Raw genomic sequence first — 57,671 nt, forward strand, 5'->3', positions numbered from 1 at the left:
ATGTTCCGCGTTTGGGCGGTTCAAGAACGCGGCGGATATTTAATTGTTGCAGACCCAAGAGAGACTCCACTCGCTAGAAGAGCAGATGTTCATCTTGATCTGAAACCTGGAACCGACCTTGCGCTGGCAAATGGTATCCTGAATCTCCTTTTGGAAGGGAACTATGCGGATCAGGATTTTATCGAAAACCATACAAACGGTATTGAGGAAACAAGAGAACTTGTATCTGCATTCACACCGGAATATACGAGTTTCATAACGGGAGTGGCACCCGAAAAAATAATCCGGGCAGCGGAAATTTACGGAAAATCACCGAATGCGATTGTCTTGTTTGCTCGAGGAATCGAACAGCAGCATAAGGGAGTCGATAACGTTTCAGCTTATGTCAACATGGCACTTGTGACAGGTAAAATCGGAAGACCTAAATCAGGTGTCGCTACCTTTACAGGGCAAGGAAATGGTCAGGGAGGCAGAGAGCATGGCCAAAAATCTGATCTTCTGCCAGGATATCGAAAAATTACGAACCCAGAGCATGTAAAGGAAGTTTGCCAAGTTTGGGGTATCACACCAGAAGAAATGCCAAAACCAGGTGTTTCTGCTTATGAAATGTTTGAGCTCATGGATCAAAAAGAGATTCGAGGTTTATATCTTCTTTGTTCAAACCCTGCTGTATCAGCGCCAAACTTAAATTTTGTAAGAAAAGCGATGAAGAATCTTGATTTTATGGTGTGCTCAGACTTTTATCTTTCTGAATCAGCGGAGTTTGCGGATGTAGTTTTGCCAGCTGTGACATGGTCTGAAGATGAAGGTACGGTTACAAACCTTGAGGGCCGCATCATTAAAATCAATAAAGCGCAAGAACCGATCGGAGAATCAAAACCAGATTGGCAGATTCAAGTGGAACTTGCTGAACGTCTTGGAAAAGGAAAATACTTCTCACATCTGAAAACGGCAAGAGACGTAGCTGATGAATTTCGTCTTGCATCAAAAGGCGGATACGCAGATTATTACGGAGCAACATGGGATAAGATCGATGAACAAGATGGCGTCTTCTGGCCATGCAGAGATGAAAATGATAAAGGGACTCCCCACATGTTCCTGGATAAAAAATTCTATTATCCCGACGGAAAAGCCAAGATTTGTGCTCTTCCATACCGGCCGCCTGCAGAAGAACCGTGTAATGATTATCCGTTAAGACTGACAACAGGGCGTGTTGTATACCACTATCTTTCAGGTAACCAGACAAGACGGATTCCTTTTCTGCATGATATGTGCCCTGAACCTTTTGTGGAGGTCCATCCAGAAACAGCGAAAGAATACCACATTGAACATGAAGAAACGGTAAGGCTTTATACAAGACGAGGCTCTGGACATTATAAGGTGAAGATTACGGAAGCCATTCGGGAAGATACTGTTTTTGTTCCTTACCACTTTGGGCATGAGGAATCTATCAATCTGCTAACGATCGCAGCACTTGATCCTATTTCTAAAATGCCAGAGTTTAAAGCCTGCGCGGCTCAGATTGAGAAAATAGAAATGAAGAAGGTGCAATAAATGAAAAAGCGATTGTATCTGGAGCTTGAAAACTGTATCGGCTGCCGCTCCTGTCTTGCTGCTTGTACGCAGTGCGGTGGGCATGAGGAAAGAAACCGCAACTACGTTTATGACGTGAACCCGCTCGTTAACCGTCAAACCATGCCGCTGATGTGTTTGCACTGTGTGAATCCTGCTTGTGCGAGAAGCTGTCCTGCCCAGGCAATTCAAATTCACGAAACGGGTGCAGTACTGTCAGCGCTAGTAGAGAAGTGTATTGGATGTCAAAACTGTACGATTGCTTGTCCGTACGGCATTCCAAAGTTTGATACGGAACAAAATCTTATGTATAAATGCGACCTCTGTATCGATCGTACAAAGGATGGTATTCCGCCAATGTGTGCGAGTGTTTGTCCTTCTAATACTTTACAGTGGCTGACTGATGAGGAGATCGAACAAAAGAAACAGCAGTTTAACCTGGATAACGGAAAATGGGTAACGAGTATGCCTTATCTTGAAAATGAAACGAATGTAAAAATAAATCTCCCTGGTATTCTGCAGGGTGTCAAAAAGCTTTTTTAGGGGTGTGAGATCATGACAGACCAAAATAATAAAATTCCTTTTAAGGAAGAGAATTATACCCATAATATCGACCGTAATGGTGAGAGAACACTTGACCGCAGAGGGTTCATGAAAACTCTTGTTGGTGCTGCAGGGCTGTTTGCCGTTTCTTCCTTGCCTTGGGGAGCGGTAGCTGCAAAGGAACTGATGAAACTAGGAGACAAAGAATATCCGAAAACAAAGATTGCAGATGTAAAAGATATCGCTGTTGGAGATTCAGTAGACTTTAGCTTTCCTTCTGAGCATGACAGCGCAATTCTTATTCGTTTGAGTGAGAAAAAATATGTAGCTTTTCAAAACGCATGCACCCATCTTCGCTGTCCAGTTTTTTGGAAAAAGGAAGAAGGAGAAATGATCTGTCCTTGTCATCATGGGAAGTTTGATGCTCACACTGGTGCACCTACTGCAGGGCCGCCGCGCCGACCGCTTCCTGAAATTACATTGAAGATCGAAAATGGCTCAATCTATGCGGTAAGGGTGAAACGTTATGAAGCGTAGCTGGATCGGTGTCATTTTATTATGTTGCATCTTAATGATGAATATCGTGTTTACTCAATTTTTGGTTCACCAATTTTATTATGAAAACTATGAGAGAACCATTCTTTATACGTGTATCAACCTTCTGTTATTTCCTGTAGCTCTCTTTATCTATAAAAATGAAAAACGGAAAGGCGGTTCAAAATGAAAATGAATAATGAAACGCTGATCGATTTTTGTTTTATCCGCAGTATATGTGAAGGCTTTAAAAAAGAGGTTGATGAACTGCTTCAGTCCTTGTTTATGGAACATCATCTTTATTGGTATCTGGACGAAAGACAAGATGCTGGTGCAGTTATCATTGTCGCTGAACTGCGCGGAATGAGTATGTGGGAATCAGAAGAGGAAGTTTTAAACTTTTTAGAGAAGCGAGGGACCTCTCAATTTTGGGAGTACCTCCAAGGATATCAAATTCAAGTTTTCTCTGATAAGAAGGGTTGTGGAAGCTGTGGAAGCCGTTAACATAACAGCACTCGAACGGTTTAAATCGGGGGTAGTTTCTGTGGTGGTGCATGGTGAACAGGGTGAGGAAACACCTCCATCACTGACTAAAACAATTAAAAGACTTCAAAAATGCCCTGATCAAACACACCTTCGAATTTATTTTGATGCGGTTAATTTTCTTGCCGTTCCTTTAACTTCTGATGTGAAATGGACAGAAAAAGTCTGGACTGCCTACGACAAAGACTGCATACTTTATTACGTAATTAAAAAGGAGAGCTAATCATGAATAAAAACATTCAGCTGCCGCTCCAAACCTTAAATCTAGTGGCAGGATTTATGGTATGGGTATTGATATCATCTTTGCTGCCATTTATTAAAGAAGACATCTCGATTCCTGCTAGCCAGCTTGCTATGGTAACCGCTATACCGGTTGTTTTGGGGTCTCTTCTAAGGATTCCTCTGGGTTACATGGCTAACCTTTTTGGAGCAAGAAAGATTTTTATGTTCAGTTTTATCCTTTTGCTTTTTCCCGTTTATTACCTTAGTGAAGCGAACTCTATTACTGATTTATTGATCGGAGGATTATTCCTTGGCATAGGTGGAGCGGTGTTTTCAGTAGGTGTAACATCCCTTCCAAAATATTATGGAAAAGAAAAGCATGGATTCGTTAACGGAGTATACGGTGCAGGAAACCTTGGTACGGCCATCACGGCATTTTCCGCTCCGGTTGTTGCCATGCAGCTGGGCTGGTCTGTAACGATGAAGCTTTATCTTGTCCTATTAGGCGTCTTTATACTATTAAACTTTGTTTTTGGTGATAAAACAGAAAGAAAAGTGGCAACTCCATTAATGGAACAGATTAAAGGTGTTTATAAGAATGAGAGAATGTGGCTTTTCTGCTTATTTTATTTCATTACATTTGGTTCATTTGTAGCTTTTACAATCTATCTTCCTAACTTTCTCGTAGCGAACTTCGGGCTAGAAAAGGTGGATGCAGGTCTCCGGACAGCGGGCTTTATCGTAGTAGCAACTGTTATGAGGCCAGTAGGGGGATGGTTGGCGGACCGGTTTAACTCACTCGTTTTATTGATGGGCGTATTTTTTGGATTTACCGTTTCTGCAATCTTGCTTTCTTTTGCTCCATCCATTCAGTTATATACAGTCGGCTGTTTAACTATCGCATTTTGTGCGGGCATGGGAAATGGTGTAATTTTCAAACTTGTGCCGATGTACTTTCAGAAACAGGCAGGTATTGTAAATGGTATCGTATCAGCGATGGGCGGTCTTGGAGGCTTCTTTCCGCCGCTATTATTAGCGATCATCTATAATATTACAGGGCAGTATGCGATCGGCTTTATGGCTCTTTCACAGGTTGCACTTGCAAGTCTCGTGCTTGTGATATGGATGTATTATCATGATAAGCTGAGCTTGTCTAATCAGATTATCAAAAATACAGGCGAGGGGATTATGGTTACCGATACAAACCAAAAGATCATCTCAGTCAACAAAGCGTTTACTTTGCTTACTGGTTATGAACAAGAGGAAGTGATCGGAAAGAATCCTAATCTATTAAAATCTGGTCTTCAATCAAAAGACTTTTATGACCTGATGTGGAAGTCGATTGAGAAAAATGGCTTTTGGCAGGGAGAAATTTGGAACCGCCGTAAAGACGGCAACAATTATTTAGAATGGCTGACAATCACAGCCATAAAAGATGATTCTGGCGAGGTTCAGTTGTATGCAGGCATGTTTAGCGATATAACGGATCAGCGTGCAAAAACAGTATAACCAGGAGGATGAAGATGGACCCGCTATTAGAAAAAGATAACGTAATCTCTTATCTTCTTCATTTACAAGAACAGGAATGTAAACGAATAGGTCTTGAATTCCACGAAGGTGTGGCACAGAATTTATATAGTGTGTACACAGGCCTCCAATTTATTGAACAAGGTCTGCAAAATGATGCCCTGAAAAATTTTATGAATGAAATGATTCGATCGATGGAAACGGGTATAGGAGATATTAGAAGGCTATCAACTGAGCTATACCCGATTACCCTCTCTACCCTTGGTCTAGTGCCGGCTATTAAGCAATTTGCGGTCTATTATACATCTACGTTCGGCATTGTGATAAATGTAAAAGAAACAGGAAATAGGTATATGCTTGAAGAAGCTGTAAACCTGGCCGTTTACCGCGTTTGTCAGGAAGCGTTCACGAATGCAGCGAAATATGCAGATGTGGAAGAAATGGATATTCTGATCTCTTCTGAAAAAGAAAAATTGCAAGTGGTCATTCGGGATAATGGCCGCGGCTTTTTAAAGGAAAAGGTCATCGCCGAAAATAAAGCACCGGGATTATTGGCAATGAAAGAACGTATAAGACTGGTCGGAGGGGACTGCCGCATCTCCTCCGAAATAAACAAAGGAACGCAGGTAACTGTGACCGTTCCGGCATATTTTATAAATCATCATAAAAGGAGGGATTGTGTTGATAAGGATTCTGCTGGTAGATGATCATGCTGTTGTCAGGATGGGCCTTAACATGCTGTTAAATGCCCATCCAAATATGGAAGTGGTCGGAGAAGCGTCTGAAGGAAATGAAGGCATCAAAAAAGCAGAAGAGCAGAGGCCTGATGTCGTATTAATGGACTTGAGCATGCCGCATGGAAAGGATGGATTATCTGCAACATCTGAGCTTAAAAAAATCCTGCCCAATACTTCTATACTTATTTTAACGATGCATGACGATGAAGAATATCTTTTCCGTGCCATACAGGCTGGGGCTTCAGGCTGTATTTTAAAAAGTGCTCCGCACGAAGAACTGCTGCAGGCGATTGAATCTGTTGCAAAAGGCTATGCCTATCTTTATCCGAGTGCAACAAAACGTTTGATGGAGGAATACCTTAGCCATATGAAACAGGACGGAGCGGATTCCTACAGTCTGCTTTCCGACCGTGAAAAGGAAGTCCTGACATTGATCGCAAAAGGCTATTCAAATAAAGAAATTGCCGAAAAGCTGGTTATCAGTGTGAAAACTGTAGAGACACATAAAAGTAAGGTAATGGAAAAACTCCAGATGAAAACAAGACCAGAACTCGTAACCTATGCTTTGAAAAAAGGACTGATGGGTTATGGATTCTAAACAAGGGTATGTACATAATGAAATAAATTCTCCCGTCCAATCAATCTGTGAAAATGTTAAAAAAGAATGTAATGTAGATTTTGTCGGCATTGCGTTTCAAGCTAAGAAAAGCAAAAAACTCTGCTGGCATTATGCTGCTGGAAACCGTAATGAAAAATTTCGCAGGATGGAGGTACGATATGGAAAAGGAGTTGCTGGCCGTGTTATTGCAACAGGGAGGCCAGTGGAGATTCCTTCTTTTCCGCATGATCTGGAAGGTAAGGCAGTGGATTACCCTATTATGCTGGCAGAACAGCTGGTTTCTGCACGAGCTGTTCCCATTTTAAGCAAAGGTATGCCTAAAGGTGCCTTCCTGATCGGAAGACGAACGTCACAACTGTTTTCAGAGGAAGAACACAAAATCGTTCAAAATGCTGTGAATAAACTTGAGAGACTGTTTAATAATAGTCTCTTGCCAGATTTGGAAGGTGAATGGAATGAAAACAATCATGCATTCAAAGAAACGGAAAGAGAGTGATGATGGAACCATTCTTGTTCGTAGGGATGGACGTATTGAATCCATGAACAGCATAGCAGAGGATTTATTTGGAACCGCTAGAGGGTGCTATGACGGAGAGCACATCCAGCGGTTTTTGCCAGAGGTCCGTTTGTCTGAACTGAGAGAATGGGCTATTATCCAGCTATATGGCAAACATGAACAAGGCTGGACGTTTCCGGTTCCTATTCGAGTAACTTCTTTTAATTTGAACGACCATAAATACTACTTGTTTGTTACACAGGATTTAAAAGATCACGAAAGAATCGGCAAAGAACTTTATCAGCCTTTAAAAGAGCTTGAAGATATGAAATTTGCTCTTGACCTGTCAACGATTGTTGCAATCACAGACGCAAAAGGGAAAATAAAATATGTTAACGATAAATTTATGGAGATATCAAAATATACCAAAGAAGAACTGATCGGAATAGATCACAGGATCATTAATTCCGGCTATCATTCCAAGGAGTTTATGGTGAACCTCTGGCAGACGATTACCCAAGGAAAAGTATGGAGCGGTGAAATAAAAAACCGGGCAAAAGATGGGACCTTTTATTGGGTGGACACGACGATTGTTCCATTTCTTGATAAAGAAGGACAACCTTATCAATACCTTGCTATACGGAAAGAAGTTACAGAATACAAACGCGTACTTGAGGAATTAGAGCGTTCCATGCAGGAATTGGTAGACTATAAATTTGCACTTGATGAATCCTCTATTGTTGCGATCACGGATAACCGGGGTAAAATCCGGTATGTGAACGACCAATTTTGTATCATATCTAAATACGCAAAAGAAGAGTTGATCGGACAGGATCATTCCATTATTAATTCAGGTTATCATCCAAAGGAATTCTTTAAAAATCTCTGGAATACGATCGGCAGCGGAAAGGTCTGGAAGGGTGAGATTCAAAACCGTGCTAAGGATGGAAGCATCTATTGGGTGGACACCACCATCGTTCCTTTTTTGAATGAGAAAGGAAAACCTTATCAATATGTTGCGATTCGTTCAGAGATTACAGAACGAAAACGAGTAGAACAGGAACTGAAAAATATGACCACGAAGATCCTTAATGTGCAGGAAGAAGAGAGAAAAAGTCTTTCACGCAACCTTCACGATGGGATCGGCCAAAATCTGTACAGTCATCTAATTACGATCAACCGGCTAAGTTCAGAAATAACACACCCCCTTATAGAGCAAATGCAAAAAGAAACGGCAGAATTAATTGAAGAGGTAAGGGAAATATCTTGGGAGCTTCGTCCTTCTGTTCTGGACGATCTTGGCCTTCTTCCAGCGATTCGTTCCTTCTTAAATCGATATACAGAGCATTATAAAATAGCAGTGAAGCTTGAATGTGTATTACATAGACGGCTAAACATGAAGACGGAAACTACGATTTACCGTGTGATTCAGGAAGCACTTACGAACATACGTAAATATGCCGAAGTAGATGAAGCGGTCATTACGATAAGGGAAATTGAAGATTTCGTAAGAGTCATGATTGAAGATAAAGGAAAAGGGTTTGAAGAAAAAAAACATGCTTCTGGTGTTGGTATGTTCAGTATGGAAGAACGAGCGCGTTCAGTTAATGGAACACTGCATATATATTCCTCCCCCGGAAAAGGAACAAAGGTCATCTTAGAGGTTCCAAGTCATTTTGATAATATTTAGTACATTATCGCGTGAAAAGTAAGATAGTTGGAGAGAAAACTGGGTCAGATGGAGTAAAACGGAGCACTTATTGCGTGAAAACTAGCAGTTATTGAGCGAACGTGTATCCCCCAGTCGGTCTTCCAACCGTAGATAAACTTCAGATTACCGAAATCGACCAAAAAATCGAATAAAACCAAAAAACCAGCAGCCATTTATGGATGCTGGTTTTTTATTTCACATACTCCGCCACACGGTTCCGTCCTGCCTGTTTGGCTCCGATGTACATGGCACGGTCTGCATGTCTGATGAGGTCAAGCGGTCCCTCTGCATCATAAGGAGCAGTTGCGTATCCTATACTTGCGGTGATTGAGATGGAATGTCGCCTGCCGAAGGTTTGAATGTCCTGGTCAATCATGAATGGCCGGTTCGCAATGGTTTTTCGAATTCCTTCAGCGAAGGCAAAGCATGCCATCTTGTCCACATTTGGGAGGAGAATGACGAATTCTTCACCGCCATACCGCGCAACGGTGCCCCGGTCTCCAATAAACTTTACAAGCCGGTCTGAGAGTGCAATCAGGATTTCATTTCCCGCCTGATGGCCGTACGTATCATTTACTTTTTTGAAGTGGTCAATGTCCAGCAGAATGAGAGATAAATGATTCAGCTGATAGCTGCCAAGTTTCATATACTCCGATTCAAGCAGCTTCTCCATGTACCGATAGTTATAGAGACCTGTGAGCGCACAGCGTTCACTTTGTTTTTTCGTCTCCTCATAGCTTCTTGCATTGTCAATCGCAACGCCGAGATAGGCAGTTAACAAATCAACAATCATCAGCTGTGAATGGTCGTAGGACCGTTTTTTGTTAGAGGCAAGAACGACAATGCCTACGACTTTTTGGTTTCTGACAATCGGGACGCCAATCATGCTTTCAATGGTTTCAGGCAGCAGCGTTTTCTCAAGCTTTGCCCAATGTTCCCTTTTTTTGTAAAGGACGCTTTTCTTTTTTGCATACACTAATCCGCTGATTCCAAGATGGACAGAGAGCGTTTCTTTCGTACCAGTTAAAATCTGTCCATTTTCAAGCTTTCTGATAACTTTGAGCTCGTAGTCATTCAAGACATCAATGATATAAGCATAATCCGCATTGATCATGGAGGTCAGTTTGTCAATATAGACATCCAGTACTTCTTTTACTTCCAGTCTTTCTGTAAGCTGATGCCCGATCTCACTTGCTTGCTGAAGATATGAATTCAATCGCTGGCTATTGGACAGCAGGAGCAGAATAAAGGAGATTCCGACGAACGGTATTCCCACATAGAACAAAGCTTCTAAACCTAAATCTGCATATAATATGTACAGCATTATTCCCACCGGCAGGAACATGAGCGTCGTGAAAATCTCCCATAAAAAATCCTTCGAAAAAAATTCTTCTTTGTTTTTATAGAAAAAGCCTCTGATCACATGCTGAAGAAAAAAGTGATTTGTCAGGCAAATTGTGAACGCATATATGATAACTTTAAATAAAAACTCAAGAGTGAAATCTGTTTTTCCATGTGTTCCGCCAATGGCATAATAGACAGCAGCCCCTGCAACAGAGACGATTAGAAACATCAATGAATTTGTAGGATAGCGGTGGATTTCTCTTAAACCTACGCGAAGCTTGATAAGAAGAACAGTAAGGGAAACCTGCATTAGAATAATTTCAACAAATGGCCCGAAAAGCAGGAAGACGGAAATTGAAACACCCTGAGCGAAAAAAACAGGAGTTTCGTTCACGATAATAGGAAAGATGGAAACAATACACATTAATAACAGGAATGTTGCAATAGCCAGTTCATTACCCGCTATCATCGGCGGCCAAAAATAATAAGCTGCACATAAAGCTGCCGGAAATAGAATGGCCCACGACACCCATAATACAATCTTAAGATTTTTTTCCATGTACTGTTCCCCCCTCTCCCTATCTTTAAAATTATTATTTTTATATTTTAACAAAAATTCAGATATCTGTCATTTATATTCAGGACTATCAACCTAATCTTTCGATAAGAAATTTCGACAAAAAGGCCTAACTTCTGAGATAAAGTAAAGAGAACCCGTCACTAGGAAAACATCTTTTACTTCGCCTGCTTCCATCATTTTTAGAAAAGCAGCTTTCCAATCATCTTCAAAATCCTTTTTTCCATGTCTGCATGCCTGAAAAAGCTCTTTAGCAGAAGCAGCTCTTGGAAAATCAAAAGTCGTAAAATACATCCTATCCGCAATTGATGAGAGGATATCAATCATCGGAGTGTATTCCTTATCTTTTAAAGCCGAAAAGAGAATATGAATCTTTTTGCCGTGATAATGACGCTTCATCGCAGCAGTCAGGCTCTCTGCACCCTCTTTATTATGAGCCCCGTCCACAATGACCGCTGGATACTCTGACAGCTGTTCAAATCTGCCGTTCCAGCTGGTCTGCAAAAGTCCTTTAATCATATGCTGCTCGTCAATATGAAATAATTCCTCCGAACGCAGATAATCAAGTGCCATCACTGCAAGAGCCGCATTCTGAACTTGATGCTCTCCGCGCATCGATATTTCAAGGTTTTTATAATAGCTGAACGGCGTCTTCATTTCGAATCTCTCTCCCCTGGGAAGGGGCTGATGAGTCAAAACCGGAAACGCATCATGATAAAGGGCAGAGTTCATGTCCTTTGCCTTTTGCTTTATTACATTTAATGCCCGTTCATCTGTAACAGATGTCAGCATAGGAATGCCCTCCTTGATGATTCCCGCTTTTTCAAGGGCGATTTCTTCTATTGTATTGCCGAGAATATTCATGTGATCATAACCGATGCTTGTAATCATTGTTAAGATTGGTTCTGCAATATTGGTTGAATCATATGTGCCGCCAAGACCTGTTTCCAGCAGCAGAATATCTGTTTTTTCATGTCTTCCAAAATAATAGAAAGCCATTGCTGTGATTACTTCAAATTCGGTCGGTCCGCCAAGCTCCGTGTCTTCAAGTTCATCTGCAAGAGGCCTGATCATATTTACTAAAAACAGCATTTCTTCATCAGATATAGGTTTGCCGTTCATGCTGATTCTCTCGTTGAAAGTTTCCAAGAACGGAGATGTGAACGTTCCTGTCGTGTACCCTGCTTCTTGAAGAACATTGCGCATATATGCAATGGTTGACCCCTTGCCATTTGTGCCTGCAACATGAACTACGCGAATTTGTTTATGGGGATTATTTAATTTTTCCATCATCCAGGTCATCCGCTTTAATCCGGGTTTAATGCCGAATCTGAGACGCGAATGGATCCAATCTACCGCTTCCTCGTAAGTTTGAAACATGAACATCTCCCCTTTTCTCTCTATTTACATGAAAACTCGGGTGTGATTCTGCCGATCACAACCCGAGCCTATTAAAAAGCTTACCCTTTTAATTCACTAATTCTAGAAAGAACAGCTTCTCTTTTCTCTACATAATCGCTTTCTTTCGCACGTTCTTCCTCAATTACTTTTTCAGGTGCTTTTTTCACAAAGCCTTCGTTGCTCAGTTTCTTTTGAACACGCTCGACTTCTTTATTCAATTTATCAAGCTCTTTTTGAAGACGTGAGATTTCTTCATCAATATTGATTAAGCCTTCAAGCGGGAAAATAAGCTCAGCACCCGTTACGACAAAAGTCATCGCTTTTTCGCCTGATTCTGCATCCGTGCTGATTGAAAGGCTGCTTGTGTTGCAGAAACGCTCAATGTATGCACGATTATCATCAAGCTGCTGACCAACATCCGCATTTTTCGCTTTAATCAGCATTGGAATCTGCTTGCTCATCGGAGTATTTACCTCGGCTCGGACATTTCTTACAGAACGGATTACTTCAACAAGCAATTTCATATCTGCAGCAGCTTTTTCGTCCGTTAATGAAGCATTCACTTCAGGCCATTTTGCAATTGTAATGGATTCTCCGTCGTGAGGAAGGTTCTGCCATATTTCCTCGGTAATGAAAGGCATGAATGGGTGAAGAAGTCTCATTGTGTTATCAAGAACATATGCAAGAATGGAACGAGTTGTTTTCTTCGCTTCTTCATTTTCCCCATATAGCGGAAGCTTCGCCATTTCGATATACCAGTCACAGAAATCATCCCAGATAAAGTTATAAAGCAGGCGGCCTACTTCACCGAATTCATATTTATCAGCAAGCTTGGTCACATGCTCAATTGTTTCGTTTAATCGAGTAAGAATCCATTTGTCCGCTACTGATTTTTCTCCGCTGATATCGATCTCTTCATATTTCAGGCCATCCATGTTCATTAAAGCAAAGCGTGAAGCATTCCAGATCTTATTTGCAAAGTTCCAAGTCGCTTCTACCTTTTCATAGCTGAAACGCAAGTCCTGGCCCGGAGAGCTTCCTGTAGACAGGAAGTAGCGCAATGAATCTGCGCCATATTTCTCGATTACTTCCATTGGATCAACGCCGTTTCCAAGAGATTTACTCATTTTGCGGCCTTGCTCATCGCGTACAAGCCCGTGAATCAGCACATCTTTAAATGGACGCTGACCTGTAAATTCAAGACCCTGGAAAATCATGCGTGAAACCCAGAAGAAGATAATATCGTATCCTGTTACGAGCACATCTGTCGGATAGAAGCGCTGATAATCGATCGATTCTGTGTCAGGCCAGCCCATTGTCGAGAACGGCCATAGCGCAGAACTGAACCACGTATCAAGAACATCTGTATCCTGCTCCCAGTTTTCAAGATCTGCAGGCGGTGAGTGATCGACATGAACCTCACCTGTTTCTTTGTTATACCAAGCCGGAATTCTGTGTCCCCACCAAAGCTGTCTTGAAATACACCAGTCACGGATATTTTCCATCCAGCGCATATACGTATTTTCAAATCGGTTTGGCACAAAGTTTACTTTCTCTTCTTTGCCTTGAAGCTCGATTGCTGCATCAGCAAGCGGCTGCATTTTAACAAACCATTGTGTTGAAAGATATGGTTCAACAACTGCGCCGCTTCGTTCACTGTGTCCTACAGAATGAAGATGCTCTTCAATTTTGAATAAAACATCCATACCTTGAAGGTCTTTAACGATTTGCCTGCGGCATTCAAAACGGTCAAGACCATTGTATTTTCCTGCGTTAGCATTCATTGTTCCGTCTTCATTCATAACAAGAACACGTTCTAAGTCGTGGCGGTTTCCGATTTCAAAATCGTTCGGATCATGTGCAGGCGTAATTTTAACTGCCCCTGATCCAAATTCCATATCCACATAGTCGTCGCCGACAATCGGAATCTCGCGGCCAACGATTGGAAGAATAACTGTTTTTCCGATCAAATGCTTGTAGCGGTCATCTTCCGGATGAACGGCAACTGCTGTATCGCCAAGCATTGTTTCAGGACGGGTTGTAGCGATTTCAATATGTCCTGATCCGTCAGAAAGAGGATAGCGCATATGGTAAAAAGCGCCTTGAACATCTTTGTAGATAACTTCAATGTCCGATAAAGCCGTTTTCGTTTGTGGATCCCAGTTGATAATATATTCACCGCGGTAAATAAGTCCTTTTTTATATAGAGATACAAATACTTCATTTACCGCTTTTGATAAACCTTCATCTAAAGTAAAACGCTCTCTGGAGTAATCAAGTCCAAGCCCAAGTTTAGACCATTGAGTACGAATATGAGATGCATACTCTTCTTTCCACTTCCATGTTTCTTCAACGAATTTTTCCCGTCCAAGATCATAGCGTGATTTGCCTTCCTCGCGCAGCTTGCCTTCTACTTTTGCCTGAGTGGCAATTCCTGCATGGTCCATGCCCGGAAGCCATAGTACGTCATAGCCCTGCATTCTTTTCATGCGGGTTACAATGTCTTGAAGCGTTGTGTCCCACGCGTGCCCAAGATGAAGCTTGCCCGTAACGTTAGGCGGCGGAATAACGATAGTATAAGGCTGTTTTTCCTGGTCATTGGTCGCTTCAAAGTATTTGCCCTTCAGCCAGAACTCATAGCGGTCACGCTCAATTGCCTGCGGATCATATTTTGTAGAGAGTGTTTGTTCATTGTTCTCCATTTTTCTTCCTCCTTAAAAATAAACCGGTGATGAAACAATAAAAAAACTCCAATCATCCAATAAAAGGACGAAAGGAGTTGATTTCGCGGTGCCACCTTTTTTCATAGGCAAAAATAAGCCTATGCTCTCAAATGGGATAACGGCGTTCATGCCGATTCTCTCTACTGCAAGTTTTCAAGAGAATTACTCAAGGGCGACCTTCAAGCGAGCTAGTTTAAGAAATCTTTCAGCACATGATTTCTCTCTCTAAAAACAGCTTTCTGCTTTACTCTTCCCTGTCAATGTATGTTGATTTTTTTAATAAAAGCATATATGTATTATTGTATACAATCTTATCATTTTACGTCAATCATCTTCTCCAAATTTCCTTCGCTTTATTCACAAGAATCACAAATTTGGGTAAATGCACATATCTTGTTAGCATGAACCATCAGGTTAGGAGAATTTATATGCGCAGAAAAATTAATTACTACAATATGTCACCATGGGTAAAGCAGTTTAAAGTAATCGCAGGCCAGTTCATCGTTCCGATTACGATTTTCCAGACGGTACGGACCTTGATCTTCCCGTCTCCAGTAGATCTGATTCTTTTATCTCTGTTGATATTGCTTGGATTAGCCCTTCACATGGAGTGGATTTAAAGAACCCAATCAAAGAGATGATTGGGATTTTTTTATGATGATTGCTCTGCCTCTATTTTTTTATTCTCTTCAATTTGCGTCACTTTCATAACAAAATATTCAATGTTTTTAAAAGTCCAGTAGGCTTTGGTGAGATCCTGATTCCGTTTGAGCTGAGGGACACTCCGGTTTGACTCATTCATATGTTTTTTCAAATTTCTGTAGATAAAATCCGGGTATGCAAGATAGCAAATGAATAAAAGCATTTCTTCTTCCCGGAACGGAAAATGCTGCTGATACGTATAGAGCCAATCCACACAATCATCATCTGCAAATGGATACGTATGGAACGTACGATGATAGAAGAGAAGCAGATCGTCAATGGGAGATGAGTATCTGGACTGTTCAAAGTTTGTTAAAAATCCAGTACCCTGTTCATCATATAAAAAGTGATGAATGGAAGCTCTCCCATGAATAATAACCTGGCGGGTATCTTCTTTTTCCTTCATCATTTCATACCATTCATCAAGTTTCTTCCGCGCAAAATCAGTCGCTCTTGCTGTTTCAAAATAATAAGTAACCGCCTGCAGTTCAAAAGGGGACAAGTACCATTTTTTTTCGCATTCTTCCACATATTTTTCGTATGCGGCTTTGTTGTCATCCCACTGCTTTGATAACGTATCATAATGAACTTTAAGTGCATCCTGATTCAATTTTTCCGCAGCTGCTGTTTTCTGATGGAACACAGCGAGTTCCCTGAACATGTTTTTATGACGCTCATCTCTCTCCTCTTCAGGTTCATTGTGAAGCCATGGCATGATGTAATACCAGTTTTCTCCATCTGAGGTGAAAAATTGGCGGTGTTTATTTTTGAAGATCGGCACATAGCCGGAAAATCCTTTTTGATGAGCAGTATGAAGTGTTTCAATAAAATGGCCATTTCGGTTTGCTGTGACTCTTTTTAATGCATATGATGCTCCAGAGCTTGCATAGATTTTGGTCAGCTTATCACTGATTGACTCCGCGTACTCGCAAGTTAAATCATATTGGCCGATAACAGGCGCTAGCTTATCCATAATTTCTCTCACCACTCTATAACTCACCTTCCTTTAAGAAGGAATAAGTGAACGATTTTACCCTGTTTTCAGTAAAGAATGACAATTGATTCTTACAAAAAAAACAGCTGAGGAATACTCCTCCCCAAGCTGTCTGTCCATCTTAATGCGTGTTTGCATAAACCGGAATATATAAAGTCTGCCCTTCATGCACATCAGCAGTTGAGCTGAATTGGTTCACCCTGTGCAGCTGCTGCACTGTGATATTATAACGGTCGCATATGCTGTCAATTGTATCTCCCTGCTGAACAATGCAGATTTTCAGTTTTGAAAATTCCTCTTCATCCTCACGGCCAAAAAGCTTTGTTAAATACAGAGAGTTTTCGGTTTCCTTCGGCTGCTCCTGTTTTTTCGCTTCTTCTTTTCGGCTTTTTGGACTTTGTTTAGGCGGTGCTGAGTAAGATTCTTCGAAATCTGCTTCTGCTGGCCTCCCTGCACTATAATGAATTTCAGGCTGTGCGATTTCTTCTTCTATTGCCTGCTTTCTGACTTCTACATCAAAAGGCTGATAAACCTCTTCTTTTTCAGGAGTGTCGCTGATCTCAGCAAGTACAGCATCATAGCTTTCTGAATTTGCTTCCTGAGTCTCCTCTTCATGGAGCAAAGCCTGAGATGAACGGTACAGCGGCTCAAGCTCTTCTTCAGATGAGTGATTATATATGTGCTCTTCCTCTTCCTGAACTTCTTCAAATGAATCCTGACTTGAAATTCCGCTTATTTCTAAATCTGCAACAAGCTTCAGATTTCTGCTTTCAGATAGATCATAATCAAACGATTCAATCGTCACATATACTTCTTCTAAATCTCCAATTCTATTTCTTGGGATCGTAATATCCACTGGGAACCGGTGAACAAGCTGTGATATGCCATCATCCTCCCGGGTTTCAACACTGCTTACAAACCGGAGATTGGCATATTCAAATTCCTCTTCGTTATAATCCTCATCTATTTTGTACTCACCCGTTAACTGCAGTGCACCCCGAATGGAGATGTACTGGTCAAATTCCTGGATGGTGATGTCTGGATCTAATGAGATGGATAACAGCTCACCTACTTCCTGTCCCTTTTGAAACCAAACGGATTCTTCAACAGAAAACCGTAATGATGATTGTTGATCCTGTGACAACTTGAACTCCTCCTTTCAATGGCCTAACCAAATAAGCTATGACATTAAAGGTTTATGTTCCAGATTCAAAGATTATGATTGATTTTTAGAATATGACTTATTTCTATCAGGGGATATTGAATGGTAAAATGTGCATTTATGCTTTCTAAAAGTCAGTGTTTCAACTGAGCGCTGACAGGGAAAATAGTCTGTAACATAAAGGAAGGAGTGATCTGCAATGTCAAAAGATCAAGGTTTAAGCGATAAAATAAAAGGCAAGGTAAAACAGGCCAAGGGTGAAGATCTTTTCAGAGGGGATAAACCTACATTTCTTCCTTGAGCAATGGATTTATAGGATTTTTCCCCTTCTAAGTACTCTAAAACTGCATTTGATTTTTCGTCTATCGTATATTTAGTCAAAAAAACTGCACCTTCAATTGTTAGATGTTGTCTAACAATTGGGGTGCAGTTCAGCCAAAGACAGTTCTCTTTTTTATTTTATGAGATACCTGCTATACTAGAGGAAAAAACAGAGGAGATTCTATGAAACCCTTATTTTTTATTATTATTGCTTTGATCTTTTTAATTCAAATCCCTTTATGGTTTAATATTGTCGATGACTGGCTGATGGCTGTAGTCGGCTTAATCGGTCTCGCCATTATTTTTTCAAGCAAGTGGTTAAGCCGGAAATCCGGTTATAAAGAGAAATAAAAACAAACACCTGCACATTTTCTTAACGGTTCACTTGTGAGGTGCAAAAAGTAAGTTAGCAAGTAAATTTTGCTATCATTCATAAAAAATGGCTCGGAGTTTATCTCCAAGCCAATGTGATTTACTATGAGAGTTTGAAATCAAATTAAAAATGCACACTTCATTTCATATTTGAAATGAAGTGTGCATTTTTAATTTATTTCACTTCTTAGCAAACACTTTGTCTTCTTCAGAGGTTTCACTTACTTACTTTAATTTAGAAAAAGCTTTCTCTGCGGCATCAATGGTTTTATTCAAATCTTCATCTGTATGGGCTGTAGATAAGAATAGACCTTCAAATTGAGAAGGCGGAAGGAAGACACCTTCATTTGCCATTTCCTGGTAGAATTTCGAGAAAAAGTCTAAATTGGATGTTTTCGCAGTCTCAAAATTTGTTACTTTTTCATTTGTAAAGAAGAAACCGATCATTGAGCCGGCTCTGTTGAATGTGATAGGAATATCATGCTTTTTCGCTGCAGCCTTTAAGCCTTCTTCGAGTATATCTGCTTTGCGGCCAAATTCTTTATAAGAATCTGGTGTCAGCTGTTTTAAAGTTGCATATCCTGCAGTCATAGCAAGCGGATTTCCGGATAAGGTTCCTGCCTGATAAATTGGTCCGCTTGGAGCTATCTGCTTCATAATGTCTGCACGCCCGCCGTACGCTCCAACAGGCAATCCTCCGCCAATGACTTTTCCGAGACATGTAATATCAGGAGTTACACCGAAGTAGCCCTGTGCACAGCCATAATCAACACGGAAACCCGTCATCACTTCATCAAAAATAAGCAAAGATCCATATTGAGTTGTGATTTCTCTCAGGTTTTCCAAGAATCCTGGAAGCGGCGGCACGACTCCCATATTTCCTGCTACAGGTTCGACAATCACACCTGCAATATCGTCTCCGAATTGTTCAAATGCGTATTTGACGCTTTCTAAATCATTGTAAGGAACCGTAATCGTGTTTTTCGCAATCCCCTCCGGCACCCCGGGACTGTCTGGCAGACCAAGTGTTGCAACACCTGACCCTGCTTTGATTAATAAAGAATCACCATGCCCGTGGTAGCAGCCTTCAAATTTAAGAATTTTGTTTCGGCCGGTAAAACCGCGTGCAAGGCGCAATGCACTCATTGTGGCTTCTGTTCCTGAGCTTACCATGCGAATCACTTCAATTGAAGGGACGCGGTCGATTACAAGCTTTGCCAGTTCATTTTCGATTAATGTAGGAGCACCGAAGCTTGTGCCGGATTCCGTCACCTTTTTTATCGCTTCAACCACTTCATCATTTGTATGACCTAAAATAAGCGGTCCCCATGATAAAACATAATCAATATATTCGTTTTTATCGATATCATAAATCTTGGAGCCTTTTCCGCGTTCCATGAAGATAGGATCCATCGCAACCGATTTAAATGCGCGCACCGGGCTGTTTACACCGCCTGGCATTAATCCTTGCGCTTCTTTAAATGCCTGCTTTGATTTTTCATAATTGCGCATAAGAATTCTCCCTTACGATTAGTGTTGTTCCATAAGCCAGCGGGCAGCATCTTTTGCGTGATACGTCAAAATCATATCAACGCCCGCGCGTTTCATGCTGATCATCATTTCCATCACGATCGCTTTTTCATCAATCCAGCCGTTTTGTGCAGCCGCTTTGATCATGGCATATTCTCCGCTTACGTTATAAGCAACGATTGGAACATTGAAGTTGTTTTTTACATCACGGATGATATCAAGATACGATAAAGCAGGCTTTACAATTAAGAAGTCTGCGCCTTCCAGTAAATCGGATTCCGCTTCTCTGAGAGCTTCCATGCGGTTAGCAGGATCCATTTGGTACGTTTTGCGATCGCCAAATTGCGGTGTACTGTGAGCAGCATCGCGGAATGGGCCATAAAAGGCACTTGAATACTTGATTCCATATGACATAACCGGCACATCTTCAAAGCCTGCTTCGTCTAATCCGAGGCGGATTGCCGCAACAAAACCATCCATCATGTTAGATGGTGCGATAATGTCAGCTCCTGCTTTTGCCTGGCTTACGGCTGTACGTGCAAGCAGATCTAGTGTGGGGTCATTTAATATTTTGCCTTCTTTGACAATGCCGCAATGCCCGTGGTCAGTGAACTGACATAAACATGTATCGGCGATGACAACCAAATCGGGGAAGTTTTCTTTAATTTGAGTAATCGCTCTCTGAACAATCCCTTGATCATGATAGGCTTGTGAACCGACCTCGTCCTTTTCATCAGGCACACCAAACACGATAACCGATTTAATGCCCAGATCAGATACTTCCAGCATTTCTGCATTCAAATAATCAAGTGAAATCTGTTCAACGCCCGGCATTGTTTTTACTTCATTTCTCTTCTTTTCTCCCTCTACTACAAAGATTGGATAGATGAAGTCTTCAGCATGCAAGTGAGTTTCACGGACAATTGATCTCATGCTGCTTGTGGTGCGGAGTCTGCGGTGTCTTGTAAATTGAAGATCCATAGGTATTCATTTCCTTTCAGATTGAATATGAGTTTTCATTCTATTTATCATGGCATCGATTGTGTATATATTACAAACAATCCCCTTAAATCCGTAATTGGACAGGGTCTGGTGCGTGATTGGTCCGATGCTTACCAAAGTAACCCCAGATAGCAGCGAATCCAGATCCTTGTTTTTCATTACTTTCATAAAAGCATCTACGGTTGATGAGCTTGTAAATGTGATATAATCGAGCTCATTTTGCTTCAGTAAACGCTCGATTGTTTGTCCATCTTTTATATTATGTATTGTTTCATACAGCGCGGCATCTGTCACGGAGAAGCCCTTCTGAGTAAGCTTCCTGATTAATATATCACGGGCCAGATTTCCCCTGAACAGAAAAATATGCTGTGCGGTACTAGTCTTAGCTGCAATTTCCTCTGCTAATTGCTCTGCCACATATTCTTTTGGAATGATGGTGACCGGGAAGCCTCTGTCTTCTATTAATTTCTTTGTTTTTCTGCCGACTGCGGCAAAGGTGCATTCTGATAATTTGCTTATATGTATTTTATGTTCTGTCAGAAAGTCAAAAAAGTAAGCAACTCCATTTGTGCTTGTAAAAACAAGACAGTCCTTTGGTCTAATGCTGTCTATGATCTCATGGATTTGCTTTACATTCTTTGCCTTTTCAAAACGGATAAGCGGGGCAACAATGGGAACTCCGCCTGCCTTTATAATTTTCTCGGCAAATGTGGTCGCCTGTGTATGCTCTCTCGTAATTAAAATTTTCTTCCCGGAGAGGTCAGGAGCCATTATAGATCAAGCTCCTCTTTCACTCGGTCAATCAGGCCTTTTGCCCCCTGCCGGATCAGGCGGTCTGATACTTCTTTGCCGATAGCCTCTGGATCTTTTCCAACGATTCTTTCTTTATAAATCTCTTTTCCATCAGGTGAGGCAATTAACGCAGTAAGAGAGATTTCGTTATCAAAAGCAACTGTAGCATAGCCTGCAATCGGAACCTGACATCCGCCTTCCATGACGTGGAGGAATGTTCTCTCTGCCTGAACAGCGAGCTTTGTTGCTTCATCCATAAAATGAGACAAGAGTTCAAGCAGTTCGTGATCATCTTCTCTGCATTCAATTGAAAGTGCACCTTGCCCAACTGCTGGTACACAATCATTTGCATCTAAGAATTCTGTTACAACATCCTGACTCCATCCCATTCTGGCCAAACCAGCTGCAGCTAAAATGATAGCGTCATATTCTTCATGCTGAAGCTTTGCCAGACGAGTATCAATATTTCCCCGAATCCACTTAATCTCAAGATCCGGTCTCATCGCAAGCAGCTGTGCGCTTCTTCTTAAACTGCTCGTACCAACAATTGCGCCGTCAGGAAGCTCTGAAAGTTTTACATGGTTTTTTGAAATGAACGCATCTCTTGGATCCTCACGGAAAGGAATGCAGCCGATTGTCAGCCCGTCTGGTAATACAGCGGGCATATCTTTCATGCTATGTACAGCCATATCAATTTCCCCGTCAAGCATGGCTTGCTCAATTTCTTTGACAAAAAGACCTTTTCCGCCAACCTTTGACAGCGTCACATCTAATATCTGATCGCCCTTTGTCACAATTTCACGCACTTCAAAATCAAAAGGCAGCCCTATGTTTTTTAACTGATCGATCACCCAGTTCGTTTGAGTTAAAGCCAATTTGCTGCGTCTAGAACCTACAATTATTTTGCGCATAATGAGTACCTCCAAATTTCAGCCTGATGTATGGTGCATTTATTATGAATCCCATATATGAAACCGGGATAAACTTCCAAATAAAAAGAAATTAATCAATAAAATTAAAAAGGATGCTGCATTCAAGTAAGCAACCTGCTTACCCTGCCACTCTTTCACAATGCGGCTGTATAAGTAAAAACTATAAACGAGAAGCATCATAAAGGATCCAAGCACTTTTGCATCGTACCAGTGAAAATTTGGAAGTTTTAAATATGCCCAAATAACCCCTAGAATTAAACTTAATAACAGCATCGGTACTCCAATGACATTTAATACATATGACATATGATCAAGCTTTGCCAAATCGTCGATTCTCAGTAATTGCTTGCCCCACTTCTTCTTTTTAAGCAGGTTGAATTGAATCAAGTAAAGCAGCGAAAAAACGAATGACAGCGTGAATGCGCCATATGAGAGAATCGCCATCGTAATATGAATAAACAGCAGTTCAGAGATCAACTGCCCAGAAACTGCCGCCGATTCATACTGTGAAGGAGCAAATGTATGAATAGAGAGCATAATAAACCCTAAAACATTTGTAAAAAAGATAATAAAATCTACTCTCAAAAAACGGTTTAATACAACTGATAGTGTAACTAGCACCCACGAATAAAAGTACAAGCCTTCAGAAATATTTAATATTGGAAATCTTCCGGATGTAAACATTTGATAAAACAAAAAAATTGTTTGCAGCAGCCAAACAATAGAAAGCAACCCGAAGGCAATCTTGTTTGCCTTCCGGTTGTTATGAATAAAATCTATGAAAAAAAAGAGAACGCTAAACGCATATATAATAATGATTAATTCATTGATTCTTGTTAAACTCATCTCTGGCATAAATCAAATTCCTCTCACTTACGATTGAAGTGAAGCTTTTGCTTGATCAAATCGTGATCTTGAGCTGCTTAAAGAAATTGAGTTTTCTTGTCGTTTTTGCTCTTCTACCGCTTCTTCAATATCAAAGATTTTCATGAAGAGATCAAGCGTGTGATCTGCATCAGGAGCTGAAGACAATTCTTTCACCTTCAAGATTGGATCACGGAGCATTTGATTGATGATGCTTTTTGTGTGCTTGTTTAAAAGTTTTAATTCACGTTCAGTCAGGTTTGGCATTTTCCGTTCAAGGCTTTGCATTGTTTCTGCCTGTATACCAAGAGCTTTTTGTCGAAGAGCGGAAATGACTGGGACAACGCCAAGAGTGCTGAGCCACTGTTTAAAGGCAACAATTTCACCTTCAACCATAATTCCTATCTCTTCAGCTGCTTTTTGTCTTTCTTGAAGATTAGCATCCACAATTCCCTGCAGGTCATCAATATCATATAAGAAGACACTTTCAAGCTCATCCAGTCCCGGATCAAGATCACGGGGCACCGCAATGTCAACCATGAACAATGGTTTGCCTTTTCTAATCTTTTCCACTCCGGCCATCATGTCTTTTGTAACAACAAAATCTTTTGAGCCTGTTGAGCTGATTAAAATATCTGCTTCTACTAGAGCAGATTGCAATTCGCTCATGCTTTTCGCACTGCCGCTGAATTTCATCGCCAGATTCTCCGCTTTTTCAAGTGTACGGTTCATGACTGTCACTTTGCGCACACCGCTTCCGTGAAGATTCTGCACAGCGAGCTCTCCCATTTTGCCTGCACCGAGAATAAGAACATGCTTATTAGATATATCACCAAAGATTTTCTTTGCAAGCTCAACTGCTGCATAGCTGACAGAAACGGCATTTGCACCGATATCTGTTTCTGAATGTGCCTTTTTGGCAAGAGTAATGGCTTGTTTAAATAGGTGCTGAAAAACCGTTCCAATTGTGTCTTCCGTTTGCCCAAGCAAGAAGCTTGACCGGACTTGTCCAAGAATCTGGGTTTCACCAAGAACCATAGAATCGAGTCCGCACGAAACGCTGAATAAATGATCGATTGCTCCATCATTTTCATACATAGTTAAAAAAGGTGAAAAAGAATCTTTGTCGATTCCAAACCACTCTGATAAAAATGCTTTAATATAATAACGGCCAGTATGAAGCTGGTCCACAACGGTATAAATTTCTGTCCGATTACAAGTCGAAACAATGATATTCTCTAAGATGCTCTTTTTGTCTTTCAGAGCTTTCATCGCATCTCCGAGCTCATTCGGGTTAAACGTTAGTTTTTCGCGAATTTCGACAGGGGCAGTTTTATAATTTAAGCCAACAACTAAAATATGCATGATCCTATACACCCCACATACAAGAATACTATTACCATTATACCATGACCTGCATTTTTCTCTTTTTTTAAATGTGAACAGTTCTTGAAAGCTTGTTCGTCTATGGTATGATACTATTTAAAAGCAAAAGCTATTACATATTCGTCCACTTTGAACAATACCAAAAAAAGTGCTTACAATCAAGGAAATCGTTCTATTTAGAGGTGAAAATCAATGAAAAAATCGACAAATTTCTCTGCTCTCGCCCTGCTTGCTATCGGATTTTACTACTCTCTGCAAACCTTTCAAATCGAGCTGTTTGAAAACCAGCAGTCCTGGCAAACATTGCTCATCCTGTTTGGGCTGGTGTTTCTGATTAGCGGTCACTTCGATCAAGATGACAGCGCCATCCTGCCCGGCATACTCTTACTGGGACTCGGGATTCATTTTCATAGCATTGAACGTTTTCCAAATTGGCCCGAGCACGCACCTGCCATTACCTTAATAATCGGACTCGGCATGCTGCTGCGGGCAGCAAAAACCAAATCAGGCTATTTTCAAGGATTCATTTTACTCCTGCTCGCCGTTTTTCTCCACTCATTTGACTCGATTATAAACGGGCTCGGCTGGGTAGAACAAGGGATGCAGGTCATCCAGAAATTTTGGCCTGTCCTGCTAATTCTTGGAGGTTTTTACTTATTATTTATTAAAAGAAAGTAAATTATGTAAGACCAGGAATTTAAATGATGAACTCCCAGCCGCAGCCCCGCGGCTGGTTTTCTTTTCCCCTATAAAAAGAACCAGCCGCGGGGCTGGTTCCATCTTATTTCTTTAAATTTGTATAATGCTCAATTGCAGACCACGCTTCTACTTTACCCTGTCCAGTTTCTGAAGAGAAGCAAATCAGCGGATCATTTGGGTCCTTATCAAGTGTTTCTCTTACAACTTTCATATGCTTTTGCCATTTGCCTTTAGGAATTTTATCGGCTTTAGTGGCAACTACAATTGTCGGGATATCATGGTGCTTGAGAAACTCGTACATCATGACGTCATCTTTTGACGGTGCATGGCGAAGGTCTACAAGTAAAACTGCCGCACAAAGCTGTCTGCGCTTTGTGAAATACGTTTCAATCATTTTCCCCCATGCATCCCGCTCCGATTTAGAAACTTTTGCATAGCCATAGCCCGGCACATCGACAAAATGAAGCACTTCATTAATAATATAGAAATTTAAGGTTTGGGTTTTGCCTGGCTTGGATGACGTCCGCGCCAGGTTTTTCCGGTTCAGCAATTTATTGATAAACGACGATTTTCCTACGTTTGATCGTCCGGCAAGAGCAATTTCGGGCAAATCCAGATCTGGATATTGCTCGGGCTTTACTGCACTAATGACAATCTCGGAACTTGTTACTTTCATTCATTCTCTCCTACTAACGCATGCTGCAGCACTTCATCCAAATGTGATACAGGCACAAATGTTAAATCATTGCGGACACTCTCAGGGATATCTTCAATATCCTTTTCGTTGTCTTTTGGCATAATGATTTTTGTTAATCCTGCCCGGTGCGCACTCAGCGTTTTTTCTTTTAATCCGCCGATTGGCAGAACTCTTCCTCTTAATGTGATTTCTCCGGTCATGCCGACTTCTTTTCTTACTGGTCTTCCTGTCAGAGCTGAAACCAGCGCTGTGGCCATGGTAATTCCTGCTGAAGGACCATCTTTTGGCACGGCGCCTTCTGGAACATGAATATGAATGTCATGTTTTTCATGGAAATTCTCATCAATATTCAGCTCTTTTGCCCGTGAGCGAATAAAGCTGAACGCAGCCTGAGCCGATTCTTTCATGACATCGCCAAGTTTTCCGGTTAAAATCAGCTTGCCTTTTCCAGGTGATAAAGAAACTTCAATTGAGAGCGTGTCCCCGCCTACTGTGGTATAGGCTAGGCCTGTTGCAACTCCGATTTGATCTTCTAGTTCGGCCTGACCGTATCGGAACTTGTTCTTTCCTAAATAATCAGCAAGATTTTTATCTGTAATAATAATTTTCTTGCGTTCTTCTGAAACAATTTGTTTGGCAGCTTTTCGGCAGATCGCTGCAAGCTGTCTCTCAAGACTTCTGACACCTGCTTCACGGGTATGGTAACGAACAATATTTTGTAAGGCTGACTCGCGGATCTGCAGGTGTGATCTTTTCAATCCATGATCTTTAAGCTGTTTAGGCAGAAGATGATCCTTGGCAATATGGATTTTTTCAATTTCCGTGTATCCTGCAATCGTGATGATCTCCATCCGGTCACGCAGTGGTCCAGGAATTGTTGACAAGTTATTGGCGGTCGCAATAAACATGACTTTAGATAAATCATAGGTCTCTTCAATATAATGATCACTGAACGTATGATTTTGTTCAGGGTCAAGCACCTCGAGCAATGCAGAAGAAGGATCTCCTCTGAAATCATTGGACATTTTATCTATTTCATCCAGTAAAAAAACCGGATTAATGGTTCCTGCTTTTTTCATGCCCTGAATAATGCGTCCAGGCATTGCACCGACATATGTTCGGCGGTGACCGCGGATTTCAGATTCATCTCTTACTCCTCCAAGCGAGATTCGGACAAAGTTCCTGTCTAAAGATTTAGCAACCGAACGTGCAAGAGATGTTTTCCCTACTCCTGGAGGTCCTGATAAGCATAAAATCGGTCCTTTAAGAGAGTTTGTCAGTTTTTGTACAGCGAGGTATTCAAGCACACGGTCTTTTACTTTTTCAAGCCCGTAGTGATCTTCGTCCAAAATCGTTTCAGCACGTTTTAAATCAAGACGGTCAACAGTTGCATTAGACCACGGCAGTGAGATAAGCCATTCCAGATAATTGCGTACGACAGAACTCTCAGCTGAGGTTGACGGTACTTTTTCATAGCGTTCCAGTTCTTTCAAAGCAGTAAGTTTGACATGATCCGGCATGCCGGCATTCTCAATCTTTTCGCTCAGAATATCCACTTCACCTGTTTTGCCTTCTTTATCGCCAAGTTCTTTTTGAATGGCCTTCATTTGTTCGCGGAGATAATATTCCTTCTGCGTTCGCTCCATTGACCGTTTCACGCGCTGGCCGATTTTCTTTTCAAGCTGAAGTACTTCTTTTTCATTGTGAATGATTTCAATGACACGGTTTAACCGCTCTTTGATATCAAGAGTTTCAAGCACTTCCTGTTTTTCTTTCAATTTAAGCGGCAGGTGGGATGCGATTATGTCTGCCATTCTGCCTGGCTCATCAATATCTGTAACGGTTGAAAGGGTTTCGCCGGATATTTTCTTTGAAAGTTTTATGTATTGATCAAAGTGATCGAGCAGCGTTCTCATGAGCGCTTCATCTTCAGCGTCTTTTTCTGTGCTCTCTTCTAAGGAGTCGGCACCTACTGCAAAGTAGTCACCCTCATCTACATATTTTGTGATTTTCCCCCGCTGCATGCCTTCTACAAGGACTCGAATTGTTCCATTAGGCAGTTTCAGCATTTGTTTAATTTTCGTTAATGTTCCTACTTGAAAGATATCGTCTTCGGTTGGTTCATCAATTGAAATATCACGTTGAGTTGTTAAAAAGATTATATGATCATCCATCATCGCTTTCTCAAGCGCCTGTACGGATTTTTCGCGTCCTACATCAAGGTGAAGTACCATTGTCGGGTACACTAACAATCCTCTAAGAGGTAGGAGGGGGACGATTTTCTCTTCTTTTTTCGCCAACTTTCATACACCTCCATGACTATAGTATCAATCATTATAATATAATGAGTTCATTCTTGTACAATTCTAGCTCATCGGCAAAACCGTGTACCTTATGTAGTATACCCTTTCCGCGTTCAGAAGACTAAAGAAATTACTTCCTTGTGATAAAAAAGCGTAATCATCCGTTTAGTGCAGGCAGACAGATAAGAATCCGGCAGAAAAGTCCGGGTTTGACTTTTTTTCCAGATTTGTTCTGGTCGAGGAGTTGGGCGATGGAGCTGGATAATAATGAGCAAAATTCTTTACTTCATATATCACTTAAAAAACCCCGAGATTACCCGAGGTCTTGTTTTATTAATGATGTAATCGGCGCAGGCACTTCAGTTGGAGGATTAAGCAGCGCTGCATCGAACACTTCCTGCAAATTCGTAACCGGGATGATATGTATGCCTTCAACCGTTTTTAATATCGATTGCATATTCTCAGCTGGAATAATGACTGTTTTCGCACCTGCAAGCTTAGCTGCTTTAATCTTCGGCACAACCCCGCCAATCGGTTTTACGCTGCCATGAATGCTGATCTCTCCTGTCATGGCTACAGTATGATCGACTGGAATTTTGTGTATAGCCGAAAAAATGCCTGTTGCCATCGCAATTCCCGCTGAAGGTCCGTCTACAGGTATGCCTCCAGGGAAGTTTACATGGATATCATAATCATCTGCTTTTATGCCCATTGACCGCAAGACAGTTATGACATTTTCAATTGAACCTTTAGCCATGCTTTTTCTTCTGACCGATTTGCCTCTGTCTCCGATGCTCTCTTCTTCCACAATACCTGTGATATTAATGCTGCCTTTATCTTTGGCATGAATGACCGTTACTTCTATTTCAAGCAGGGAACCTGAATTCGGACCATGAACAGCAAGTCCATTGACGAGACCGACTTTTGCATCCGCATAGATCTTTTTATCATATCTCGGTGTAAGCTGACTTGAACTTACCACCCATTCAATATCCTGCATCGTGATTTCTGTTCGGTCTTCTGTCATCGCCATGCCTGCTGCGATTTGCATCATGTTGACAACCTCGCGTCCGTTTCTAACATATGAAGTTAATGTTGCTATGCTCGGCTCGCTTACTTTCATATTTACTTTGACTGCTGCTTTCCTTGCTACAACCGCAAGCTCAGCCTGCTCCAAATCTCTGAAGAAGACTTCCAGACACCGTGAGCGGATTGCAGGAGGAATTTCGTTTGGCGTTCTGGTCGTTGCCCCAATTAAACGAAAATCTGCCGGCAGTCCGTTTTGAAAAATATCATGAATGTGGTTTGGAATCTGTGTATTCTCTTCGCTATAATAGGCACTTTCTAAAAAGACTTTACGGTCTTCTAAAACCTTCAGCAGTTTGTTCATCTGTATCGGATGCAGTTCACCTATTTCATCTATGAAAAGTACGCCTCCGTGCGCATTCGTCACAGCACCCTGCTTGGGCTGGGGAATACCCGCCTGGCCCATCGCACCTGCCCCCTGATAAATAGGATCATGTACAGAACCAATAAGAGGATCTGCAATTCCTCTTTCATCAAACCGAGCTGTTGTTGCATCTAATTCAATAAAAACCGCTGCAGGTTTAAATGGTGACTTCATATTTCTTTTCGCTTCCTCAAGCACAAGTCTTGCAGCCGCAGTCTTGCCCACTCCTGGAGGACCGTATATGATTACATGCTGAGGATTGGGTCCGCATAAGGCTGCTTTAAGCGCCTTGATTCCGTCTTCTTGGCCTACAATATCTGAAAAGCTTTTAGGGCGAACTCTTTCTGCCAGAGGCTCCGATAATTTAATCGATCTCATCTTTTTTAATTGCTCCATCTCTTTCCGTGATTCGCGGTCGATTGATATCTTTTGTGTACGCTGATTTTTTAATAAGTTCCAAAAGTACAAGCCAATAATGACCCCGAAAAACAGTTGCACAAATAATGCAATTCCAGTCCAGCTCATAGTGGTCCCTCCTACTGCGATGTCATGTTTATAAGCTAGTATCTCCGAGGGTGTTGCGGAATAAACGTGATTATCCTAACTATAATTACGATATTAATGTATAAAAAAAGCAGTCTTTCAAATTTAAAAAGCCTTGCGGATAATCCCGCAAGGCTTTCAATATTAAGCAGAAGTTTTCGTATCTTCTTCAATAACTGTGCCGTCAGTCAGTACCAGCTTAGGCGGTACTTTATCTGTGACTGTTTCAGCAGTAATGATGCATTTCGTAATATCATCGCGTGATGGAAGCTCAAACATGACTTCAAGCATGAGTCCTTCAATAATAGAACGAAGTCCGCGCGCCCCTGTTTTGCGTTCAATTGCTTTTTTAGAAATTTCCATCAGCGCATTCTCTTCAAATTCAAGTTCTACGCCATCTAAATCAAGCATTTTTTGATATTGCTTTACAAGAGCATTCTTCGGTTTTGTCAGTATTTCAATCAGTGCTTCTTCATCTAATGGCTGAAGGCTTGCAATAATCGGCAGACGGCCAATGAATTCCGGAATAAGTCCGAAACGCAGAAGATCTTCCGGAAGCACTTTTGAAAGAAGCATTTTTTGGTCAAGCTCATCATCTTTTTTGTCAGAGCCGAAGCCAATAACCTTTTGGCCTAAACGGCGCTTAACAATTTGCTCGATGCCGTCAAAGGCTCCGCCGCAAATAAACAAGATGTTTGTAGTATCAATTTGAATGAATTCTTGATGAGGGTGTTTGCGTCCGCCCTGCGGAGGAACACTTGCAACCGTACCTTCAAGAATTTTAAGAAGTGCCTGCTGCACACCTTCACCTGAAACATCACGTGTAATCGACGGATTTTCAGACTTGCGGGCAACTTTATCAATTTCATCGATGTAAATAATGCCTTTTTCAGCTTTTTCTACATCATAATCAGCAGCTTGGATTAATTTTAAAAGAATGTTTTCAACATCTTCCCCAACATATCCAGCTTCCGTTAAAGATGTAGCATCAGCAATAGCAAAAGGAACATTCAAAATGCGGGCTAATGTTTGAGCAAGGAGCGTTTTTCCGCTTCCTGTCGGCCCAATCATCGCGATGTTACTCTTTGATAACTCTACTTCATCAATCTTGCTGTTGGAATTAATGCGTTTGTAGTGGTTATAAACAGCTACAGCAAGGCTCTTTTTCGCTTGTTCCTGCCCAATGACATATTCGTCTAATATTTCGCGAATTTCTTTCGGCTTAGGAACATCTTTAAATTCAACTTCTTCTTCTGTTCCCAGTTCTTCTTCAACGATCTCTGTGCATAATTCAATGCACTCGTCACATATATAGACACCTGGTCCAGCAACTAATTTACGAACCTGGTCTTGAGTTTTACCGCAAAACGAACACTTCAGCTGACCCTTTTCGTCATTAAATTTAAACATGTTTTCACCCCTTATATCTTTGTATCATCAAAGTACCCATACATCTTCATCTATAGGAGAAGCTGCTCTGGATGGATTATCTTTCTTATTCCTAAGTATAAAGGTAATGGGAATGAATATCACGCAACTTACCTTAACCGCTGGTCCGAAGCGGTTAAAGTCTGAAAAATTGGTATGTATTGCATTGTACCATAAGTATGTAGAGTACAGGAAATAAAACCACTCTGCCTGTGCAGATTAGAGTGTTTGTATATATAATTCGCTCTTTGGCTTCAAAATCCTTGCTCCCGCAAAAAAATGAATCTTTTTCTTAACCATATATGTATGTAGCATCCGGTAATTATATAGTACCCAATGCAATTAAAAATAAATCTATTTTGCAAAACAAGGCACGAATCATTTCGCGCCTTGTTTCTTTCCTATTTATTATGCAGCTTCTTTGCTGTTTTCAACAAGGAAGTCGACTGCTTTGCGCACTTTAAGATCTTCTTTTAATCCTTCTAAAGATCCAAGAGCTTGCTTGATGTTTTCAACAGGCATGTTGTACAATTCAGCCATTTTAGCAATCTCAGCATCTACTTCTTCATCAGTAACTTCGATGTTTTCTGCTTTAACAATTGCTTCAAGAGTCAAATTGTACTTCACGCGTTTAGAAGCATCTTCTTTCATTTGCTCTTTTAATGCATCTTCATCTTGACCAGAGAATTGGAAGTATAACTCAAGATTCATGCCTTGTGCTTGAAGACGCTGTTCGAACTCCTGCATCATGCGGTTAACTTCGTTTTCGATCAATACTTGAGGGATATCAACTTCTGCATTGTCAGAAGCTTTGTCTACAAGTGAGTCACGAAGTGTGTTTTCCGCTTCCGCTTTTCTAGTTTCTTCCAGGCGGGTTCTTGTTTTAGCTTTTAAAGCTTCTAGACTTTCCACTTCTTCATCTACGTCTTTAGCAAATTCATCATCTAAAGCAGGAAGTTCTTTTGCTTTGATTTCATGAAGCTTCACTTTGAAAGTTGCCGGCTTTCCAGCAAGGTTTTCAGCGTGGTATTCTTCAGGGAATGTTACTTCAACGTCTTTTTCTCCGCCAGCCTCGAGGCCTACAAGCTGATCTTCAAAGCCAGGAATGAAAGAGCCAGAACCGATTTCAAGTGTATAGTTTTCAGCTGTGCCGCCTTCGAATGCTTCGCCGTCGACGAATCCTTCGAAATCGATTACGACTGTATCGCCATTTTCAACAGCGCCTTCTTCTTTAACAACAAGTTCAGCATGACGCTCCTGCAATGTTTTAATTTCAGCATCCACATCTTCTTCAGATACTTCTGCATTCATTTTTTCTACTTCAAGGCCTTTGTATTCGCCTAATTTCACTTCTGGTTTCACAACAACTTTAGCAGTGAAAATTAAATTTTTGCCTTTTTCGATTTGTTCAACATCGATTTCAGGACGGTCGATTGGATCGATGCCAGCTTCTTCAACTGCTTGAGGATATACTTCAGGAAGAATGATATCTAAAGCATCTTGATAAAGTGACTCTACGCCAAAACGCTGTTCGAACATTCCGCGTGGTACTTTACCTTTGCGGAATCCTGGAATATTTACTTGCTTTGATACTTTTTTGAATGCTTCATCAAGGGCTTTGCTGAACGTTTCCGCATCAACTTCTACTGTCAGAACGCCTTGATTACCCTCTAACTTTTCCCATTTTGCAGACATATGTTTCCCTCCAAAAAATCTATTGAAATAGTGACATAATCTAGGTTAGGTTTGGCAAAGTATGCCTTGTCCATTTTAAACAAGTGCTTCCTTTGTTATACCCCTATGTAGATGATTTACTAAATCGGCCAGTGTAGTGTATGATGTCTGCGCGCATAAGGATACATTCCCTTTTATACGGCTGATCATCATTTTACAACCATTTTATTATAACATAGAAAAAATTCCTTTCAACATTTACGTTAGATTTGCAAATAAGAAATTTCTTCTATTTCATAAATTTTTCTTGCTGCTTCAATAAGCCTATTTTCTTTTACTTCATATAAATAGCTGACTTCTTCTGCAGGCGCTGCAATGCCGTGCATTTCATAGCCGGCATAATGAAGAGCAGCTGCCCACAGCCTCGCTTCGGCAGGTTCAGGCAAAAATGGAAATAACACATACAAATGACGGATCCATACTTCTTTTACTGCTTCAAACAGAGCAGGATTCTCCTGACCAAGAATATCATCCAGCACATTCAGGACTTTCTTGGTAAAAGGAAGCTCTGTTAGGTCTTCAAGCTCTGCAGGAATCATCGACATCGTTTTGCCGAACTTAACAATTTTCACTTCTTTTGCCACCTCATTCTCCATAAGCAAATGAAGAATCATTGATTGAACAACAGGATGGCTTCCTGCATTCTTTAAGATAGATTGAAGCTGCTGCATGTGTCTTGATACATTGCGGTCTTTTAAGGATTGAACATAGGCCACCTGCTGATTTATCGTATCAAGCAAATTTCTCGGTTCTGTATAGCTTTCATCTTCCTCGTCATCATCAATCGGAAAATCTTCGTCCTCCGTCATCTTCCGGCTGAAATCAAGAAGCTTGTAAAAATGCTCGGCCTGATCGTGAGGCAGGTGATTTTCCTGAAGCACAGCCTCTATCGTCTGCTGCACCTCGCTGTATTGTCTAAGCTGAATAAGGACCGTCAAATAAACCTGCAGCACGGTAAAATAGTCTCCGATATCTTCGTGGAGCATTTTTCGGCAAACGGACTTTGCTTCTTCAAGCTCTCCAAGCTCCATCAGGCATAATGCGATTCCGAGATGAATTTCAGCCCTTTCCTCTCCAAGCTCCAGCACTTCATAAAAGAGGGAGAGTGCTTCTTTAAACTGTTTATTTTTCAGCGCTTCCAATCCTTTATCAACTAAACGCTCGCTTAAGTTAGGAAAGGGAATAACTTTTCTCTGTTTTTTTCCATCCATCATTATAGGATCATCTCCGGCTTGCTATTTGCCTACAAGTGTACCAATGGACGGTTTAGAAAACAAGAAAAGAAGAGCCCGGATTTACGGCATCCAGACTCTTCTTGATTTTTCATAATCCGCAATCTGTTCTTCATACATGAAAGTAAGTGAAATTTCATCATGTCCGTTCAGCAGCATATCTTTCCAGTATGGATCGACCGTAAACGTATAAAGAACCGTTTCTCCATCGCGAATTTCTTGCTTTTCAAGGTCAATCGTGCACTCAAATTGAGGATTTGAGTTCTTCTCCATTAACTGCTGATGAAAATGTTCTTCTACTCTAATAGGAAGCAATCCATTTTTCAGGCAATTTTGATGAAAAATGTCTGCAAAAGATGGAGCAATGATGACTTTGAATCCATAATCCCCAAGTGCCCAAGGAGCATGCTCTCTGGATGATCCGCAGCCGAAATTCTCTCCTGCAACTAAGATGCTTGCACCTGCTGCTTCAGGCTTATTCAGTTCGAATTCAGGATTTTCTGTGCCGTCATTTAAATATCTCCAGTCAAAAAAAGCAAATCTCCCATATCCGGTCCGTTCAATCCTTTTTAAGAACTGCTTCGGAATAATCTGATCTGTATCGACATTCGACCTGTTTAAAACAGCAAGTTTACCTTTGTGCACTTGAAATGCTTCCACTTGCAATCCCTCCCGTAAGTTCTCTGACATCTACAAATCTGCCGTAAATCGCTGCCGCTGCAGCCATGGCCGGACTGACAAGATGTGTTCTGGCCCCTTTTCCCTGTCGTCCCTCAAAATTTCGATTTGACGTTGAAGCACAACGTTTCCCTTCAGGCACAATATCATCATTCATGCTTAAACACATACTGCAGCCTGATTCACGCCATTCAAATCCTGCGTTAATAAAAATATGATGAAGGCCTTCTTCTTCTGCCTGAAGCTTTACTTTTTGAGAACCGGGAACGACGATCGCTCTTACAGATGGATTTACCTGTCTATCCAGAATAACATCTGCAGCCTGACGCAGATCTGTTATTCTAGAATTTGTGCAGGATCCGATAAACACATAATCTATTTCAATATCCTGTACCCTGGTATCTGGTTCAAGCCCCATATAGAAATAAGCTCTCTCCGCTTCCTGCTTCTCTTCAACCTTATTGAACATGCTTGTGTTCGGCACTTTTTGATCAACAGCTACAGCCATGCCTGGATTCGTTCCCCAAGTAACCATTGGAGATATATCGGCAGCTTCAATGGCGATTTTATCGTCATATTCTGCCCCTGGATCACTCTTCAGGTTTTGCCAATAGGCAATTGCCTCCTTCAAGTCTTCTCCCTTTGGTGCAAATTGCCTGCCTTCAATATATGCAAATGTTGTTTCATCCGGAGCAATGAGTCCTGCACGCGCTCCCGCTTCAATTGACATATTGCAGACAGTCATCCGTTCGTCCATGGACATCTTTTCAATCGCTTCACCTGTGAATTCAATGACATATCCAGTTCCAAAGCGCACCCCGAAAGAACCGATTATATATAAAATAACATCTTTTGCTGTTACCCCTTTTTTCAAGGAGCCGTTTATATGGATGTTTAATGTTTTCGGTTTTTGCTGCCACAGCGTTTGTGTTGCCAGCACATGTTCTACTTCGCTGGTTCCTATTCCAAATGCCAGGGCCCCAAAGGCGCCATGTGTAGATGTATGACTGTCTCCGCAAACAATTGTTTTACCAGGCAGCGTAAGTCCAAGCTCAGGTCCGATTACATGCACAATTCCCTGATCTGTACTACCCAGGTCAGCAAGCCTGATTCCAAATTCACGGCAATTGGCCTCAAGTGCGCTTACCTGAAGTTTTGCAACTTCATCTTTAATCTCAAATCGGTTAACCGTTGGAATATTATGATCCATGGTAGCGAACGTATTTTCAGGCTTTCTTACCTTTCTTCCGTTCTGTCTTAAACCTTCAAACGCCTGTGGGGAGGTGACCTCATGAATCAGATGCAGATCTATATACAGAAGATCTGGCTGATCATCTTTCCGGCAGACAACATGATCATCCCATATTTTTTCTACTATTGTTCTGGCTTTCAAATGAATACCCCCTTTAAAGTTTAAAAGATTGGCGCTTTTCATATAGATGAAAAGCGCCGAAAAAGTTATGCATAAGCTTCCATAATGTTAAAAATGGCATGATCATCCGCTAGTGCTGCTTTAATTTCTTCAACAAGCTTGGTAGTAGAAAGCGGTGTTTCTCCTTTTCTTGTTAAATCGGCCGTTCTTTTGCCTGAATCCAGTACATGTTTGACAGCATTTTCGATCACTTCCGCCTCTTCTTCCATTTGGAAGGAGTGTCTCAGCATCATAGCTGCTGATAAAATCATGGCGACAGGATTTGCTTTGTCTTCACCCGCAATATCAGGAGCAGAGCCATGAACGGGCTCATAAAGATGGAGTCCTGTTGCACTCAAGCTAGCTGATGGCAGCATACCAAGGGATCCTGTAAGCATGGAAGCCTCGTCGCTTAAAATATCACCAAACATATTTTCCGTTACAATCACATCAAATTGTTTTGGATTATGAATAAGCGCCATCGCTGCATGATCGACAAGCATATGCTGAAGCTCTACATCAGGGAATTTCATTGCAACTTTTTCAGCAACTTCCCTCCACATTCGGCTTGATTCTAAAACATTCGCTTTATCAACAGAAGTCACTTTCTTTTTCCTTCCCTGTGCAAGCTGAAAAGCTCTTTCAATAATGCGTTCCATTTCATCCCGCTTATAAAACAGAGTATCCACTACCGTGTGCTCCCCGTTTTTCACATTCCGTTCGCTCGGTTTTCCAAAATACAGGCCGCCTGTTAATTCTCTGACAATCATGAAGTCGACGCCTTCCACATACTCCCGTTTAAGCGGAGAGGAATCGAGCAGGCTTTCAACTGTTTCAACAGGCCGGAGATTCGCGTACAAATCAAGCTCCTTCCGAAGAGCAAGCAGCCCTTTTTCAGGTCTTAAATGAGACGGATTCTTATCCCATTTCGGCCCTCCTACTGAACCAAGCAGAACTGCATCAGATTCTCTGCACATTTGCAGCGTTTCCTGCGGAAGCGGAGAATTCATTTCATCGATCGCCGCTCCTCCAATCATTCCATATTGAAAATGAAAACGATGATAGTAATGTTCTTCTATCGCTTTTAAAATTTCCACAGCACCATCCATAACTTCTTTTCCAATACCGTCGCCCGGCAATAATGCAATTTTCTTCTCCATTTATCTCTGCCTCCTTCATGATTTTATTAAACAGTAGCTTTTAGACTTTCCTGGGCCTGAGCCTTTAAAATGAGAATTCGATTGACAGCGTTCAAATAGGCTTTCGCAGAGGCTTCAAGAACATCCTGCGCCATTCCCCTGCCGCTGGATTCAGCGCCTCCGACCATGACTTTCACAAAGACTTGAGCAAAAGCATCCCGGCCGCTGCTGTTTGATTGAATCCGATAGTCCTGAAGTTTAATAGAAAAACCTGTGCACCTTTCAAGAGTATTGTAGATGGCCTCTACACTTCCTCCGCCAGTTGCTGCTTCCTGCACAAGCTGCTGCTCCTGGTTTTTCAAAGTAACTGTAGCAGTCGGCACCTGGGATGTTCCGTACTGAACCTGCAGGGATACAAGTTCAAACATATCCTCGCTTCTTTCTGCTTTTTCCTCTATTACAAGTGCGGCAATATCTTCATCTGTGAATTCTTTCTTTTTCTCAGACAGCGTTTTGAACGTTTTAAAGATTTTAAGAGATTCTTCTTCTGTTACATTGAAGCCAAGCTCGATCAGCTTGCTTTTAAATGCGTGACGGCCTGAATGCTTTCCAAGAACCATTGAATTTGTGCCGACTCCTACAAGCTCCGGAGAAATAATTTCGTACGTCGTTTTTTCCTTCAGTACACCATCCTGGTGAATACCTGATTCATGGGCAAAGGCGTTTTTTCCGACTACAGCTTTATTCGGCGGAATCATCATACCTGTCAGCTTGCTTACTAAATCGCTTGTTTTCTTGATTTCATCCAGCTTCATATTGGTTTTTGCACCAAAGTAATCTGAACGAATATGGAGGGCAACGCCGATTTCCTCAAGTGATGCATTTCCTGCACGCTCACCTATTCCATTAATAGTACCTTCAATTTGCCCTGCTCCATTTTCAATGGCTGCCAAGGAATTCGCAACAGCCATTCCAAGATCATCATGGCAATGTGCTGATAAAATAACGTTCTCAATGCCCTTAACATTTGATTTCAAATATTGAAAAATCTCTCCGTATTCTTTCGGATTAATATAGCCCACCGTATCCGGAATATTAATCACATTTGCACCAGCTGCAATCACTTCTTCAACGATTTTTGCCAAAAATGGAAGCTCGCTTCTGCATGCATCTTCTGCAGACCATTGAATAAGCGGAAAGAACTTCGATGCATATTTAACTGATTCAACAGCTGTTTCAATTACCTGCTCAGGAGATTGCTTTAATTTATATTTCATATGAATGGGCGATGTCGCAAGGAATACGTGAAGTCTCGGGTTTGCACCATCCTTCAGTGCGTCCCATGCAGCATCGATATCCGTTTTCAATGATCTTGCAAGTCCTGTAACAGAACAATTTTTAATGCTTCTCGCAATCTCCTGTACAGCTAAAAAATCTCCTTTTGAGGAAGCCGGAAACCCGGCCTCCATAATATCAACACCAAGACGTTCAAGCTGAAAGGCAATCTGCAGTTTTTCTTTTGCATTTAAATTAACTCCGGCTGATTGTTCGCCATCTCTTAGAGTTGTATCAAATAGGTTAATTTTTCGCACTTGCGACCACTTCTTTCCGTTTTGGCTTAACAAATGGCATCATTTCACGAAGCTTTCTCCCCACTACCTCAATTTGATGTTCATTTTCACGATTGTTGATGGCGTTGAACTGAGGGCGATTGACTTGGTTTTCAATGATCCAGTCTTTTGCAAATTTACCGGATTGAATATCATGCAAGACTTCCTTCATTGATTCTTTTACTCTTTCATCTACAACTCTTGGTCCAGATACGAAGTCTCCCCATTGTGCTGTATCCGAAATTGAATATCTCATTCCCGCCATTCCATCTTCATACATAAGGTCAACAATCAGCTTCAGCTCGTGCAGACACTCAAAATATGCAAGCTCTGGCTGATATCCCGCTTCTACTAATGTTTCAAATCCAGCTTTTACAAGAGATGTTAATCCTCCGCATAAAACCGCCTGCTCTCCGAAAAGGTCTGTTTCCGTCTCTTCTTTAAAGGTAGTTTCAAGCACTCCTGCGCGAGCTCCTCCGATTGCTTTTGCATAGGCTAATGCAAGATCCTTTGCCTTGCCTGTTACATCCTGATGGACTGCGAATAATGCAGGAACACCGGCACCATCCTCAAACGTTCTTCTGACAAGATGTCCAGGGCCTTTTGGAGCGACTAGAAATACGTCTACAAATTCAGGAGGAACAATCTGGTTAAAGTGAACGTTAAATCCGTGTGCAAATACCAATGCATTTCCAGGCTGGAGCTGGTCTTTGATTTCTGCTTCATATACTTTTTGCTGCTGTTCGTCAGGCAAGAGCACCATCACAACATCTGCTTGAGCTGCTGCTTCTTTAACCGTTGTAACCTCTACTCCGTCTGAAGCAGCCTTGTTAAATGAATTTCCTTTGCGAACGCCGACTACTACATCAATTCCGCTGTCCTTCAAGTTCAGTGCATGAGCATGACCCTGTGATCCGTAACCGATCACCGCAACCTTTTTACCTGATAAAACTTCCTCTTTAACATCACCGTTATAATATACTTTTACCATGTCCATTCTCTCCTTTTAATGTCAATTAGTTATACGATTGAATATGTTTTTGCGCCATTTGCAGAACGCTGTGTTCCTCTTGGGAAAGCGGTTGTGCCGGTTCTGGCAATTTCTTTGATTCCATAAGGTCTTAAAAGATCAATGATTGCTTCAATTTTTTCTGCTTCGCCTGTAACCTGAACAACTACGCTGTCACGGCTTATATCAATAACTGTTGCTCTGAAAGGCTCGATTACACCCTGAACTTCCATTCTGGTCGCTGGAGGTGCAATGACTTTTATGAGGGCGAGCTCTCTGGCGACAATTGATTGATTCGTAATATCCTGTACTTTTAAAACATCAATCTGTTTATTCAGCTGTTTTGTAATCTGTTCAACTTCTTTTTCGTCTTCAACGTGAATGACAAAGGTCATTCTTGAGATGCCTTCAATTTCTGCATGCCCGACTGTGATGCTTTCGATATTGTAATGTCTTTTTGTAAATAAACCGGTAATCCGATTAAGGACCCCTGAGCGATTGTTGACTGTCAGCGTAAGAATTCGCTTCACGGTTTAACACCCACCATTTCATGTAATCCTTTTCCTGGAGCAATCATCGGGTATACATTTTCCATCTGGCTTACATTTACGTTAATCAGAACAGGTTCATTTGATAAAAGAGCCTGTTTGAAAGCCGGAAAGTCTGCTTCAGTCTGAATTTTCAGTCCTTTCATGCCGTATGCTTCCGCTAATTTCACGAAATCAGGCTGCGATTGAAAAACAGATTGCGAATATCTTTCTTCATAGAAGATTTCCTGCCACTGTCTGACCATTCCAAGCACTCCGTTATTCAGTAAAATCACTTTAACCGGCAAATTAAGTTCGTGGATAACAGATAGTTCCTGAAGTGTCATTTGAAAACCGCCGTCTCCAAGGATCGCGATGACATTAGCATCCTTTTCAGCAAGCTGGGCTCCAATAGCTGCAGGCAATCCGAATCCCATTGTGCCGAGCCCCCCTGATGTAACCCAGCGATTAGGCTGCTGCAGGCGGTAGTACTGCGCTGCCCACATTTGGTGCTGACCGACATCTGTTGTAATAATTGCCTCTCCTTTTGTCCATTCATGAATGAGTTCAATCATATGCTGAGGTTTAAGCTCTTCATCTGATTTTTTGTACCATAATGGCAAGGACTTTTTATTATTCTGTAAGGCTGCATACCAATCATCATGCTGGCTTCGTTTGCCGTTTTGATGAATGAGATTTTCAAGAACAAGTTTTGCATCGCCAACAACTGGAATTTTGGTTTCAACCACTTTGCCGATTTCAGCAGGATCGATATCAATATGGGCAATCGTTGCACTTTTGGCAAAATGATTTAAGTTCCCTGTTACCCTGTCATCAAAGCGTGCACCGACACTGATTAATAAATCACATTCATATAACGCCATGTTTGCGGTATATGTACCGTGCATTCCGGCCATTCCAAGGAAGAGCGGATGATCTGCAGGAAAACTTCCCAGACCCAGCAGTGTGTTTACGACTGGTATGTGCTGCTGTTCGGCGTATTCTTTCAGCTGCTCGCTTCCTTTAGCATGAAGCACACCTGCTCCGGCTAAAATAACCGGCTTTTTAGCACTGCTGACTGCTTCGACAAGCTTTCTGATCTGAAGATAATTCGGTTCAGTTTTTGGCTGGTATCCCGGAAGATGAACGGGATTGTCGTAGTTGAAAATCCCTTCCGCTACTGCCATATCCTTTGGAACATCGATGAGTACCGGACCAGGTCTTCCTGTTGTTGCGATATGAAAAGCTTCTTTGATGATGCGCGGGAAATCATTTACATCCCGGACTTGATAATTATGCTTAGTAATCGGCATTGTGATTCCAAGTACATCCGCTTCCTGGAAAGCATCTGTTCCAATGACGGAAGATGCAACCTGACCTGTAAATACAACCAGCGGCAGGGAATCAATCATAGCATCTGTAAGTCCTGTAATCAGGTTCGTTGCGCCTGGCCCTGAGGTTGCAATGACGACTCCAGGTTTGCCTGAAACTCTCGCATAGCCCTCAGCTGCATGAATTCCGCCTTGCTCATGCCTTGTTAAAATGTGATACATGCCAGAGTTATAGAGTTTGTCATAGATTGGAAGAACAGCCCCTCCCGGATATCCGAAAATCACCTCTACTTTCTCCTGCTTTAAAGCTTCAATCATCATCATTGCCCCGGACATCGTTATCGTACACTTGGCAGACTTTGCATCCAATTGTACCTTCATACTCATTGATTATTGCCTCCTTTTTCCCGCTATCATCTAAAGCCTTATTTTTTTATCTGATTATTTCAAAATAAAAAACCTTCCCGCCCCAATATTGCCCACGTGTAATGTGAGTCAAAGGGGCGAGAAGGTTTGAAAACACTTTTCGCGGTACCACCCTTGTTCATGGTCTGCATTAGACCACCTTATGAAAGCTCCTGGCTTTCTTTTAATAACGAGTGCTGTGTAAATGACACCCGGCTGATTCTACTAAATTTCAAATCAGCACTCAGAGGCGAGTTCACTTAAAAAGGGACCACCGGTTCTCAGCTCCACCAGCTCTCTTTAGATCCTTGTTTTCTAAGCTACTTATCCTCTTCAGCGTTTTAAATTATTATTTTTATGTTTTTATTAGCTTACACTCAGGCTTGAACTGCTTCCTTTTACTTTTACACCATCTGAGATAACTTTTTCTCTGAAACACTCAAGCAGACGATTCGTATGCTCTCCAGGCTGCCCATCACCAATTTCCCTGCCGTCTACTTTTACTACAGCAATGACTTCAGCGGCAGTTCCAGTCAGGAAAACTTCATCAGCTGTATAAACATCATGTCTTGTGAAAGGTTCCTCACGCACATCGTAGCCAAGTTCTTCAGCTATTTCGATGATGACATTTCGGGTGACCCCTTCAAGTGCTCCCAAGTAACCAGGGGGAGTAAGGAGTTTTTTGTTTTTATAGATAAAGACATTATCAGCAGATCCTTCTGCAACGTAGCCTTGATCATTCAGCATCAGCGCTTCGCTTACATTTGCGAGATGTGCTTCAATTTTCACAAGCACGTTGTTCAGGTAGTTCAATGATTTTACTTTAGGACTTAAAACGTCCGGCCTATTGCGCCTTGTAGGCACTGTCACAATATCAATTCCTGTTTCATACAGATGTTTAGGGAAGATTGACAGCGGTTCTACAATAATGACAACATTTGCTTGCTTGCATTTATATGGATCAAGCCCAAGATCACCGACTCCTCTTGAGACAACAAGTCTGATATAAGCGTCATCTAAACCGTTTTTCTCAACGGTCTTTACCGTTAAATCCGTCATTTCCTCTAGCGTATAAGGCATGTTGAGTAAAATGGATCTCGCTGACTCATATAATCTTTTCATGTGCTCATTTAATCTGAAGATGTTGCCGCTGTATACTCTGATTCCTTCGAAAATACCATCTCCGTAAAGGAATCCGTGATCATACACCGAAATTTTCGCATCTTCTTTTTTTACAAATTCGTTATTCAGAAAAATCCATTGGTCACCCATAAAGAGCACACCTTTCTTTTAAAGTCTAAACGCGTTAATCAGTTGAATTCTAGTGTGTAAAAAAAATCCGTATAACGATTGTTATGGACTCTTTTAAATGAACCTCACATGTTCATGTAACTTATATTTGAGCCTATATTACGCCCATTAAATAGCGGTGTCAACCGTCTTTTTTCGAATTGTTAGATAATTTAGATTTGTTTGTGAATTTGTATACGCTTACATGCCTGTCATAAAAGGAAATTCAATTTTTTGAAGTTTTTTTAAAGTTTTTTTCTGTGAGATTGTCTGACAAGGTTTTGACTGATTTTATAAGGGGTAAATAGGGGAGAAAAAAATTTTTTGAACTTATTTTTTATAGAATTTTTTATCATACCCAGAATGAAATTTGTTAGAAAAAAAAGGATTTGAAAACCGATTTTCAGCCTGCCTGAATATAACAAACTTTTTTTGATCGATTAGGTTTTTAAAATCAACAAAAAAACTTCTTTCGATAAATCGAAAGAAGTTGTATGTATAAAGTATGGCGTCCCAGGAGAGATTCGAACTCCCGACCAACGGCTTAGAAGGCCGTTGCTCTATCCACTGAGCTACTGGGACATGTTTTTTTGTTAACATCGTTGATTATGTATCAGCGACATTTTTTATTATATGTTCCATCAGATTAAAAGTCAATAACTTTTTCTAAAATTTTATGAAAGAGGGGAAAAAATCCCTCTTTCATGATGAAGCCAGCTCAAACCTTTGTGAGAGGCCGGATACAGGAGATCCGTCCATCTCAAAAAAGGTAACTTGTGCAGAATGATTTTGTATTTCTAATATAACATATGTTTTTTCAGTTCGCATCCGCGGAAGTCTAATGCTGCCAGGGTTAATGAAGAGGATATGATCGACATATTCCGCTCCCGCCAAATGCGAATGACCAAAACAGACAATCTTCGCGCCATGCAAAACGGCACTGTACTTCAAATTCATAAGAGTCGACTTTACATTGTGCATATGGCCATGAGCAACAAAAAACCGATATCCTTCCACATCTTCAATGACTTCATTTGCAAACCTTGATTCAAAATCACAGTTTCCGCGTACAGAAGCATACCCCTGCATGGCAGGATGATCTGCCTCAAGTTCAGAATCCCCGCAATGAAACATCGCTTCTGTTTCCCCTTCATGACGTTTTCTGATCTCCTGAAGCTCATCCGTTAAGCCATGGCTGTCACTGATTATTAAAACTTTCACGTGTAAAACTCCCCATCGTCAGGCTTTAAGCAGTTTTGCAAGCTTTTGCAGCGCAACTGCGCGATGGCTGATTTTATTTTTCTCATCCTTTGTTAATTGCGCCATCGTTTTTGCTTTATCTTTCACTAAGAAAATGGGATCGTATCCGAATCCATTCCCGCCAATAGGCTCCTCTGTAATATAGCCCTCAACTGAACCTTCTACTGTGACGGTTTCACGGCCAGGTTCAGAAAGTGCCAGAGCGCACCGGAATCTTGCATTCCGTTCTTCCTTTGAAACACCCTTCAGCTGCAGCAGCACTTTTTCGATATTGGCTGCATCACTTTTCTCAGCTCCTGCATAGCGTGCTGAATAAACCCCAGGTTCACCGCCTAGATAATCTACTGATAGTCCGGAATCATCCGCAATGGCCATTTTTCCGTAAAACTTTGAAATGGCCTCCGCTTTTAAAACGGCATTTTCTTCAAACGTTGAACCAGTTTCTTCAACTTCTGGCGAATCTTCAAGGTCCAGTAATGAAATGGCCTTTAGATCATACTGAGATAAGATTGATTGAAATTCAATTAATTTGCCTGCATTTTTCGTTGCAATAATAACTTCCTTCATAATGATTCATCCCTTTCCATCTTTTTGATCGATGATTTTTAGAGCTAAATCACCAAGGGCCTCCATTTGAATAGAAATTAACGAGTTTATTCCTTTTTCAGCTAAATCAAGCAATTCATTCAGTTCTTCTCTTGAAAAAGTCGCTTCTTCTCCAGTTCCCTGAAGCTCAACGAATTTTCCGGAAGACGTCATGATGACATTCATATCGACTTCTGCTGATGAATCCTCAATATAGTTTAAATCTAAGATCTCTCCAAGCTTTGAATCCATTCCAACTGATGTCGCAGCCAGGAAATCCGTGATTGGCAGCGTGCTTAATTTTTTTTGAGACATCAGCTTTCCAAGTGCTAATGTCATAGCGACAAAAGCTCCGGTGATGGAAGCTGTGCGGGTCCCGCCATCTGCCTGGATCACATCACAGTCAATCCAGATTGTGCGTTCCCCTAACTTTTCAAGATCAACAACCGCACGCAGAGCTCGTCCGATCAAGCGCTGAATTTCCATTGTACGGCCAGTAATTTTACCTTTGGACGATTCTCTGATCGTCCGCTGTTCGGTAGCACGCGGCAGCATTGAATATTCCGCTGTGATCCATCCCTTACCTTCTCCCCGCATAAATGGAGGCACGCGATCTTCAATGCTTGCATTGCAAATCACCTTTGTATCACCAACACTGATTAACACTGAACCCTCAGGGTGCTTCACATAATCTGTCAGAATTTCAACTCGTCTTAATTCATCTTGTTTGCGTCCATCATGTCTCATCATATTCCTCCGATCAATCCTACTGCTGACCTAAGCTTTTGTCTTATGTATAAACAATAAAGAAGAGGCAGCTCTTATGTCCACCTCTTAGTTTATCTATATAGTATATCAAAAATCAGCGATTAAAAACTACCTGTGTTCACTTTGACTGGACGGGAGACAGGTTCTGTGATCTTTTTGCCTTCTTCATTAACAAGCTCGGCTTTCCCATCAACGGTCAAAACGACATTTTCAATTCCAGGCTGTTCTGTCAGTGATAAAACAAGAGAATTCAGAACATGTGTCGAAACCATTTTTTCCTCTCCATCTGCACTTCCATAGATAGATTCGTTAAAATTAAGGGTTACAGTGCCATCTTCAAGCTTAGGTTCTTCAAGCAGCTTCACATCCTGCTCCAAATCGGTTAACAATGCACGTGAGATGGAAGGTTCCTCAGTTAATTTTTTCACCACTGCTGCAATTGGATCCTCTTCGTCATTGCTGATTCGTGTTGTAACAGGTACATAGTAGGTCTGATCATTATGCTGAGCTGTATAGTAAACCGTCAGAGGTTTTGTATCCGTAATATCCATTACGCCCGCTGTATCAAGATTAATGCCGTCAGCTCGGCTCAGCTCGCTGTTGATCGGAGTGCCTCCGACAGGCATTTCATTTTGTTCATGACCGTTAATCATAATTTTGACTGTTTTCACAGAATCGAATTGAGTCAACGTCCATGTAATCGATTGAAGAATTTTCAATTCATCTTCAGCTTGATAGTTTTTAAACTCTTTAGAGAAATCTACGATGGCTGTACCATCTTTAACATTCACATCCACTTGAGTATCCTGCGGGATAACGGCTCTGAAGCCATCAGGAAGGATATTGCTGACAGGCCCGCCCTCTACAAGGTATTCAAGCACTTGCTTGGCTACGCCTTCTTCCTTAGGCAAATCAAATGTCTGGGCGACAACCAGCCCGTTGCTGTCAATTAAATATAACTGCCTAGAATAGGTTTGAGCCGACTCTTCTCCTTTTTCACCTTCTGCTGTTGTTTTTTCTTCTTTCAAAGTCTCTTCGTTCCCTTTATCAGCATCTTCAACATATGAAACATCTTGCGGAGGATCAATTTCCTTTGCTTTTTCCCCGCCGAATAATCCGCATCCTGACAAGAGCAGCGTCGATGTTACAACAGTAGCAGCAATCTTCATGTTTCTATTTTGAGACATACAATTCCCTCCTAAGGCAGTTTGTACTACTATGTATACGAGCTCTTTATTGAATTAGACCGATTTTGAAAAGAATTTTTGTACAGGCAAAAATCGTTCATCCAAACAAAAGAGGACCGGCTTCATATTTCGGATTGCTTGATCGTCAATAGTGAAAATCGTTTGCGGAAAAGTTTTTATGCCGTTATCCTGTTTCTTACAATCATTTTGAGGAATTTATTAGCTATCCGCTTGACGGCCCTCTCCCTCAGCTGCCTTACATAAGAGATATTCAGGGCCATAAAAGCAGGACCAGCTAATTGTGAGCTCAGCAGAAAAAGATCAGCTGACAATCAGAGAGCTGCTGGGATCCGCGGTCACTTCACAATAGCCGGAACAAAAAAAAGAGGAACCGCGATCGGCTCCTCTTTTTTATAAGGTAATGGATTTAACATTTTCAACTGGCTGCTCAAACAATTGAGAAGCAATTCTCTGAAAAAGCTCCTGTGATCCAGTCGTTAAAAATAAATGATGATTCTCTTCCTGTGTCGCATTTAAAGCATCTTTATAAGACAGGATTGTACTGACTTCACGGGCTGTTTCATCACCCGAGCTGATAATTTTCACCTTGGGACCCATATAATCCTCAATTAACGTCTTTAAGACCGGATAATGTGTACATCCCAGGATCAGCGTATCAATTGGCTGATCTATTAAAGGAAAAAGAGATTCCCGTACGATGGATACGGCATAATCATTTTCGTAATCTCCGCTTTCCACAAGCGGCACGAATGCCGGACATGCCAAGCTCTCAACTTCAACTGTCTTCTTTATCGTTTTAAGAGCCTTCTCATATGCACGGCTTGCAACTGTATTAACAGTTCCGATTACACCGATATGATTTTTTCTGGTGACTTTAATCGCTGTTCTGGCCCCAGGAAAAACGACCCCTACTACAGGGATATCAAGTTCTTCCTGGATTTCCTGCAAAGCGATCGCTGTTGCCGTATTGCAGGCTATCACAAGCATTTTTATATGATGATTTGATAAGAGATAATTCGTCATTTGCCAAGTAAATGAGCGCACCTCTTCCAGCGGTCTTGGTCCATATGGGCATCTTGCCGTATCACCTAAGTAGATGATGTCTTCGTTTGGTAACTGCCTCATGATTTCGCGTGCAACGGTCAGACCGCCGACACCGGAATCAATGACGCCAATTGCTCTATTCAAAAAATCGCCTCATTCTTCTCTCATTTCTAGGTGTAATTTCATTAATGAACTCTCAAGCTGGATAATTTCCTGCAAATCATAATTTTTGATTACATTCTTTAAGTATTGTTGACGCTTTTGTATAACTTCTTCAATGATGCGCTGCCCTTCTTCAAGAAGATGCACCCTCACAACTCTTCGGTCATTTGGGTCTTTAATCCTAACTACCAGTTTGTTTTTCTCCATTCGGTCAACAAGATCTGTTGTGGTGCTGCATGCAAGGTACATTTTATTAGATAATTCACCGACTGTCATGTCGCCATGTTCGGAAAGCCATTGCAGCGCTACGAATTGAGGCGGTGTAATCGGAAATTGATTAAGAATCTCCCTGCCCTTCTGTTTGACCATAACAGAAATATGCCTTAGGGATTTCTCCATATCAGCTACCATTTTATCACTTAATACATCATTTTGAACTGTCATCAGCAACCCTCACTCATTCAATCTGACCGCACGGAATGAAACTTAACAGAAGGAATGTGCGTATCATATCCATTTTCTATGTTTTTATGGAAAATTGCAAGTTTCATATTTTAGCTTACCGATATGAAAAATAAGAAAAAGCATAGTCAGATTAGCGCAGCCCCGCTTTTTTCTGCACAGAAATAATAACCGGCTACCCTTAAAATCAAGGTCAGCCGGTACGTATTAGAGCTCAAGTTCACCCATACGAAGGAGCTCAACAACAGCTTGTGATCTCCCCTTAACACCAAGCTTTTGCATCGCATTGGAAATATGGTTCCGAACCGTCTTTTCACTAATAAAGAGCTCGCCCGCTATTTCTTTCGTTGTTTTGTCTTGAACTAATAATTCGAATACTTCTCTCTCTCTTTTCGTGAGTAATGGCTTTGATTGAAACTCTTTCTCTTTCAAGAATTGTAACCCTCCTTGCTAGGTGCGAGCCGATCTAACGAATGGGTATAAGATTAGTCAACATATAGTATGTGAACACTGTAATGGCGGTGACAGGAATCTTTGATGAAAGCAAGAAATTCCGTGTCTATTTTTCAAGTGGCAAATATGGCAGACTGAGTAAGGATCTTTTTCTCCACTTCCAGAAACGGTACACTTTTTCCATTGTATTTAGATATTTGCACAACGGTGCCTCGTCCTGTAAAGCAAACTTCATTTTTTTCATTCACAGCACAATAATGCAGATCCATCGATGAATTTCCGATAGATGCCACTTTTACATAAAGGCGGATTTTCTCATCAAAAAAGACCTGTTTCACGTAATCACAATGAATATCTGCAACGACAGGAATCAGCTCCCCGTCTTTTTTCAGCCAGTTTTCCATAAGTTTTGCATGCTTAAAGAACTCAATGCGCGCTTCTTCAAAATATGAGATTGGCGCCGTATTGTTCATATGTCCAAACATATCTGTTTCGGAAAAACGCACTTTTATCGGTAAGTAAAAAGAAAAAGAATCTTTCCATTCCTGAAAAGGCTGCTGAATGTAAGATATTTGATTCATGATTGTTTCCTCATTTCTGCTTTAAGTAAAAAAACACCTCTTCATCGAAAGGAAGAGGTGTTTTCTTAATAAATGATTTCAAAATGGATATCTGTGTTTTAAACCTGATCGCTTCCGAAGAAATTACGGAATGCCTGGAACGTTGTATCTCTGTTGAGTGCAGCAATTGAAGTCGTTAAAGGAATGCCTTTAGGACATGACTGCACACAGTTCTGAGAGTTTCCGCAGTTGGCAAGACCTCCGTCTCCCATAATGGATTCCAGACGTTCTGCTTTATTTAATGCTCCAGTTGGGTGAGCATTAAACAAGCGGACTTGTGAAAGCGGAGCAGGACCGATGAAATCTGAATTGCTGTTTACATTCGGACAAGCCTCTAAGCAGACACCGCAAGTCATGCATTTTGATAATTCATATGCCCACTGACGTTTTTTCTCAGGCATACGCGGGCCAGGGCCTAAGTCATAGGTTCCATCAATTGGAATCCAGGCCTTTACTTTTTTCAGGGAATCAAACATTCTGCTGCGGTCAACCTGAAGGTCGCGGACAACAGGAAATGTTCTCATCGGCTGGAGGCGAATTGGCTGCTCGAGCTGGTCAACAAGGGCTGTACAAGACTGCCGCGGCTTGCCGTTAATCACCATAGAACATGCTCCGCACACCTCTTCGAGACAGTTCATATCCCAAGTAATCGGAGTTGTTTCTTTCCCTTGTGAGTTAACTGGATTTCGTCTGATCTCCATTAAAGCAGAAATCACATTCATATTTGGACGATAAGGAATCTCAAACGGTTCATCATAAGGGGCTGCTCCAGGCTGGTCTTGGCGAGTAATAATAAAACGAACTACTTTCTTTTCACTGTTCATTTTTTATTCCCCCTTTTTCTTCTTCGAATAGTCGCGTTTACGCGGTTCAATTAAGCTTACATCCACTTCTTCATAGCGGAACTTAGGAGCAGCTTTTTGACCGGCAAATGTGGCCATTGTCGTTTTTAGGAATTCTTCGTCATTACGTTCAGGGAAGTCCGGTTTGTAATGAGCACCGCGGCTTTCATTGCGGTTATAGGCACCAAGTGTCACAACACGGGACATTTGAAGCATGTTTTGCAATTGACGCGTAAACGTCGCACCCTGGTTGCTCCATTTCGCAGTATCATTGATGTTGATATTGTCATATCTTTCAAGAAGCTCTTGAATTTTTTCATCTGTTTTAAGAAGCTTATCGTTGTAACGGACAACCGTTACATTGTCAGTCATCCATTCGCCAAGCTCTTTATGAAGGACATAAGCATTTTCAGTGCCATTTAAGTTCATGATATTTTGCCATTTTTCTTCTTCCTGCTTCACATGACCGTCAAATAATGAAGAAGAGAGATCTTCAGCGGATACTTCAAGACCGCTCACATATTCAACTGCTTTTGGTCCGGCAACCATACCGCCGTAGATAGCAGACAATAATGAGTTTGCACCTAATCGGTTAGCTCCATGCATCGAGTAATCACACTCGCCTGCAGCAAATAATCCAGGGATATTCGTCATTTGATCATAATCAACCCATAGTCCGCCCATAGAATAATGAACAGCCGGGAAAATTTTCATTGGAAGCTTGCGGGGATCATCACCCATGAATTTCTCATAGATTTCAATGATTCCGCCAAGTTTGATATCAAGCTCTTTCGGATCTTTATGAGAAAGATCAAGGTAAACCATGTTCTCTCCATTGATTCCAAGCTTTTGTGAAACACACACGTCAAAAATTTCGCGTGTTGCAATATCACGAGGCACAAGGTTTCCATATGCAGGATATTTTTCCTCAAGGAAATACCAAGGCTTACCGTCTTTATACGTCCAGACGCGACCGCCTTCCCCGCGTGCTGACTCACTCATCAGGCGGAGCTTATCGTCTCCGGGAATAGCCGTTGGATGAATTTGAATAAATTCTCCATTTGCATAATGAACTCCTTGCTGATAGACGATTGAAGCAGCTGACCCCGTGTTGATGACAGAGTTCGTTGATTTTCCGAAAATGATTCCAGGTCCGCCTGTTGCCATAATAACTGCATCCGAGCGGAATGATTTCATTTCCATAGTTGTTAAGTCTTGTCCGGTAATTCCGCGGCAAACTCCATCTTCATCGATGACAGCACCAAGGAATTCCCAGCCTTCATACTTCGTTACTAATCCAGCAACCTCATAGCGTCGAACCTGCTCATCAAGCGCATATAGCAGCTGCTGGCCAGTTGTTGCGCCGGCAAATGCTGTACGGTGATGCTGTGTTCCTCCAAAGCGGCGGAAGTCAAGAAGACCTTCTGGAGTACGGTTGAACATAACTCCCATGCGGTCAAGTAAATGGATAATGGAAGGTGCAGCTTCGCACATTGCTTTTACAGGAGGCTGATTCGCAAGGAAGTCCCCGCCGTATACAGTATCATCGAAATGCTCCCAAGGAGAATCGCCTTCCCCTTTCGTGTTAACTGCTCCGTTAATTCCGCCCTGAGCACAAACGGAATGAGAGCGCTTTACAGGAACTAAAGAAAATAAATCTACATGAACGCCAGTTTCTGCAGCTTTGATCGTAGCCATTAGGCCCGCTAAGCCACCACCGACGACTATTATTCTACCTTTACTCATCTGGCCCACTCCCTTTGATTCTATTACCTATCAAACAAATGCAAAAATAGTACTGACTCCAACGTAAGATAAAGCCAGGAAAAGTGCGATCGTCACATAAGTTGAGATCAGCTGAGATCTTGGAGTCACAGTAATTCCCCAGCTCACAGCAAATGACCACAGTCCGTTTGCAAAGTGGAAAATCGTTGAAACAACACCTACTGCATAAAATACAATCATGAATGGATTACTGAAAATGGAGGCCATCATGTCAAAATTCACTTCGGCGCCAAATGCGGCTGCAATTCTTGTTTCCCATACATGCCAGGATACAAAGATTAATGTAATCACGCCTGAAATCCTTTGAAGCATAAACATCCAGTTGCGGAAGTAGCCAAACTTGCTTACATTATTTTTAGCTGTAAACGCAATGTAAATTCCATAGATCGCATGGTATAAAAGAGGCAGGAATATAATAAAAGTTTCCAGAACAACTCTAAATGGCAAGCTTTCCATAAAATGTGCAGCATTATTAAACGCTTCTTCTCCTCTTGTTGCAAAGTTATTTACAACAAGATGCTGAATTAAGAAGACGCCAACCGGGATAACTCCAAGCAAAGAATGAAGTCTGCGGTTTAAATATTCTCTGTTTCCAGCCATCTCACATTACCCCCTAGTAATATTAAAATCTTTTTTTTAATGTTTCTTCTATTCCCGGCAACCTTTTAAAAAATAAACATTGTATGATAAAATGTGACAAATTTATTGTACTCCCAACGAGTTACAGCGTCAAGAAAACGCGTTCATAAATTTTAATTTTGTGACAAGCCTTATTTTCCACCTATTTTTATTTTCCTGAAATACTTTCACATCCGTTTTAGAGCTTGTAATTTACTTTTATTGCATGTTCTTACCCGCCCTTCTTGATATATAATAAAGGCAGAAAGAGGGGAAGAATGTGAAAAAAACCAGCGAACAAATCGATATAACGCAGCTGAGGGATATGCAAGTGCCCGCATTCGCCTATGAGCTGTTAAGAGAGGTTCTTATTCCGGATATTCTCGGGAGAGAATCCGCATCTATGCTTTACTGGGCAGGTAAAAGCCTTGCGCGCAAATATCCTGCAGAATCAATAGAAGAGCTTATTGCTTTCTTTTCATTAGCCGGCTTTGGAACTCTTTCATTGGTACATAAGAAAAAAGATGAAATGGAATTTCAGCTTGAAGGCGAACTGATCAAAACAAGATTCAAAACGATGAAAGAGCCTTCTTTTCAGCTTGAAGCGGGATTTCTGGCACAGCAGGCGCAGCGAATGAACAAGCAGATAACAGAAACCTATGAACAAGTAAAAAAACGTGCGGATAAAGTGCACTTTACAGTGAAATGGGATTACAAAGACATGGAGTTCGACAACGATTAAAGGGATGGGTATTCATGATACCCACCCCTTTTTTATCTTATTTACAGCACTTTTGCAGGCTGCTGTGATAATTCAAAGGCATCATGCAGCGCTTCTACCGCCTTCACCATATCTTCATGGATGATCACAGTTGACACTTTAATTTCAGACGTGCTGACCATTTTCACTTCAATACCTTCTTCGGCAAGAACATGGAACATTTCTGCCGCCACTCCCGGATTTGAGACCATTCCAGAACCGACGATGGAGACTTTTGAAAGACCGCCTTCTGATTCTATTTTTTCAAAGCCAAGCTCGGATTGATAGGTTTCAAGAACATGAACGGTTTCTTCCACATCATCTGTTTTCACAGAAAAGGAGAGAGAGGCCAAGCTGCTGTCTGTCGAACTTTGAATAATAATATCCACATTAATTCCGTGGCTTGCAAGTGTTTTGAAAATAGTAGACAGGGTTTTGAGGCCGCTTGGCAATCCGCAAACCGTGATTCGTGATACTTGATCTTCAAACGCAATTCCTCTTACAACTAAATTCTGTTCCATCTTTGTTTCCTCCTCAATTAAAGTGCCTCTTTCTTTCTCTGAGCTTGATCTGACTTCCAAAGGAACTCCGTAATTTTTTGCAAATTCAACAGCACGGGGGTGAAGTACACCTGCGCCAAGATTCGCAAGCTCGAGCATTTCATCATATGAGATGCCGTCTAACTTTCTTGCACTTTTTACAAAACGTGGATCTGTCGTAAATACACCTGTTACATCTGTATAAATATCGCATTTATCTGCTTTAAGAGAAGCTGCCAGTGCAACAGCTGTCGTATCTGAACCGCCGCGGCCGAGCGTCGTTATTTCCTGTTTGTCTGCAAGTCCCTGAAAGCCTGCAACGACAACAACTTTTCCTGCTTGGAGCTGCTCATTGATTTTATCTGAATCAATCCCTGAAATTCTCGCATTGCTGTGGACATTTTCAGTCTTTATGCCAGCCTGCCAGCCTGTGTATGAAACAGCATCGTATCCTTGTGCCTGAAGAGCCATAGTCAAAAGAGAGATCGTCACTTGTTCACCAGTTGAAAGCAGCATGTCCATTTCGCGCTTGCTTGGTTTTTGAGTGATTACCGCTGCCAGGGAAACTAAATGATCCGTTGTTTTCCCCATTGCAGAAACAACAACTACGACATCATTCCCATTATTTTTTTCCTCGATTACTCTTCTTGCAGCATTCATGATTTTTTCCGGAGATCCAACAGATGTGCCTCCAAATTTTTGTACAACTAAACCCATATCAGCCTCTCACCTTTCCAGTTAAATTGATCGTCAGCAGGTAAAAGGGAGAATCTCAGAAAACGCAAAAAAAGCAATGAGATTCCCTATCTCATTGCTTGCATAAACGAATAATGAAACTTCATTCATACAATGAGATAGCGCTCCAAGAAAAATACATCTTCTTGACAATTTTACGTCTATTAAACGCAAAACCAGCAAAAGAAAGAAATGGCTCTTTATTTGCTTCGGCGACTCTCCCCTTTCACCCATCTTCAAAGGAATCCATTTTCCTCAGAAGGGCTACTCTTGAAGTTCGCACCTCTACCATCATTTAACGAACTAAACGATCTGGTTATGAAATTAGTTAAAATTGTAGCAAAGAATTTGACTTCATGCAATCTATTCTTGCAATTTTGCTGCAATAAGCTGTGCTGTGTTTGCCGGAATCCCTGCAGCAATCAGCTCCTCAAGGCTTGCTTCTTTCATTTTTTTCACGGATCCGAAATGCTTCAGCAGGGTTTTGCGCCGCTTTTCCCCTACTCCCGGTATATCATCCAAAATCGATTGAAAGGCTGTTTTTCCTCTTGTCTGTCTGTGAAAAGTAATCGCAAAGCGATGCACTTCATCCTGGATACGCTGCAGCAGATAAAACTCCTGGCTGTTGCGTTCAAGTTCAATAACAGTTGGCGGACTTCCGATCATTAAATTAGAGGTCCGGTGCTTCTCATCCTTCACAAGTCCTGCAACAGGGATCGATAAACCCAGTTCATTTTCCAGAACGTCCTGTGCTGCAGCCAGATGCCCCTTGCCTCCGTCAATGATTATCAAATCTGGAAGCGGCAGTGACTCTTTCAACACCCTCGTGTACCTTCTGCGGACAACTTCACGCATGGACTCGTAATCATCAGGTCCCTGCACTGTTTTAATTTTGTACTTGCGGTATTCTTTTTTGGACGGCTTTCCATCTATAAACACAATCATTGCAGATACAGGGTCTGTCCCTTGAATATTTGAATTATCAAATGCTTCGATTCTTGCAGGTGTATAGATACCCATTTTTTCTCCAAGCTGATCAATTGCTTTGATTGTTCTTTCTTCATCACGCTCGATGAGAGAAAATTTTTCTTTTAAAGCAATCTTGGCATTTTGATGTGCAAGCAATACAAGATCCTTTTTCTTTCCGCGCTTAGGGTGAATGGCTGAAACATGAAGAAGCTGCTCTGCCATTTCATGGTCCACACTTTCAGGCAGCAGAATTTCTTTAGGCAGAATATGATTGTTTTTGGAGTAAAATTGGCCAAGAAATGTTAAGAATTCTTCTTCTGGCTCCTGATACAGCGGAAACATGGCAATATCACGTTCTATCAATTTTCCCTGACGGATGAAGAAAACCTGAACGCACATCCATCCTTTATCATAGGAATAGCCAAACACATCACGATCGACAAAATCATTCAGCGCCATTTTCTGTTTTTCCATGGTTGCATCAATATAGGCGATGGAATCACGATATTCCTTTGCCCGTTCGAAATCCAAATTTTCAGCAGCAGCAAGCATCTTCTTTGAAAGTTCTTCTTTAATCTGCTTGAAACCGCCTTTTAAAAAACGGGACATCTCATCGACCATTTGACGGTTTTGCTCTTGTGTCACCTTATAGACACACGGGGCCAGACACTGACCCATATGATAATAAAGGCAAACGCGGTCTGGAAGCGTTGAACATTTTCTAAGCGGATATAGCCGGTCCAGCAATTTTTTCGTCTCTCTCGCAGCC

At 41.4% G+C, this 57,671-nt stretch carries 53 protein-coding genes, 1 tRNA gene and 2 other annotated features (2 of these 56 cut by a window edge); of the genes, 15 read left to right on the top strand and 39 right to left on the bottom strand.

The window, feature by feature from the left end:
- The 11 genes in view from LIT25_19635 to LIT25_19685 are tightly spaced (at most 14 nt apart) and all read left to right on the top strand, a layout consistent with a single transcriptional unit that may run on beyond the window.
- Window positions 1-1,554: the 3' portion of a molybdopterin oxidoreductase family protein gene (locus LIT25_19635; protein USK32778.1), read on the top strand. Its footprint begins 615 nt before the window's first position; 1,554 of the gene's 2,169 nt are visible here — the last part of the coding sequence; its start codon lies beyond the left edge, outside the window; it ends in the stop codon at window positions 1,552-1,554.
- Window positions 1,555-2,115, top strand: coding sequence for a ferredoxin (locus LIT25_19640; GenBank protein USK32779.1), 561 nt, complete (start codon window positions 1,555-1,557; stop codon window positions 2,113-2,115).
- 12 nt (window positions 2,116-2,127) lie between these two features.
- Window positions 2,128-2,652: a Rieske 2Fe-2S domain-containing protein gene (locus LIT25_19645; protein ID USK32780.1), complete on the top strand. Its 525-nt coding sequence runs from the start codon at window positions 2,128-2,130 to the stop codon at window positions 2,650-2,652.
- A complete protein-coding gene (locus tag LIT25_19650; protein USK32781.1) occupies window positions 2,642-2,839 on the top strand; it encodes a hypothetical protein in 198 nt (65 codons plus the stop codon). Before LIT25_19645 ends, LIT25_19650 begins: the two co-directional genes overlap by 11 nt.
- Window positions 2,836-3,153, top strand: coding sequence for a hypothetical protein (locus LIT25_19655; GenBank protein USK32782.1), 318 nt, complete (start codon window positions 2,836-2,838; stop codon window positions 3,151-3,153). The genes LIT25_19650 and LIT25_19655 overlap by 4 nt, the downstream gene beginning before the upstream one ends.
- Entirely contained in the window at window positions 3,140-3,415 is a 276-nt protein-coding gene (locus LIT25_19660; protein ID USK32783.1) for a hypothetical protein, read from the top strand. The genes LIT25_19655 and LIT25_19660 overlap by 14 nt, the downstream gene beginning before the upstream one ends.
- Window positions 3,415-4,923, top strand: a complete 1,509-nt coding sequence (locus LIT25_19665) for an MFS transporter (protein ID USK36344.1) — start codon at window positions 3,415-3,417, stop codon at window positions 4,921-4,923. Before LIT25_19660 ends, LIT25_19665 begins: the two co-directional genes overlap by 1 nt.
- Window positions 4,924-4,937: 14 nt before the next feature.
- Window positions 4,938-5,648: a histidine kinase gene (locus LIT25_19670; GenBank protein USK32784.1), complete on the top strand. Its 711-nt coding sequence runs from the start codon at window positions 4,938-4,940 to the stop codon at window positions 5,646-5,648.
- Window positions 5,626-6,276, top strand: coding sequence for a response regulator transcription factor (locus LIT25_19675; GenBank protein USK36345.1), 651 nt, complete (start codon window positions 5,626-5,628; stop codon window positions 6,274-6,276). The genes LIT25_19670 and LIT25_19675 overlap by 23 nt, the downstream gene beginning before the upstream one ends.
- Window positions 6,266-6,793 (top strand): GAF domain-containing protein, encoded by a 528-nt coding sequence (locus LIT25_19680; protein ID USK32785.1) that lies wholly within the window; start codon window positions 6,266-6,268, stop codon window positions 6,791-6,793. Before LIT25_19675 ends, LIT25_19680 begins: the two co-directional genes overlap by 11 nt.
- Window positions 6,753-8,483 (top strand): PAS domain S-box protein, encoded by a 1,731-nt coding sequence (locus LIT25_19685; GenBank protein USK32786.1) that lies wholly within the window; start codon window positions 6,753-6,755, stop codon window positions 8,481-8,483. Before LIT25_19680 ends, LIT25_19685 begins: the two co-directional genes overlap by 41 nt.
- A 211-nt stretch (window positions 8,484-8,694) precedes the next feature.
- Here the strand turns inward: LIT25_19685 and LIT25_19690 are convergent, their stop codons facing one another.
- The 3 genes from LIT25_19690 to LIT25_19700 form a co-directional block, all read right to left on the bottom strand.
- On the bottom strand, window positions 8,695-10,407 hold the full coding sequence (locus tag LIT25_19690; protein ID USK32787.1) for a sensor domain-containing diguanylate cyclase: 1,713 nt from the start codon (window positions 10,405-10,407) through the stop codon (window positions 8,695-8,697).
- 93 nt (window positions 10,408-10,500) lie between these two features.
- The gene (locus LIT25_19695; protein ID USK32788.1) at window positions 10,501-11,805 is read right to left on the bottom strand and encodes a bifunctional folylpolyglutamate synthase/dihydrofolate synthase; all 1,305 of its coding nucleotides are present in this window, start codon (window positions 11,803-11,805) and stop codon (window positions 10,501-10,503) included.
- Window positions 11,806-11,885: 80 nt separating this feature from the next.
- The gene (locus tag LIT25_19700; GenBank protein USK32789.1) at window positions 11,886-14,528 is read right to left on the bottom strand and encodes a valine--tRNA ligase; all 2,643 of its coding nucleotides are present in this window, start codon (window positions 14,526-14,528) and stop codon (window positions 11,886-11,888) included.
- Between the two features lie 60 nt (window positions 14,529-14,588).
- Window positions 14,589-14,819: a binding site (T-box leader), on the bottom strand.
- A 158-nt stretch (window positions 14,820-14,977) separates the two neighbouring features.
- Between LIT25_19700 and LIT25_19705 the strand changes: the two genes are divergently transcribed.
- The gene (locus tag LIT25_19705; protein USK32790.1) at window positions 14,978-15,169 is read left to right on the top strand and encodes a hypothetical protein; all 192 of its coding nucleotides are present in this window, start codon (window positions 14,978-14,980) and stop codon (window positions 15,167-15,169) included.
- Between the two features lie 32 nt (window positions 15,170-15,201).
- Here LIT25_19705 and ysxE read toward each other — a convergent pair whose 3' ends face one another.
- Window positions 15,202-16,224 carry a spore coat protein YsxE gene (gene ysxE, locus LIT25_19710; GenBank protein USK32791.1) on the bottom strand — a complete coding sequence of 341 codons (1,023 nt, stop codon included), beginning with the start codon at window positions 16,222-16,224 and terminating at the stop codon, window positions 15,202-15,204.
- Between the two features lie 142 nt (window positions 16,225-16,366).
- Window positions 16,367-17,389 carry a stage VI sporulation protein D gene (gene spoVID, locus LIT25_19715; GenBank protein USK32792.1) on the bottom strand — a complete coding sequence of 341 codons (1,023 nt, stop codon included), beginning with the start codon at window positions 17,387-17,389 and terminating at the stop codon, window positions 16,367-16,369.
- A 522-nt stretch (window positions 17,390-17,911) separates the two neighbouring features.
- Between spoVID and LIT25_19720 the strand changes: the two genes are divergently transcribed.
- The gene (locus tag LIT25_19720) at window positions 17,912-18,079 is read left to right on the top strand and encodes a hypothetical protein (GenBank protein USK32793.1); all 168 of its coding nucleotides are present in this window, start codon (window positions 17,912-17,914) and stop codon (window positions 18,077-18,079) included.
- A 246-nt stretch (window positions 18,080-18,325) separates the two neighbouring features.
- Here the strand turns inward: LIT25_19720 and hemL are convergent, their stop codons facing one another.
- From hemL to hemA, 6 genes are read right to left on the bottom strand one after another with little or no spacing between them, the layout of a single operon-like run.
- Window positions 18,326-19,612, bottom strand: a complete 1,287-nt coding sequence (gene hemL, locus LIT25_19725; GenBank protein USK32794.1) for a glutamate-1-semialdehyde 2,1-aminomutase — start codon at window positions 19,610-19,612, stop codon at window positions 18,326-18,328.
- Window positions 19,613-19,630: 18 nt separating this feature from the next.
- Window positions 19,631-20,611, bottom strand: coding sequence for a porphobilinogen synthase (gene hemB / locus LIT25_19730; protein USK32795.1), 981 nt, complete (start codon window positions 20,609-20,611; stop codon window positions 19,631-19,633).
- A gap of 6 nt (window positions 20,612-20,617) precedes the next feature.
- A complete protein-coding gene (locus LIT25_19735) occupies window positions 20,618-21,403 on the bottom strand; it encodes a uroporphyrinogen-III synthase (GenBank protein ID USK32796.1) in 786 nt (261 codons plus the stop codon).
- A complete protein-coding gene (gene hemC, locus LIT25_19740) occupies window positions 21,403-22,335 on the bottom strand; it encodes a hydroxymethylbilane synthase (protein ID USK32797.1) in 933 nt (310 codons plus the stop codon). The genes LIT25_19735 and hemC overlap by 1 nt, the downstream gene beginning before the upstream one ends.
- Window positions 22,336-22,377: 42 nt before the next feature.
- Window positions 22,378-23,211 carry a cytochrome c biogenesis protein gene (locus LIT25_19745; protein ID USK32798.1) on the bottom strand — a complete coding sequence of 278 codons (834 nt, stop codon included), beginning with the start codon at window positions 23,209-23,211 and terminating at the stop codon, window positions 22,378-22,380.
- Between the two features lie 18 nt (window positions 23,212-23,229).
- The gene (gene hemA, locus LIT25_19750) at window positions 23,230-24,585 is read right to left on the bottom strand and encodes a glutamyl-tRNA reductase (protein USK32799.1); all 1,356 of its coding nucleotides are present in this window, start codon (window positions 24,583-24,585) and stop codon (window positions 23,230-23,232) included.
- A 213-nt stretch (window positions 24,586-24,798) separates the two neighbouring features.
- Here hemA and LIT25_19755 point away from each other — a divergent pair, with 213 nt between their 5' ends.
- Window positions 24,799-25,284, top strand: coding sequence for a DUF5668 domain-containing protein (locus LIT25_19755; protein ID USK32800.1), 486 nt, complete (start codon window positions 24,799-24,801; stop codon window positions 25,282-25,284).
- A gap of 103 nt (window positions 25,285-25,387) precedes the next feature.
- Here LIT25_19755 and yihA read toward each other — a convergent pair whose 3' ends face one another.
- From yihA to LIT25_19885, 26 genes are all read right to left on the bottom strand, one after another.
- Complete coding sequence (yihA, locus tag LIT25_19760; protein ID USK32801.1) at window positions 25,388-25,981, bottom strand: ribosome biogenesis GTP-binding protein YihA/YsxC; 594 nt, start codon at window positions 25,979-25,981, stop codon at window positions 25,388-25,390.
- Window positions 25,978-28,302, bottom strand: a complete 2,325-nt coding sequence (lon, locus tag LIT25_19765; GenBank protein USK32802.1) for an endopeptidase La — start codon at window positions 28,300-28,302, stop codon at window positions 25,978-25,980. The genes yihA and lon overlap by 4 nt, the downstream gene beginning before the upstream one ends.
- A 316-nt stretch (window positions 28,303-28,618) precedes the next feature.
- A complete protein-coding gene (gene lonB, locus LIT25_19770) occupies window positions 28,619-30,280 on the bottom strand; it encodes an ATP-dependent protease LonB (GenBank protein USK32803.1) in 1,662 nt (553 codons plus the stop codon).
- Window positions 30,281-30,442: 162 nt separating this feature from the next.
- The gene (clpX, locus tag LIT25_19775) at window positions 30,443-31,708 is read right to left on the bottom strand and encodes an ATP-dependent protease ATP-binding subunit ClpX (protein USK32804.1); all 1,266 of its coding nucleotides are present in this window, start codon (window positions 31,706-31,708) and stop codon (window positions 30,443-30,445) included.
- Window positions 31,709-32,134: 426 nt separating this feature from the next.
- A complete protein-coding gene (gene tig, locus LIT25_19780) occupies window positions 32,135-33,421 on the bottom strand; it encodes a trigger factor (GenBank protein USK32805.1) in 1,287 nt (428 codons plus the stop codon).
- Window positions 33,422-33,663: 242 nt separating this feature from the next.
- Window positions 33,664-34,674, bottom strand: coding sequence for a tetratricopeptide repeat protein (locus tag LIT25_19785; GenBank protein USK32806.1), 1,011 nt, complete (start codon window positions 34,672-34,674; stop codon window positions 33,664-33,666).
- 81 nt (window positions 34,675-34,755) lie between these two features.
- Window positions 34,756-35,352, bottom strand: a complete 597-nt coding sequence (gene leuD / locus LIT25_19790) for a 3-isopropylmalate dehydratase small subunit (GenBank protein USK32807.1) — start codon at window positions 35,350-35,352, stop codon at window positions 34,756-34,758.
- Window positions 35,324-36,763: a 3-isopropylmalate dehydratase large subunit gene (gene leuC, locus LIT25_19795; protein USK32808.1), complete on the bottom strand. Its 1,440-nt coding sequence runs from the start codon at window positions 36,761-36,763 to the stop codon at window positions 35,324-35,326. The genes leuD and leuC overlap by 29 nt, the downstream gene beginning before the upstream one ends.
- 65 nt (window positions 36,764-36,828) lie before the next feature.
- Complete coding sequence (gene leuB / locus LIT25_19800) at window positions 36,829-37,941, bottom strand: 3-isopropylmalate dehydrogenase (protein USK32809.1); 1,113 nt, start codon at window positions 37,939-37,941, stop codon at window positions 36,829-36,831.
- 26 nt (window positions 37,942-37,967) lie between these two features.
- On the bottom strand, window positions 37,968-39,512 hold the full coding sequence (locus LIT25_19805) for a 2-isopropylmalate synthase (protein USK32810.1): 1,545 nt from the start codon (window positions 39,510-39,512) through the stop codon (window positions 37,968-37,970).
- Window positions 39,499-40,521: a ketol-acid reductoisomerase gene (ilvC, locus tag LIT25_19810; GenBank protein ID USK32811.1), complete on the bottom strand. Its 1,023-nt coding sequence runs from the start codon at window positions 40,519-40,521 to the stop codon at window positions 39,499-39,501. The genes LIT25_19805 and ilvC overlap by 14 nt, the downstream gene beginning before the upstream one ends.
- A 29-nt stretch (window positions 40,522-40,550) precedes the next feature.
- A complete protein-coding gene (ilvN, locus tag LIT25_19815) occupies window positions 40,551-41,069 on the bottom strand; it encodes an acetolactate synthase small subunit (protein USK32812.1) in 519 nt (172 codons plus the stop codon).
- A complete protein-coding gene (gene ilvB, locus LIT25_19820) occupies window positions 41,066-42,784 on the bottom strand; it encodes an acetolactate synthase large subunit (GenBank protein ID USK32813.1) in 1,719 nt (572 codons plus the stop codon). The genes ilvN and ilvB overlap by 4 nt, the downstream gene beginning before the upstream one ends.
- Before the next feature lie 109 nt (window positions 42,785-42,893).
- Window positions 42,894-43,148: a binding site (T-box leader), on the bottom strand.
- A gap of 20 nt (window positions 43,149-43,168) precedes the next feature.
- Window positions 43,169-44,074, bottom strand: coding sequence for a branched-chain-amino-acid transaminase (ilvE, locus tag LIT25_19825; protein USK32814.1), 906 nt, complete (start codon window positions 44,072-44,074; stop codon window positions 43,169-43,171).
- Between the two features lie 524 nt (window positions 44,075-44,598).
- A tRNA-Arg gene (locus tag LIT25_19830) sits at window positions 44,599-44,674 on the bottom strand.
- Window positions 44,675-44,794: 120 nt separating this feature from the next.
- Complete coding sequence (locus tag LIT25_19835) at window positions 44,795-45,313, bottom strand: metallophosphoesterase (GenBank protein USK32815.1); 519 nt, start codon at window positions 45,311-45,313, stop codon at window positions 44,795-44,797.
- 18 nt (window positions 45,314-45,331) lie between these two features.
- A complete protein-coding gene (locus tag LIT25_19840; GenBank protein ID USK32816.1) occupies window positions 45,332-45,919 on the bottom strand; it encodes an XTP/dITP diphosphatase in 588 nt (195 codons plus the stop codon).
- Window positions 45,920-45,925: 6 nt separating this feature from the next.
- On the bottom strand, window positions 45,926-46,684 hold the full coding sequence (rph, locus tag LIT25_19845; GenBank protein ID USK32817.1) for a ribonuclease PH: 759 nt from the start codon (window positions 46,682-46,684) through the stop codon (window positions 45,926-45,928).
- Window positions 46,685-46,806: 122 nt separating this feature from the next.
- Window positions 46,807-47,874, bottom strand: coding sequence for a GerMN domain-containing protein (locus LIT25_19850; protein USK36346.1), 1,068 nt, complete (start codon window positions 47,872-47,874; stop codon window positions 46,807-46,809).
- A gap of 429 nt (window positions 47,875-48,303) precedes the next feature.
- Complete coding sequence (gene racE / locus LIT25_19855) at window positions 48,304-49,101, bottom strand: glutamate racemase (GenBank protein USK32818.1); 798 nt, start codon at window positions 49,099-49,101, stop codon at window positions 48,304-48,306.
- 9 nt (window positions 49,102-49,110) lie between these two features.
- Window positions 49,111-49,563 (bottom strand): MarR family transcriptional regulator, encoded by a 453-nt coding sequence (locus tag LIT25_19860; protein USK32819.1) that lies wholly within the window; start codon window positions 49,561-49,563, stop codon window positions 49,111-49,113.
- 225 nt (window positions 49,564-49,788) lie between these two features.
- Window positions 49,789-50,013 (bottom strand): spore germination transcription factor GerE, encoded by a 225-nt coding sequence (gerE, locus tag LIT25_19865; protein USK32820.1) that lies wholly within the window; start codon window positions 50,011-50,013, stop codon window positions 49,789-49,791.
- 134 nt (window positions 50,014-50,147) lie between these two features.
- Window positions 50,148-50,615: an acyl-CoA thioesterase gene (locus LIT25_19870; GenBank protein USK32821.1), complete on the bottom strand. Its 468-nt coding sequence runs from the start codon at window positions 50,613-50,615 to the stop codon at window positions 50,148-50,150.
- Window positions 50,616-50,713: 98 nt separating this feature from the next.
- Complete coding sequence (gene sdhB, locus LIT25_19875) at window positions 50,714-51,478, bottom strand: succinate dehydrogenase iron-sulfur subunit (GenBank protein USK32822.1); 765 nt, start codon at window positions 51,476-51,478, stop codon at window positions 50,714-50,716.
- A 3-nt stretch (window positions 51,479-51,481) separates the two neighbouring features.
- Window positions 51,482-53,242 (bottom strand): succinate dehydrogenase flavoprotein subunit, encoded by a 1,761-nt coding sequence (gene sdhA, locus LIT25_19880; GenBank protein ID USK32823.1) that lies wholly within the window; start codon window positions 53,240-53,242, stop codon window positions 51,482-51,484.
- A gap of 30 nt (window positions 53,243-53,272) precedes the next feature.
- Window positions 53,273-53,881 carry a succinate dehydrogenase cytochrome b558 subunit gene (locus tag LIT25_19885; protein ID USK32824.1) on the bottom strand — a complete coding sequence of 203 codons (609 nt, stop codon included), beginning with the start codon at window positions 53,879-53,881 and terminating at the stop codon, window positions 53,273-53,275.
- A gap of 343 nt (window positions 53,882-54,224) precedes the next feature.
- Here LIT25_19885 and LIT25_19890 point away from each other — a divergent pair, with 343 nt between their 5' ends.
- Window positions 54,225-54,641, top strand: coding sequence for a YslB family protein (locus LIT25_19890; GenBank protein ID USK36347.1), 417 nt, complete (start codon window positions 54,225-54,227; stop codon window positions 54,639-54,641).
- A gap of 41 nt (window positions 54,642-54,682) precedes the next feature.
- Here the strand turns inward: LIT25_19890 and LIT25_19895 are convergent, their stop codons facing one another.
- On the bottom strand, window positions 54,683-55,915 hold the full coding sequence (locus LIT25_19895; protein USK32825.1) for an aspartate kinase: 1,233 nt from the start codon (window positions 55,913-55,915) through the stop codon (window positions 54,683-54,685).
- 381 nt (window positions 55,916-56,296) lie between these two features.
- Window positions 56,297-57,671, bottom strand: the 3' portion of a protein-coding gene (gene uvrC, locus LIT25_19900) for an excinuclease ABC subunit UvrC (protein ID USK32826.1). 398 nt of this gene lie beyond the right edge of the window; the window shows 1,375 of its 1,773 coding nt (coding positions 399-1,773); its start codon lies off the right edge, out of view; it ends in the stop codon at window positions 56,297-56,299.

It is taken from the genome of Bacillus sp. F19 (genome assembly GCA_023823795.1).
Classification (GTDB): Bacteria; Bacillota; Bacilli; order Bacillales; family Bacillaceae; genus Bacillus_P.

What these genes read in the sequence shown, in the direction of transcription:
- LIT25_19785 (USK32806.1), bottom strand. Translation starts at nt 34,674, where the DNA reads ATGATGGATGGAAAAAAACAGAGAAAAGTTATTCCCTTTCCTAACTTA.
- LIT25_19670 (USK32784.1), top strand. Translation starts at nt 4,938, where the DNA reads ATGGACCCGCTATTAGAAAAAGATAACGTAATCTCTTATCTTCTTCAT.
- LIT25_19700 (USK32789.1), bottom strand. Translation starts at nt 14,528, where the DNA reads ATGGAGAACAATGAACAAACACTCTCTACAAAATATGATCCGCAGGCA.
- LIT25_19735 (USK32796.1), bottom strand. Translation starts at nt 21,403, where the DNA reads ATGGCTCCTGACCTCTCCGGGAAGAAAATTTTAATTACGAGAGAGCAT.
- LIT25_19650 (USK32781.1), top strand. Translation starts at nt 2,642, where the DNA reads ATGAAGCGTAGCTGGATCGGTGTCATTTTATTATGTTGCATCTTAATG.
- sdhB (USK32822.1), bottom strand. Translation starts at nt 51,478, where the DNA reads ATGAACAGTGAAAAGAAAGTAGTTCGTTTTATTATTACTCGCCAAGAC.
- ilvB (USK32813.1), bottom strand. Translation starts at nt 42,784, where the DNA reads ATGAGTATGAAGGTACAATTGGATGCAAAGTCTGCCAAGTGTACGATA.
- leuB (USK32809.1), bottom strand. Translation starts at nt 37,941, where the DNA reads ATGGAGAAGAAAATTGCATTATTGCCGGGCGACGGTATTGGAAAAGAA.
- LIT25_19745 (USK32798.1), bottom strand. Translation starts at nt 23,211, where the DNA reads ATGCCAGAGATGAGTTTAACAAGAATCAATGAATTAATCATTATTATA.
- LIT25_19870 (USK32821.1), bottom strand. Translation starts at nt 50,615, where the DNA reads ATGAATCAAATATCTTACATTCAGCAGCCTTTTCAGGAATGGAAAGAT.
- LIT25_19895 (USK32825.1), bottom strand. Translation starts at nt 55,915, where the DNA reads ATGGGTTTAGTTGTACAAAAATTTGGAGGCACATCTGTTGGATCTCCG.
- LIT25_19695 (USK32788.1), bottom strand. Translation starts at nt 11,805, where the DNA reads ATGTTTCAAACTTACGAGGAAGCGGTAGATTGGATCCATTCGCGTCTC.
- LIT25_19720 (USK32793.1), top strand. Translation starts at nt 17,912, where the DNA reads ATGAAACCCTTATTTTTTATTATTATTGCTTTGATCTTTTTAATTCAA.
- LIT25_19860 (USK32819.1), bottom strand. Translation starts at nt 49,563, where the DNA reads ATGACAGTTCAAAATGATGTATTAAGTGATAAAATGGTAGCTGATATG.
- rph (USK32817.1), bottom strand. Translation starts at nt 46,684, where the DNA reads ATGAGACATGATGGACGCAAACAAGATGAATTAAGACGAGTTGAAATT.
- lonB (USK32803.1), bottom strand. Translation starts at nt 30,280, where the DNA reads ATGAGCTGGACTGGAATTGCATTATTTGTGCAACTGTTTTTCGGGGTC.
- sdhA (USK32823.1), bottom strand. Translation starts at nt 53,242, where the DNA reads ATGAGTAAAGGTAGAATAATAGTCGTCGGTGGTGGCTTAGCGGGCCTA.
- LIT25_19640 (USK32779.1), top strand. Translation starts at nt 1,555, where the DNA reads ATGAAAAAGCGATTGTATCTGGAGCTTGAAAACTGTATCGGCTGCCGC.
- tig (USK32805.1), bottom strand. Translation starts at nt 33,421, where the DNA reads ATGTCTGCAAAATGGGAAAAGTTAGAGGGTAATCAAGGCGTTCTGACA.
- hemA (USK32799.1), bottom strand. Translation starts at nt 24,585, where the DNA reads ATGCATATTTTAGTTGTTGGCTTAAATTATAAAACTGCCCCTGTCGAA.
- LIT25_19840 (USK32816.1), bottom strand. Translation starts at nt 45,919, where the DNA reads ATGAAGGAAGTTATTATTGCAACGAAAAATGCAGGCAAATTAATTGAA.
- LIT25_19755 (USK32800.1), top strand. Translation starts at nt 24,799, where the DNA reads ATGAAAAAATCGACAAATTTCTCTGCTCTCGCCCTGCTTGCTATCGGA.
- yihA (USK32801.1), bottom strand. Translation starts at nt 25,981, where the DNA reads ATGAAAGTAACAAGTTCCGAGATTGTCATTAGTGCAGTAAAGCCCGAG.
- ilvC (USK32811.1), bottom strand. Translation starts at nt 40,521, where the DNA reads ATGGTAAAAGTATATTATAACGGTGATGTTAAAGAGGAAGTTTTATCA.
- LIT25_19885 (USK32824.1), bottom strand. Translation starts at nt 53,881, where the DNA reads ATGGCTGGAAACAGAGAATATTTAAACCGCAGACTTCATTCTTTGCTT.
- ilvE (USK32814.1), bottom strand. Translation starts at nt 44,074, where the DNA reads ATGGGTGACCAATGGATTTTTCTGAATAACGAATTTGTAAAAAAAGAA.
- hemC (USK32797.1), bottom strand. Translation starts at nt 22,335, where the DNA reads ATGCGCAAAATAATTGTAGGTTCTAGACGCAGCAAATTGGCTTTAACT.
- ysxE (USK32791.1), bottom strand. Translation starts at nt 16,224, where the DNA reads ATGGATAAGCTAGCGCCTGTTATCGGCCAATATGATTTAACTTGCGAG.
- LIT25_19850 (USK36346.1), bottom strand. Translation starts at nt 47,874, where the DNA reads ATGAAGATTGCTGCTACTGTTGTAACATCGACGCTGCTCTTGTCAGGA.
- LIT25_19690 (USK32787.1), bottom strand. Translation starts at nt 10,407, where the DNA reads ATGGAAAAAAATCTTAAGATTGTATTATGGGTGTCGTGGGCCATTCTA.
- LIT25_19645 (USK32780.1), top strand. Translation starts at nt 2,128, where the DNA reads ATGACAGACCAAAATAATAAAATTCCTTTTAAGGAAGAGAATTATACC.
- hemL (USK32794.1), bottom strand. Translation starts at nt 19,612, where the DNA reads ATGCGCAATTATGAAAAATCAAAGCAGGCATTTAAAGAAGCGCAAGGA.
- LIT25_19685 (USK32786.1), top strand. Translation starts at nt 6,753, where the DNA reads ATGAAAACAATCATGCATTCAAAGAAACGGAAAGAGAGTGATGATGGA.
- hemB (USK32795.1), bottom strand. Translation starts at nt 20,611, where the DNA reads ATGGATCTTCAATTTACAAGACACCGCAGACTCCGCACCACAAGCAGC.
- LIT25_19680 (USK32785.1), top strand. Translation starts at nt 6,266, where the DNA reads ATGGATTCTAAACAAGGGTATGTACATAATGAAATAAATTCTCCCGTC.
- LIT25_19890 (USK36347.1), top strand. Translation starts at nt 54,225, where the DNA reads ATGCAAGTGCCCGCATTCGCCTATGAGCTGTTAAGAGAGGTTCTTATT.
- LIT25_19655 (USK32782.1), top strand. Translation starts at nt 2,836, where the DNA reads ATGAAAATGAATAATGAAACGCTGATCGATTTTTGTTTTATCCGCAGT.
- LIT25_19705 (USK32790.1), top strand. Translation starts at nt 14,978, where the DNA reads ATGCGCAGAAAAATTAATTACTACAATATGTCACCATGGGTAAAGCAG.
- clpX (USK32804.1), bottom strand. Translation starts at nt 31,708, where the DNA reads ATGTTTAAATTTAATGACGAAAAGGGTCAGCTGAAGTGTTCGTTTTGC.